Source organism: Streptomyces sp. NA02950 (assembly GCF_013364155.1).
Classification (GTDB): Bacteria; Actinomycetota; Actinomycetes; order Streptomycetales; family Streptomycetaceae; genus Streptomyces.
The window spans coordinates 53,074-106,939 of the sequence record NZ_CP054917.1 but is presented as its reverse complement, the minus strand read 5'-3'; the positions used below and the strand labels follow the sequence as shown (position 1 = coordinate 106,939).

Below are 53,866 nucleotides of genomic sequence, written 5' to 3'. Positions count from 1 at the left end.
CAGGGCTGGGACGAACTGGTACGCGGCGGCGGGCCCGAGGCGGCCGGGGCGCTGCGCCCGCGGATCATTCCGGTGACCGCGAAGCAGGGCAAGAGGTTGAGGGCGGAGCCGATCGCGCAGTTGTACGAGCAGGGCCGGGTGCGGCACGTGGGGGAGTGGCCGGCGCTCGAGGTCCAGATGGTGACCTGGATGCCGGGCCTGGACTCGCCGGACCGGATGGACGCGGCGGTGCACGCGTTGACGGAACTCGCCAACCCGGCGGCCGTGGACAGCGGGACGGGCGGCTACCGCGACGGGCGCCTCAACGGACGCCGGTGAACGGCGCAGCCCCGGCCGGGTGGGCCGGGGCTGCCAGGAGCGGGTGTCGGGGGCTAGCCGACCTGAAGGAGCGTCCAGCGGGTCGCGCCGACCCCGGCGCCCCAAGCCTCATCGGTCTGACCGACCCGGAAGTTGTAGGCGTCCATTGCGGCGTCCAGCGCGTTGCCGTTGTGGTCGGTGTCGTCGAAGTACTCGGTGGTGTCGTCGTCCTGGAAGACGCGGCCCTGCGAGTCGAGCTCCTTGAGGATGTAGAGGGGCATCCGCTGCTCCTTTCGTCTCCGTGCGGGCCCGCCTCGCTCTCCTCGAGGCGGGCCCGGTGTGGCGTTCGGCTAGTTGCGGCTCCAGTTGCTCCAGCCCAGGGCCTCCTGGGCCTCGCCGCTGAGGTAGCCCTGCTGCTCGCCCTCGGCGATCCAGCAGGTGCCGTCCTCGGTCTCGGTCACCTCGCCGATCGTGTACTCGAAGGGGTAGTTCGGCTGCGTGGCCAGGCGCACCTTGGCCTCCGGGTTCATCCGCTCGAGCTTCTCGATCAGGTCGGCGACCGTCATCTCGTCCATGCTGCGCTCCCTCTGCACTTATCAAGGTCCGGGGGCTTGCCCGCCCCCTTCGAGATCAACTATACAACGCAGTGTTGTAATGTTGGAAGGGGTTTGGTGATCTTTCTCCGGCGGGGTGGGGGGTAGTCCCGCAGCTTTGCCAGCCGCCCGGTGCGCTCGGGCGGCTGGCAAAGCTGCGGGTGTTCAGGAGGCGCAGGTGTCCAGGATCGCCATCCCGTCCGCCGTGGTGACGAACTCCCAGATCGCGCCGTGCAGGAGTGCGTCGCGGGCGACCGTCAGGTCCCCGTCGTACTCGGCGAGGTCGATCCGGCCTCTGTCGGCGGCGTCCTTGAGGGCCTCGCGCCAGTCGGCGCCCACCCCCGTCACCCGGTTCTCCGTGTACCCCTTGAAGGTGGAGGCGAGGGACTCCCGCCGCCAGGCGCGGTCCTCGGCATCCAGGTCGGCGACCGGCCCGAAGGTCTCGGCGACCTCCTGGCGGGCGAAGGCTATGCAGATCCGGGCCCGGCGTCGTGCGTTGTTCATGAGGTGCTCCTCGGTTCGTCCTGGGCGTCTGCCCCTTCCAACATCAACTATACAATGATGCGTTGTAAGGTGGAAGCCGCGGCCCAGATCTTTCGAGGAAAGTCCCTGATGGGCACGGCACTTGGCGCGTGGCCGACGCGGCCACAGCGCGCCGTGCGGCGCCCGGTCCGCCCCGGGGCAAGCGGGGCGGACCGGGTCAGTGCCAGGCCACCTCGCGGCCGTGTGCAGCGCACCAGTCGGCCAGCTCGTACAGCTCCCGCAGGCGCCGCTGCAGGTAGCCCGGCGCACGGCCGCAGACGACCGTGCGCCCGAGCCGGAGGTCCGGCACGCCGGGATCCTCGGGGGCCAGGCCGAGCGCGGTCAGCACCCGGGCCCGGAAGTCTCCCGCGCCCAGCTGGCCGTGGGCGTCGACCACGGCGACCGGGATCACCACGGCGTCGTCCGGCACCTCGAGCGGCAGACCGGCCTCGAGGGCGTCGCACGCCGTGCCCGCGTCCGCGGCGAGCGGGAAGCCGAGCGCCTCGAGGACGCCGACGACGTTGGTGTTCGAGAACTCAACGAACGGCACCTCCCCGTCCGGGTCCACCTCCTCCGCGTACAGCGGGTACTCCGGGCAGATCTCGGGCAGGTCGCAGCCGGGCAGCGGGTCTCGCGGGCCGGGGGCGGCGTTGGCCCGGTCGGCGGCATCCTGGGCATCCGGGTAGCTGCCGAAGCGCGGGGCGAGCACGGTGGCCTGCGGGCAGCAGCAGCTGACGGCGTAGCCCACCGGCGGCCGGTGTGCGGCGGTGAAGGTGACGGTCACGGAGCCTCCTTGGTGGTCGGTCGCGGGTCGGGTGGCGGGGGCTTGCCGTGCTTGCCCCAGGGCAAGCCCCCGCCGTTGTCGGCTAGTTAGGGTTGGCGATCGCCTCGCGCAGCGCCCGGTCCTGCTCGGGGCTGGCGCTGGCGAAGGTGTACTCGGCGTCGCCCCAGCCCGCCCGTACGTCGGTGCAGGCCCGCTCCGTCTCGGTGACGACCACCCGGTAGGTGTAGCCGTCGACCCACACCTCGCCGGTCAGGCCCAGGTTGGTGGGGTGGAACCGCGCCGCGAGGGCGGCCTCGAACACCTTGTCCGCCGTGGGCTGGTCGAGGGTCATGTCTGACTCCTTCCTCGTTGGTACCGGTCCGTTCCTTGCACCTCAACTATACAATGTAGCGTTGTAAGGTTGAAGCGCATGGCGCCGATCTTCCAGAGAAAAGAGGAGGTCAGAGCACCTCCGCCGGGCTGCGGTCACGGCTGCGCCCCGGCGGGGAGGCCGGGGCGCAGGTCACACGTTGGTCGTCTTCCACCGGTGTACGTAGTCGGCGGCGGCGGCCCGCAGCAGGCTCGCGGTGAGGTGGTATGTCGGCCCGTCCACTCGCGTCCCGGCCTCGAAGGGGTACCGGTCGGCGTGGTCGGGGTGCGGGCCGGGGTTCAGGTACAGGTCGCTGCAGACCACGTACCCGCTGAAGCCCCAGTCGCCGACCTCGATCATCTGGTCGTGCACGTCGGCGGCCGTCGGGTCGCCGAGGCTGACCGAGACGGCCGGCTCGTCGTCGAAGTCGTAGCTGGCCGGGTCGTCCCGGTAGACCGGGTCGATGTACTTGTCGGCCACCAGGACGCCGGTGACCGGGCAGTCCGAGCCGGGGAAGTGGATCGCCGGGTCGTGGAAGGAGTATCGGATGCCGGTCGTGCCGTGAACCCAGGCGCCGACCCCGTGAACCGTCAGCGGATCGCTGGCGGGCAGGCCGTGGGCGTTGAGGTCCAGGCTGACGGTGAACATCTCGTTCCTCCCCTCGGGGCCGGCGGGTCCGGCCTCTCCCGCAGACTATATAACGCTATGTTGTAAAGTTGAAAGGGCTTTTCTGATCTTGTTTCGGCCCGCTGGAAACGCCGCGCGCCCCGGCTCCGGAGGGGGAGCGGGGCGCGCCGCGGCGGTGCGAGCGTCGGTCTGGGCGGCTCAGGAGTCCTGGTCCTGGAGGTCGGTGCGGAAGCCCTGGCCGGGGCGCTTGATCTTCCAGTCCTTCACGGTCGCGGGGTACCAGCCGGGCTTTCCGCTCAGCGTCACGTCAGGGTCCGGCAGGAGGTGGCGCTTCTGCGACCAGTAGTAGCGCACGGTCCCGACCGCCACGCCGATCTCCTGGGCGACCTCCGCGTAACCCCACACCTCGGTCTCGCCCCCTTCTTGGGGCGCTTCCTTCGATTCCTTCGTCATGATCCTGTGTCCTCTGCTGTCGGGTGGAACGATGGGTGTGCGGTCCGCCCCGCTCTCCTCGGGGTGGACCGCACGTGTTCCGGGCGGTCGGTGCACGTCGACCGCGCCCGGCGCTGACTATACAACGATCCGTTGTCTCCGGCTCCATTGCCACAATACAACATCACGTTGTAAAGTTGGAGGGGTTGAAGCCCAGAAACCACATCGGACGGAGGACCGGATGGACGACGAACTCGCCGAACTCGCCTGGTACAAGCTGACACCGACGTGGATCGACGTGGACGTGAGCGGCTGGGAACTGGAAGGCGGCAAGCGCGACTGCCACGAGACGTTCAGCGAGATCCCGGAGCGCGACGTCATGCTGGCCAAGCGCTGGGCGAACCAGGTCATCGGCCGCCGCCGCACCTGGCGGCTGGTCGAGGACCGGGACTTCGAGCACTACGAGGCCGGCCACCGCTACGCCTGACGCCCGCAGCCCCTCCGGCCCCCCGCCGATATCCTTGATCACGGCGCGGGGCCGACCTTGTCCGGAGGGACGACGTGGGCCTGCGGCAATTCCTCATCGACGCCTGGGGCTGGCTCAACTTCAAGCCGGTGTACGCCGATCCGACCACCGGCGACCCCAACCGGCGGGCCTTCCCGTCCGCGTACGCCACCTGGGTGCCCGAGGAAGACACCCGCCGCCTCGCCGCGTACACCGTCCTCGCCGCCTACGACGGCGGCCAGGCCGGCGAACTCGCCGAGGTCCGCGACGGGCCCTCCGCCCGTGAACGCCGCGAGTACGGCGACCCGGCCGCCTTCGTCGACGCGATCACCTCCGATGTCCTCGGCGACGAACAGCGCATCGTGGTGGCCGGCACGGAGCCGGACGACACCACCACGTTCGACGAGGAAGCCCGCGCGGTCCAGGAGGACCTCCTCACCTGGGCCGAGGACGAGCAGCTGGCCATGCGGATGCAGCAGGCCGAGCGCAAGGCCGTCGGCCTGGGGGACGCCATCTACCGGGTCTCCTGGGAGCCCGACAAGCGCCGCCCCGTCGTGCGCGTCATGGACCCCGGCTTCTACTTCCCCATCCTGGGCGACGACGGCGGGGAGTTCCCCCACCGCGTGCACTTCGCCTGGGAGATCCCCGAGGACAAACGGCGCGGCCTCAAGGCGCGGCTGCGCCGCATCACCTACGAGCTCGGCCCCATCCGCCCGGCGACCGTCTCGGGCGCCGACCGGCGCGGCCGGCCGCTGCGTGCCTTCGTCGGCGACGAGGACGACCCGCAGCTCACCCCGGGCGACACCGCCGACGAGCACGGCAGGATCTGGCGCCAGTACGCCTGGAACGACGAACCGTCCGACCTCACCTGCTACCTCACCGACGCCACCTGGCTGCTGGAAGACCTCGAGCGCACCGACGACGTCGACAACCTGCCGATGGGCAAAGCCACCTACGCCCAGAGGGGCGACGGCGAAGTCCTCGACGCCCTCGACCTGTTGATCGACTTCATTCCGGTGGTCCACCTGCCCAACACGGTGCCCGGCGCCGAAGAGCACTGGGGTAAGGCGTCCCTCGCGGCAGTCCTTCAGATCATGGACGAGCTGGCGGCATCCGACACCGACGCGGCCCGCGCCTCGGCGACCACCGGCATCCCGATCCTGTCCGTCTCGGGCCTGCAGGACGGCCGGGCCAGCGTGCAGGTCGAACCCGGCACCGTCTTCCGGCTGGCCGACGGCGGGCGCATGGACGTCGTGAACACCGCACCCCAACTCGCCCAGCTCCTGGCCACGGTGGAGACCCTGCGCGAGCGCGCAGCGGTCAACCTGCGCCTCCCCCCGATCGCACTGGGCACCCAGGACCCGGCGCAGCTGCCTTCCGGCTACGCCCTGAAGATCTCCCTCGGCCCGCTCGACAAGCTGATCGCCGCCATGCGCCTGGCCCGCCGGCACAAGTACCAGCTCCTGCTGCGGTTCGTTCAGCGGTTGTTTATCGCCGGGCAGCACCCCGACTGGATCGGCCGCGGCGTCCACCCGGCGAACATGGTCTTCGGCGCTTACACCCCCACCGACCGCATGGGCGTGCTCGAGGAGGTCGCCACCGCGTACGCGGCCCGGCTGATCAGCCTGGAGACCGCGCTGCGGATGCTCGCCGAGGGCGGCTGGCCGATCGAGGACATCCCGGAAGAGATCGAGCGCATCCAGTCCCGCGCCTTCGACCAGGCCGCCGCCCTCGCCGACGCCACCGGTGATGCCGCCGCCGTACGCGACTACCTCGGCATGAAGCCCGCCGACCCCGAGCAGATCCCCGCCCCGGTCCTGCCCGGCCCCAGCGGCCTACCGGCCGCGGAGGGCACCGGAGTTGACGCGGGACAGCAGCAGTCAAGATCGCCCGTAAACTCGTAGACGGCGCGGGGGCGCACCGGTGGAGGACACCCACATGCCCGACGAACCGCCCACCCCGGCCATCCCGCCGGCCCCGGCTCCGAACCCCGCCCCGCCCGCGGCCCCGCCGGCCTCGCCCCCGCCGGTCCCCACGCCGAAGGACGTCGCCGACCGCCAGAGCGGCCAGGGCAGCGACGAGGAGACCGTCACGGTCACCCAGAAGCGCCTGAGCCTGATGATGACCCGGGAGAAGGACCAGGGCAGGCAGTCCGCGCTGCGCGACCTCGCTGCGGAGGCCGGTCTCGACCCGGACAGCGTCGACGCCGAGCAGATCAAGCAGGTCCTCGGCGACGCCAAGAAACTCAAGGAAGCCCAGCTGTCCGAAGAGCAGCGCCGGGAGGCCGCGTTCGCCGACCGGGAGAAGGCGATCACCGCCAAGGAGACCACCGCCGCCGAGACCCTGGCCGCGGCCCAGGCCAAGCTGCAGGAGGCGCAGCGCACCTCTGCGCTCATCGGCCTCGGTGCAGCCGACGCGGACCTCGAGGACGCCCTCGTGCTGCTGGACAAGGCCCTCGCCGAGACCCCGGACGCCGACGCCGATGCGATCGCGGAGGCGGCCAAGGACCTCAAGAAGCGCCGCCCCGCCCTGTTCGGGACGCCCACCCCCACACCCCAGACCCCGCCCGCTCCGTCCGGCTCCCCGGCCGGCGGACCCCCGCAGCGCCAGGCCCCGACCGGCAAGCCCGGCGACGCCGGCCGCGCGATGGCCGCCCGCATGTTCGGCACCGGCGACCAGGCGGCCTGACCGGCCGCCGCTCCGCACCACCGCACCACCCCTGGGACCACGCCCACCCCCTTCCTCCCCGTGGACGACGGCACCAACTGCGGTGCCCCGCTCTTCTGCTGCGCCCGTCCCACGGGAGGACGACCCCGGCATGGATATCCAGCCGATCACCACCACTCAGAGCCTGCGGGTCGGTCGCCCCTGGCTGCTGTCCAGCCACGGCACCGAGACCAACCAGACGATCACCCTCGACGTTGCGAAGTTCGCGGAGAACACCCACTGGGTGCGCGGCATCAAGACCGTCGAGGCGCATTTCAAGTCCGGCCTGCCGCTGGCCCGCAACGCCACCAGCGGCCTGTACGAGCCGTACGACCCGGCCGCGACCGACGGCCACGAGGTCCTCGCCGGCTTCCTCGACACCGAGACCGCCTTCGGCGTCGGCGCCACCCGCATCGGCGCCGCGCTGCGCATCCACGGCCTCGTCGCCCCGGCGAAGCTCCCGGTCGCCTTCGACGCGACCGCCGTGAAGAAGACCACCGCCTCCGTCACCTACGCATCCTGAGAGGGAGCCCCGTCATGCCGACCGAGATGCACGACATGCTCGAGCTCCTGCTCCGGGAGCTCACGGCGACCGACATCAACGCGTTCGTCCGCGCGATCCCCGGGCCGGAGGACTACGAGCTGACCCGCAGCGTGCTGCCGGAAGTCCGCCTCAACACCGTCAAGTGGAGGGTGAAGCGGACCAACCGCCGGGTGCCGGCGGCCAAGTACCGCGCCTGGGACGCGACCACGCCCATCGCGACCCGCGAGATCACCATGGTCGAGACCGAGGGCAAGCTCCCGCCACTCGGCCAGAAGTACCTCGTGGGCGAGATGGAGCAGATCCTCCTCGACGCCGACCGCGGCGCCAACTCCGACGAGCTGGTCCAGGCCGTGTACGACGACGTCGCCGCGCACGTGCTGTCCATCCGCTCCCGCATGGAGCTGGCCGCCGGTGACCTGCTGGCCGACGGCAAGTTCACGCTCAAGGGCGAGAACAACCTGTACATCGAGTACGACGCCCAGGTGCCGGCCGCCCACATGCCCACCGCTCCGGTGCCGTGGACCGACCCGACCGCCGACGCCCTCGCGGACGAGATGCGCTGGATCCAGGCGCTGCGCGACGCCCGGGCACCGCTGCCCACCCGGATCTTCACGTCCTTCAAGGCCAAGAGCCTCCTCGCGGGCAACCAGTCCTACCGGGCGGCCTACTACGGGTCGCTGCTCGGCTCGCAGATCCCCACCGCCGTCCTCGCCCCCAACGAGGTCGACGCCGTGCGTGCGCGGTACGGGCTGCCGCCGATCACCGTGTACGACGTGCAGATCCCCCTGGACGACGGCACCAACCCGCGGGTACTGCCGGAGAACCTGTGGCTGATGCTGCCGCCCAACCCGCGCCAGTGGGGCGAGACGCAGTACGGCATCACCGCCGAGTCGCTCGTGCTGTCCCGCGGCACCAACCCCGCGATCCTGCGGGAGGACGCGCCCGGCATCGTCGTCACCCACGGCTACACCGACGACCCGGTCACCGTGTGGACCAAGGTCGCGGCCTCCGCCATGCCGGTGATGTACGTGCCGGACATCCACATGGCCGCGCGGGTGTGGTGACCGTGCCCCGACTCCTCTCCACCGTCTACGTCAAGGACCCGACCTCGCACGAGTGGGTCATCTGCGAGGCCGGAACCGAGCCGGAGCCGCACCTGGCCCAGCTCATCCGCACCCCGTCCGCGTGGGAGAACGGCGAGGTGCCCGAGCCCGACCCGGCGGACACCCCGGCGGCGCCCGACCCGGGCGCGGGCGGGGGCGGGCAGGAGCCCGCTGCCCAGGAGCCGGCCGAGCCGGAACCGAAGCCGGAGAACAAGCCGCGCACCCGGCGCACCACCGCCAAGGCCGAGGAGTAACCCGGCCCCTCGCCGTCCGGTACGGGCCGGGCCCGTCCTCACCCGGCCCGTACCGGACCCCCTTTTCTTCCCACCCGTCTGGGGCTGCCCCATGGACGACGCCTCCCGCCGCTGGCTGCTGGCCACGCTCGGCCCGGCCACCGACACCACCGACCTCGACCAGCGCTACGCCCGCCTGCACTCGCTGCGCGCCGTGGCGCTCGAGGTGCTGCGCGAACGCCGCGCGACGCTGCTTGCCCAGCCGCTGAAGGTGTCACTGTCCGGCGTCGTCTCCGTCGACACCAGCGGCAACGTGGCCGCCTTGGACCGGCAGATCGAAGAGCTGGAGGACCCCGCCACGCCCGTCCCCGGCGAGGAGACCCCTGGCGACGGCGACGGCCCGGGCGGCGGCGTGCTGTACCTGCGCGAGCGGCCCCGCCGATGAGCACCCCGCGCGAAACCACCCGCGACGAGGCCCTCGGCCAGCTCATCGCAGCCGCCCAACGCCAACTCGAGGCCGACTGGCTGCTGCTGACCACCGCTCAGCAGACCGTCCTGCGGGCCCTGTCCAGCGCGCGGCGCCGCGGCGCCCGGCCCGGCGCCGTACCGCCCGCCGTCCGTACGGCGCTGGCCGCCTTCACCGCGGCGACCGCCCGCTTCAACACCGACGTCGGCGCGCTCGTCGAACGGTGGACCGCCGTCGACCTGCCCAGGGCCTACCGGCTCGGCGCCGAGGACGCGCTGCGCTCCGCCCTGCTCACACCGGACGCCCGCAGGCCGGCCTTCGAGTGGAGCCCAACCCACCAGGACGTGCTGTCCGTCCTGACCGCGGCCTGCTACCCGGTCCTCATCCGCCGCATCACCGACATCGTCCGCCGGGCCCAGGCGTTCGCCCGGGCCGCCACCGCCGCCGCCCGCGCTCTTGATCCGCCCACCACGGACGACCTGGCCACCCAGCACCCGCTGGACACCGTCCCTTACGGCCGCGGCACCCAGCACCCGGCCGCCTCCTGGGCCCGGGCCGCGCTGTCCGCGCAGTCCGTCACCGTCGCTAACACCGGCGCGCTCACCGCCACCACCGCCGACCTCGAGGCCCGCTGGGTGCAGGTCACCGACGGCCCCGAGTGCGGGTGGACCAGCCATCCCGAACCCGACCGCGCCCACGACACCCTCCGCTCCGCCGAGGAAGCCGCCATCTACCCGATCGCCCATCCGGGATGCCTGCGCCGCTTCATCCCCCGCCCGGACCTCAACCACGACCCCGCCATCGAGGAGGGACAACCCGTATGAGCGCCCCGACCGCCCCGAGAACCGACCAGCCCCTGGTCATCGGCCGGATCGTCCACTACGTCTCCCGCGGCAGCGCCGACGGCCGCTACCCCAGCACCTGCCGTGCCGCGCTCGTCACCGCCGTCGACGACGCCGGACAGCCCGTCCTCGTCGTCTTCAGCCCCGAGGGCTTCTTCTTCAGCGGCCCCCTGCCGCACGCCGACGCCACACCGCTGGCCCCCGGCACCTGGCACTGGCCCACCATCGGTGAGGACGGCAGCCGATGCGCCTGATCGTCCGCGCCCCCGGCCGCGAGATCGAGATCGAAGTCGGCCAGAACAGCACCGCCGCCCTCAAGGCCGCCGAGACCACCGCGCTGCGCCTGCTTCAGGCCCTGCCCGCCGAACCGCCCGCCGACGACGTCCCCTTCGGGTTCGCCGTCAGCACCGACACCGAACGCGCCGACCCGCCCCCGGAAGCGGACGACACCGACGACCCCGAGTAGCCACCCGCCACCACCGCCACCGAGAGACGAGGACTCCCCGCCATGCAGGAACCCAGCCTGGCCGACGACCTGCACTCCGTCCGCATCACCACCGACGGAGTGCGCGCCGGCGTCACCCTCGCCGGGCACGAGGTCTCCGCGTCGCTGTCCGGCTACACCCTCGAGCACCGCGCCAACCAGCCCCCGCTGCTCGTGCTGTACGTCCGCCCGCCGGTCGACGCCGCCGTCTTCGACGGCTACGCCCAGGTCGCCGTCGCCAGCGAAGTCCCGCCCACCGACGCCATCGTGGCCTTCCTGGCCGGCATCGACCCGTCCCGCCTGCAGCAGGCCGCCCTCAACCGCGACGACCTCGACGGCAGCCCCACCGAACTGACCACCGCCATGCTCCGCCAGCTCACCGAGTGGGCCGGAGGCCGCCCATGACCCTCGACCTCCGCTTCCTCGGCGCGCTCGTCGAGGACCTCATGATGGGCGACACCATCCAGATCAGCCGCCCGGCCGGGCCCCCCATCCTCAACCCGGACACCGGCGACCTCGAGGCCCCGCCTCCGCACGTGGTGTACGAGGGTCCCGGCGCCGTCCTCGACGACACCGCCGCCCCCGGCATCACCGTGCCCGTCGCCGGCCAGCCCTACCCGGACGACCCCAAGACCACCTACCGGCTGCTGACCCCCGTCGACGCCCCGGTCGCCGCCCGCGACGACACCGTCCGTGTGCTGCGCGCCGCCCAGGACCCGGCGCTGGTCGGACGGACCTGGCGCTGCGCCCAGCCGGGCCTGGCCGCCACCGTCATCGCCGTCCGCGTGACCTGGCTGGACGAGAACAACCCGCGAGGGGCCAGCCCATGAGCCCCGCCCGGCGCTTCACCGACCCCGACCAGCTCGCCGCCGCCATGGCCCAGGCCGCCGCCCGGGTCGGACCGGCCACCGCGCGCGCCGTCGGCCACGAGGCCATGGTCTTGCAGGCCCTCATCCAGGCCGCCGCCAGCGGACGGCCCGGCCCGAACGTCATCACCGGCCGCTACCGGGCCAGTTGGCAGGTCCAGGTCCGCCCCCGCCGACACGGCGCCACCGCCACGGTGGGCACCTTCGCCCCCCAGGCCCGCCGCCTGGAACTCGGCTTCTACGGCGCCGACTCCCTCGGCCGGATCTACGCCCAGCCGCCCTTCCCGCACGTCACCCCGGCGCTCGCCCTGATCCAGCCCCGCTTCGCCGAACGGATCGCCACCGCCGCGATGGGGGCCTTCGAATGATCGAACGCCGCCTCGTATCCCAGGCACTGGGGGCACTGCTCGCTACCGCGACCGGCAAGCCGTGCGGCGCCGGGGCGCTGCCCCAGGTCGACGGCAAGCCGGCCGAGCCGCCGTACTCCGTACTGCGCTCCCTCACCCTCACCCTGGACGGGGCCCCGTTCACCGACCGGCATGAGGACAGCGACACCTACTACCAGGTCGACTGCGTGGCCCGCACCCACGCCCAGGCGGAATGGCTCGCCGACCGCGTCCGCACCGCCGTCCTCGGACGCGACACCGACGGGGCCTGGCTGCACGCCCTCACGGTGCCGGGCTTCAGCTGCTACGCCCGCGAACTGGCTCTAGACGCTGGCCCGGAGGACGACCCGGCCGCCGTTATCGTTTCTTATGTGATCAGATTCCAGCTCCGCTGGACCCCGGCGACCGGCTAGCCCGGCTCGCCACCCCGCACCGCGGCGGCCCCTTTCGCGGACACGGCACCAGCACCTGGTGACCGACCTGCACTGACGCGCAGACCCGAGGGGCCCATCCCATGGCACTGCCCACCGCCAAGACGGTTGAGAAGTACAGCCGCCGTGGCGTCTCCATCTTCCTGTGGCTGCCGACCATCGCCGACGCGGCGAACCTCAAGCCGACCCGCGCCGAACTCGACGGCAGCACCAACCTGTCCGCGGCGATCGCCAACATCTCCGGCTTCACGCTGGAGAACCAGAGCATCGAGACGCCCGACATGGGCGACGACTTCGATTCCTCCATCCCCGGATCCGACAAGGCCGAGGACTCCTCGTTCACCTTCTACGAGGACAAGGTCAGCGACGAGATCGAGCAGCTCCTGAAGAAGGGGACCATCGGCTACGTCGTCATCCTCCGCAAGGGCGACGTCCCTAACTCGAAGTCGATGGACGTGTTCCCGGTCCGCGTCGGCTCCCAGTCGCCCGCCTTCACCACCGACAACGAAGCGGCGAAGTTCGAGACGAAGTTCACCATCACCCGCCGCCCGGCCCAGGGCCTGGCCGTCCCGGCCGTCGGCAACACCGCGACCAACAGCACGAAGAAGGAGCTGACGTCGTGAGCGCCGCCGTCCACACCGAGCCGCCGGCCGCCGCCGTGGCCGCCGATGCCCACTGGTCCGCGAAGATGGCCCGGCTGCGGGCCCGCAAGGCCGCCGAAGTCCCCCTGTACCTGTGGCAGGACCAGGGCCTGCGCGACCGCTTCGAGGAAGCCCTGCGGCAGGCGAAGAACCTCCGCCAGCTCGTCGACGCCGACCCGGGCAACGACGCCCTGGCCAAGGAGGCGAAGGCGGCCGAGGCCGCCCTCGAGGAGGCCCGCGCCGCGTACGAGGCCGACTGCGAGGTCCTCACCTTCCGCGCCCTGCCCGGTGACGCCTTCGCCGAGCTGGTCAAGGAGCACCCGCCGACGGAGGAACAGGCCGAGTCCGGCTCCGACTGGAACGAGGACACCTTCCCCGCCGCCCTCATCTCCGCCGCCAGCGTGGACGGCATGAGCGAGGACGAGGCCACCGATCTGCTCGCCTCCTGGGGCATGGCCGACCGTGTCGAACTCTTCCAGGCCGCGCTCGCCGCGCAGAACACCAAGCGCAGCGACTGGGGAAAAGGCTCCGGGCCGACCCGCAGCTGAGGGCCGAGCTGGAGCTGTGCGACCGCTGGGGGATCCCGCACAGCGCCTTCCTCGGCGGTGACGGCACCTGGACGCCGGTCGACCGGGCCAAGGCCCTCGCCTACCGGGAGCTGCAGCGGCTCACCTGCCCCGACTGCGGCACCCGGCACGACGAGTGGGACGAGGACGCCGGCGGCGACCGCTTCGCGTACGTCGGCACCACCTCCCGCTGCCCCGGCTGCGAGCTGATCGCCCACGAACGCGATCACGTCCCCGACGGCCAGCACGGCTACGGCGTGAAGGTCGGCCTCATCCCCCGAGCACTGCACGAACAGCGCACCCGGGCGCACACCCGCCGGGATCACCGCCTCTAGCGAGCGGAAAGGAGAGCGGCGGTGGTCGCGTGGAGCCTCTCTGTTGCCCTGACGGGCAACGGCGACGGGCTCGTGCGCACCCTCAACCGCTCCCGCCGCGAGGCCCGCGACCTCTCCCGCGAACTGGCCGCCGTCCGCCGGGAGGTGGGCCGCCTTGGCGCGGGCGACCGCTCGCTGCGCACGCTGGCCACCGGCCTGCGCGGCGCCGCCACCCCGCTGCGCACCCTGCGCACCGGCGCCTCCTCGGCAGGCCGGGACCTGCGCCGCCTGGGCAGCGACGCCAACCGGGCCGCCAGCGCCCAGCGCTCCAGCGCCCGCGCCTCCCGCTCCGCGGCCACCGACCTGCGGGCCATGTCCCGCCAGCTCCGCACCGCCACCACCGACCTGGCATCCCTGGCCCGGGCGGCCCGCAACGCCGACGGCCGCCTCGCGGGCATCGGCCGCCGCGGCACCCGCTCCCTGCACGACACGGAGTCCGCCACCCGCCGTCTGCGCTCCGAACTGGCCGGGCTGACCGGGCTGTTGGCCGGGGGAGGACTGGTCCTCGGTCTGCACGAACTGATCGAGAACGGCAACGAGTACCAGCGCGGGATGGCCACCTTCGGGGCGGTCACCGGCGCCACGGCATCGCAGATGCAGCGCGCCTCGTCCACCGCCAAGGCCCTGGGCGCCGACATGGAGCTGCCCACCGCCACCGCCGGCGGCGCCGCCGAGGCGATGGTGGAACTGGCCAAGGCGGGCTTCCGCACCGACCAGGCCATCAGCGCCACCCGGGCGTCGCTGCAACTGTCGGCCGCCGCGAACGTCAACGCCGCAGATTCCGCCAAATATCTCGGCGACATGATGGACCAATTCGCCCTGGGCGCCGATCAGGCGGGCCGTGCGGCGGACATTCTCGCGGCAACAGCAAATGCCGCATCCGGCGACATCATCGATATCTACTATTCGATGAAATACGCCGGGCCGGTAGCCCATGGCCTGGGCGTTTCCATGGAAGAGGCCGCCGCAGCGGTCGGCATGCTCGGCAAGGCCGGTATTCTCGGCCAAACCGCAGGAACAACCCTCCGGGGTATTTTCACCAATCTCGCGAACCCCACGAAGAAAATGACCGAGGGTCTGCGCGAGATGGGCATCGAGGCGTGGGACACCGAGGGCCGCTTCAAGGGCCTGCGCTACGTCATCGACAAGCTGAGCCACGCTCAGCACGAGATGTCGCAGCAGGACTTCACCGCTGCCGCGGCAAAGGCGTTCGGCAAGCCCGCCCTCTCCGGCGCGATCGCGCTCGCCCACCAGGGCGTCGTCTCCTTCGACTCCCTCAACCAGGCCGTCAACGAGAACGGCGCCGCGGCGACGATCGCCGCGGCGAAGAACCAGGGCCTGGCCGGCGCCATGGTGCTGCTGAAGAAGCAGACCCGCCAGACCGGCCTGGAGATCTACGAGGGACTCGCCCCGGGCCTGGAGTGGCTCACCCGCGGACTCACCTCCGGACTGGCCTCCGCCACGCCGTACATCACGGGCGCCATCGGCTACGCCCGGGACCTGACCACCCTGTTCGGGCCCGACCTGGCCGCGCAGGCCCGCGAAGGGCTCGGCGGCCTGGTCGACGAGGCCAAGGGCCTCCTCGAGCCGCTGAAGGAACTGGGGGAGACCGCTCTCGCCGACGGCCTGCACGTCCTCATCAGCGCCGGGCAGGCCCTGATGACGGTGCTGGACAACCTCGCCCAGGGCGTCACCCCGATCGGGGAGGCCCTGGCCGACCTGGGCAGCGACACGGACGGCGCGGCCAACTCCCTCGACGTCATCGTCCTCGTCCTGGACGCGGCAGCCGCCGCCGTGGAGGCCCTCTCCACGGTCCTGGTCCCCATCGGGCAGGTCGTCGGCGGACTCGTCTCCGTCTTCGGCGCACTCCCGGGGCCCGTGCAGACGGCGCTGTTCGGGCTGCTGCTGTACCGCCGGGTCGGCCCGATCATGTCCGGCCTCGCCAGCACCATCAGCGGCCGGGTCACGGGCGCGGTCAGCAGCCTCAACTCCCAGATGGCCGTGCAGCGCAGCCTCGCGACCGCCTCCGGCCAGTCCATCACCCGGTACGGCGCCGCGTTCGCCGTGCTGCAGACCCGGGTTCCGATCATCGGGCAGATGGCGTCCTCCTTCCGGACCGCCTCCTCCGCCGGGTCGGGGTTCACCGGCACCCTCAACGGCATCACCCGGGCCGCGGGCACCGGCCTGCGTGGCGCGATGACCGGGCTGATGGGCGCGATGGGCGGGCCCTGGGGCCTGGCGCTCGCCGGCGTCACCGTCGGCCTCGGACTGCTCGCCGCCCAGCAGCAGAAGGCCGCCCAGGCCGCCGCCGAGCACCAGGAGCGCATTGCCGACCTGACCCGGGCGCTGCGCGACTCCGGCGGCGTCATCGACGAGAACGTGCGGGCCGCCGCGGCCCAGACCCTCCTCGACTACAAGCTGCACGACAGCAAGACCAAGCTGGTCGACGTCCTGGAGGAATCCGGCGTCTCCATGCGGACCCTCACCGACGCCTACCTCGGACAGGGCACCAGCCTCGCCGCTCTGGAGAAGAAGTACCGCGACCTGGCCGAGGCCAACAAGGAGTACGTCGACTACGCCGCCGGCAAGGCCAGCAAGCTCGAGTACACCGACACCGGCGAGCGGTACAAGAAGGCGGCCGACGCGCTGAAGTCGATGCGCGGCGAGATGGAGCAGGGCGTCAAGGACGCCAAGCGGCTCGCGGAGGCGCAGAATCCTTCCGGCCGGGCGCTGAGCGCGTACGACAAGCTCAAGGTGGCCGTCGGCGCGCTCGCCGACCGCACCGCCGACGCCGACCAGCGCACCCGCGCCCTGAAGGACGCCCTCGACCTGCTGTCCGGCGGGTCGGTGAGCCTGCAGGCGGCCCAGGCCCGGCTCAACGAGGCCGTCCTCAACGCCAGCGAGGCCGTCGACGACCAGATCAAGAAGTCCGGCGACTACGGCAAGAAGCTCGTCGGCCTCAACGGCACCCTCAACACGACCAGCCGCAACGGGCAGCAGCTGTTCAACAGCCTCAACAACATCTCCGACGCCGCAGCGTCCTCCGCGATCGCCTCGTTCGACTTCGCGCAGAAGCAGGGCAAGGACCTGCCGCAGTCCCTGCAGGCCGCGCGCACCGAGATGGACAAGGCCCGCAAGTCGGCCCTGGACCTGCTGGCCCAGTACGGCGTCACCGGCGCCCAGGCCCAGCAGGTCGCCGACCAGATGGGTCTGATCCCCGGCCAGGTGTCGATCCTCCTGCAGACCAAGGGAGTCGACCAGACGCTGGCCGAACTCCTCGCCGTGCAGGCCGAGTTCGCGCGCGTCCCCGACAAGCGCACGATCACCGTCGACGCGCTGGGGGAGCAGGCCAAGAAGGAGCTGGAGGACCTCGGCTACGCGATCGAGCTCATCCCCGGCACCCGCGAATACAAGATCACCGCTCCCACGCAGGGCGCCCGTGCCGAACTGGGCCTGCTCGTCAGCGCCCTGTCGTCGGTCCCCGCGGGCAAGGACGTCAAGGTCGACGCGAAGACCGCCGTCGCCGTCGGCGGCCTCGACTCCGTGATCGCCAAGATCAAGGCCACCCCCGGCGCGAAGTCCGTCACCGTCAAGACGCTGAACAAGACGGCGATGGACGCCCTGAACAAGGTCGGCTTCACCACCCGGACGCTGCCCGACGGCAGCGTGGAGGTCACCGCCAAGACCGGCACCGCCCTGTCCAACATCGCCGCGGTCCAGGGCGCCCGGGACCGGCTCAGCGACAAGTCGATCACCATCACCACCAAGCACGTGTCGGTCTTCTCGAACCTCGGCGCCGACCCGTCCAGCCTCGCCGACGCGCTGCGCAAGCAGGCCGACAACGTCCGCAAGCAGGCCGACGGCGGGATCGTCGACTTCTACGCCGACGGCGGCATGCGCAAGGAGAACCACGTCGCGCAGATCGCCAAGGGCGGCTCCTGGCGGGTGTGGGGGGAGGACGAGACTCACGGGGAGGCATACGTCCCCTTCGCCCACTCCAAGCGGCCCCGTTCCCGCCGGATCACCGAGGAGGTCGTGCGCCGCCTGGGCGGAGACCCGTCCGGGATCGACTGGTACGCCGACGGCGGCCTGTCGGACTTCTCCTACACCCCGGCCTCGTACACCACGCTGTCGTCGATCGCGAGCGAGTCCCAGAACAAGAAGGGCAACTTCAGCCTCGACATCTTCCTCAAGAAGCTGAAGGCGTCCTCCAAGGCGATGTCCCGCTGGCGCCGCGACCTGTCCACCGTCGCCGCCCGCGCCGGCACCGACGTCGCCAAGGCCCTCGAGGAGATGGGCGAGGACGGCGTCGCGCTGACCCGGAAGATGGCCACCGGCTCCGGCAAGTACGTCCGCCAGATGACCAAGGAGCTCAAAGCCCTCGCCGAGGCGTCCAAGGCGAGCCTGGGCGACTACACCGGGCAGCTCAAGAGCGCCGTGAAGGACCAGACCGCCTTCCAGCAGAACCTGGCCAAACTGGCCGCCTCCGGCTATGGCGACCTCGCCGCGCGCCTGGCCGAGCAGGGCGACCAGGACGCCGAGGACCTCGCGGCCCAGGCGGTCAAGAGCCCGAAGAAGGCGAAGGCCGCCAACGACGCCTCCAAGGCGGCGGGCAAGACGCTCTCGGACGAGCAGCTCGCCACCCTCGTGAAGATCATCGGGGCGACGAAGTCGAAGACCACCGGCATCCACGCCATCGCGGACGCGACCGGCCTCGACGAGGACGAGATCATCACGGTGGCCACCAGGGCCACCGCTCAGATCAAGAAGGCCCTCGGCTCCCGCGCGACACGCCTGCTCGCCGACCTCACCAAGGCCAACAAGGGCCTCGCCTACGCCGACGGCGGCATCCGCGAGGGCATCTACGCGACCTCGGGCGGCCTGGTCCGCTTCGCCGAACCGAGCACGCAGGGCGAGGCGTACGTGCCGCTCGCCCTCGGCAAACGCCGCCGCGCCACCGCCGTCCTGGGCGACGTCGCCGGGCGCTTCGGCTACGCCCTCACCGGCCTGCAGGACGCCGCGGCCGGCCGCGTGCAGGTCATCGTCGTTCAGCAGGCCGCCCCGCTGATCGGCAACCAGACCATCCAGATCGACCGTCCCGGCGCCACCGAACAGCAGATCGCCGCTGCCGTCGGCTACCAGCTGCGCCGCGCTCAGCGAGGCGGGGTGCAGCACCGATGAACGCCATCCTCAAGGACCACCAGCACGAACTGGGCGGCGTCGTCATCGGCACCGGCACCCCGGTCCCCATTGCCGCCATCGAGGGCCTGGGCCGCGCCGAGGTACGCACCGCCGACGTCGACCCGCCCAGCGCGGACGGCATCTGGCTCGGCGCGGACTACTACACCGGCCGCACCGTCCGCATCGACGCCGCGATCAAAACCCCCGGCGACCAGGTGGCCGCCCTCGACCTCCTCGCCGCAATCCAGGACGTCCACGACGACCCCGCGCTGCGCCTGACCGGCGGCGCCACCACCGAACTGCGGCTGAAGTTCCCCGGCCGCGACGTCCGTGTCCTCAACGGCCGGCTCCGCAAGGCCGACCCGGACCTGACCCAGCTCGTCAACGGCTGGGTGCCCCTCGACCTCGAGTTCCTCGCCGCCGACCCCCTCTACTACAGCGACACCCCCCAGCACGCCACGATCCCGCTCGGCATGATCTCCGACGGGGGGTTCACGGCGCCCGTCGTCGCGCCCATCGTCGTCGACCCAGGCCCGGACGGCACCACCCGGCCCGGCTGGATCCAGGTCGACGGCAAGGCCCCGACCTGGCCCGTGCTGCGGATCTACGGCCCGTGCGCCAACCCACGCATTACCCACGTCGAGTCCGGCCGCGTGCTGCAGCTCAACACCGTCATCGACCCGGGCGACTTCATCGAGATCGACACCCGGCCCACCTGGCGCTCCGTGCTGCGCAGCAACGGCGGCAACGCCGCCACGGCACTGACCGCCGCCTCCCGCATCGACACGTTCACGCTGCCCACCGGCGTCAGCGAGCTGCGGTGGACCGCCACCGACCCCACCAACTCCGCCCGCCTGACCGCCACGTGGCGGCCAGCCTGGCCCACCCTGTAGAGGAGCGACCCCGTATGACCCTGGCCCAGGCGCCGCTGCTCACCACCGGCGCGAAGCACTCCGCCCAGACCTTCCGCATGATGATCCGCGACCTGTCCCGCGGGGCCGAAGGCGTCACCGAGGGCAACGACCTGAAGGTCACTCCGCTGACCGTCCCGGCCGGCGGCGTCCTGGTGGGGGAGGGCTCTGGCATCGTCCGCGGGCGCGCGGTGCCCTGGCAGGGCCACTACACCGCGTACAACATCGGCACCGAGCAGGTCCCGATCGCGCCGACCGGCGCCAGCCCGCGCACCGACATGGTCGTCCTGCGCGTCCTGGACCCGGAGTACGAGGGCAACCGCAACCCGGCCACCGACGACACGGTGTTCTTCGACGTCATCTCCGGGGTCTCCAGCACCGCCACCGCCGTGCCGGCCGGGTACTCTGCGATCCCCCTGGCCCGAGTGAGTCTCCCGGCGAACACCGGCACCGTCACCGCCGCGATGATCACCGATCTGCGGCGCATCGCCAACCCCCGCCGCGAGCGCTCCCTGTACCCGAGCTTCCCCACGACGCTCAGCACCCTGGCGTACTCGGACGCCAAGTGGCACGTCTGGCCGGCCGCGGCGACCTGGAACGTCGCCGTACCCTCCTGGGCCACCACCGCGAAGATCATGCTCACCGTCGCCGGGCTGCGCTACACCAAGGCCGACGTGTTCGCGCAGATGCGCCAGTACCTGGGCACCGACGTCGGCCAGGCCACCGTCATCGACGACGACCAGGCCAACAACACCCGCCGCAACACCATCGTCCTCGGCGACACCATCACCCTCTCCGCGGCAGCCCGCGGCACCACCCAGCGCCTATACGTCGAGACCTACATGTACAAGTCCCCGACCGGCGACCTCAGCGTCGACGCGGGCACGTCGATCTTCGCGGACGTCGAGTTCAGCGAGGGGATCATCTGATGGCGTCCGCCTACCGCTACCTCGCCCAGCACGCCCTCACCGGCGAGATCATCAGCCCGGACGTGCCCCTCACCGACGTCGAGTTCGGCCCCGAACTCAACGGGCCCGGCGCCCTGACCGGCAAACTCGCCCCGCGCTTCGCCCGCTCCCTGCCGGACGTCGCCGACGAAGGCAACGTCCTGCTGTACGCCGAGCGCGACGGGCACCTGCGCTGGGGCGGACTGCTGTGGCAGGCCACCCCCGAGGACCGCACCCTCTCCCTCGAGGCGGCCGGCTGGTCGTCGTACCTGCAGCGCCGCCACGACGTCCACGGCGAACTCAACGGCCGCGGCCCGTACGTCAACGCCGACCCCTGCAAGGTGATCCGGGACGTCTGGGCGTACGCGCAGTCCCTGCCGGACGGCAACCTGGGCGTCGTCGTGGACCCCACCACCTCCACCGCCAAGGTCGGCACGACCGCCGAGCCGCTGAAGTTCTCCTGGTGGGAAGAGCCGGTCCTCGGTGACGCCGTCGACGACCTGGTCTCCGCCGACGACTCCCCGGACTACACGTGCGACACCGCCTGGGGCGCGAACGGCGCCATCGTGCGCAGGCTGCGCCTGGGCTACCCGCGGCTGGGCACGCGCCGCACCGACGTGTCCTTCTCCACCGGCATCAACGTCCTCGACGCCCCGCCCGTCCCGCGCTCCGCCGACGAGTTCGCCAACACCGTCATTGCCACCGGCTCCGGCGAGGGCCGCAACAAGCGCCGGCACATCGACAGCGTCCGCGACGGACGGCTGCGCATGGAGACCGTGCTGGCCCTGCCGGAGGTCAAGGGCACCGACATCCTCGCCAAGCGGGCCGCCGCCGACCGCAAGCGCCGGCAGATCCGCGGCACCATCGAACAGATCCGCATCCGCCCCGACCACCCGGCCGCCCCGCTGGGCTCCTTCCAGGTGGGCGACGACGTCTACACCCGGGTCCACAACGACTGGGTGTCCTTCACCGGCTGGATGCGGGTCATGGGCTGGAGCGTCCGCCCGGGCGGCAGCGACGGCGAGAGCGTCACCGTGAGCCTCGCCCGGGCCGACTCCTTCCACTACGGGGCCGCCGCGTGAGCAGCCTCGACATCGGCTCCCGCCTCGCCCGCATCGAACGGCAGATCACCGGCCTCCAGCGCGCCAGCCGCCTCAGCCACGCCTCCCTGGAAGACACCGCCCTGGAGGTCTACGACGTCGGCGGCTCGCTGCGGGCCGTCATCGGCCAGCAGGGCGACGGCACTTCCGGCGTGGTCGCGGTCAACGGCCCCCGCCCGCCCGTCCCGTCCGCCCCGCAGACCGAACCCGCCCTCAACGGCGTCCGCATCACCTGGGACGGCGCGTTCACCGACGCGGATGCCGCCCCGCTGGACCTCTCCCGCGTCCAGGTGCACCTGATGACCTCGGCGGACGCCGAGCCGGACGTGATGTGGCCGGCGGCCACGATCGAGGCCGCGTCCGGCGCGTCGGTGACCATCGCCACCAACTACTACGACCCGATCTGGGTGCGCCTGGTCGCGGTCAACACCTCCGGTACCCCCAGCCTGCCCTCCGCGGCCGTGCAGACCGCCGCGCGCCGCGCGGCCTCCACGGACGTCGGCACCGGCGTCATCCAGCAGGGCCACATCGCGGTCGGCGCCATCATCACACCGCACCTGGCGGTCGGTTCGGTCACCCCCGACCAGATCGCCGTCGGGCAGGGCACCAACCTGATGCCCGACCCCGGCTTCGAGGGCGCGGCCACCGCGGCCGCGATCGCCGCGGCCGGCGCCCCGTGGTCGCTGGCCCCCGGCAACCGCACCGGCATCGGCGTCCGCGCAGACTGTCTGGCCGACACCCCCACCTACTTCACCCTGCCGCTGGCCCGGGTGCCCATCCTCGCCGGCGTCCAGCTCTACATGGCCGTCGACATCCTCACCTCCGACGACCTCAACGCGAGCGGCGTGAAGATCCTCGCCCGGTGGGAGAACGCCGTCGGCACGGTCCTCGGCTACGGCGTGGTGGAGAAGACCACCCCCATCCCCGGCATGTGGCAGCGCATCACCGGCCAGGTCGCCGCCCCGCAGGGCACCACCCAGGCCGTGCTGTGCCTGGAGTCCTCCGCCGCCACGGCCGGCTGGGTCGTGTTCGACAACTCCGAAGTCCACACGATCTTCGGTCGGGTCACCGGCGGCGCCCGCGCGGAGATCGGCCCCCAGGGGGTGCGCCTGTTCGACGAGACCGGCGAGGAGGCGGTGTCCCTGGTCACCGGGGCACCCCAGTACCTGACCCTGCGCAACAACGGCGAGCCGGTGGCGACGATCGACACCGACGGATCCGCCGGCTTCAACGACGTCAACGTCGCCGGGGAGCTGACCGTGGGCGGGGAGCCCGTCAGCGACCTGTTCGGGGCCGGGCCCAAGGGAATCATCGCGCGCGCCGCCCCGGGCACCACCGTCACCACAACGGGCAGCGAGATGGGCTATCTGGAGCTGCCCTTCACCGCCGAGGCAGGCCGCCTGTACCGGATCGTCTTCCGGGCCACCGCCGACCTCGACAACGCCACCGATGGCGAGATCCACCTCTACCTGCGTGACGGGGGCACCGCGAAGCCCACGCTCACCTCGACCCTGCGGGAAACCGAGATCCTCACGCCGTCGCACACCGGCCGCTTCCAGCGAGTCGACCTGGAACACGTCACGAGCGCCACCACCCTGGGTCCCGGCCTGCACCGCCTGCTGCTCTCGTTCCAGAACTCCGGCGGCACCAGTGGGCAGACCCTCGAACTCGGCCTGGGCACCACCGGCCGCACCAACGTCTTCTACGTCGAGGACATCGGCCCGGAGATCCCGCTGACCGGCGTGTACAACACCGGCGGCGGCACCGGCGCCGAACCGGTGCAGACGTACACCAAGACCTACGCGGCCTCCTGGTCCGGGTCGTACGCGAGCCGCTCCGGCTACAACGCCTACTACGGCAACTCCTGCCTGCAGGGCTACTACTCCGCCAACAACGGCGTGCAGGCCAGTTTGATCGGCTTCCCCGCGGCCCTGGCCACCGACCTGTCCGGCGCGAAGATCAACAAAGCCGAGATCTATTTGTACTTCGACCACTGGTACTACGCGGACGGCGGCAAGGCCGTCATCCGCGCCCACAAACACGCCTCCCGGCCGGCGAAGTTCTCCTGCGACACCGAGGCGCAGACCATCGCCTGGAAACGCAACCAGGGCAAGTGGGTCGACATCACCGCAGTGTTCGACTCCACCACGTGGCGGGGCATCGCGCTGGACCCCAACACCACCGACAAGACCTTCTACGGGAGGGCCCGCGGGTACGGGCAGACGTACCCGCCGAAACTGCGCGTCACCTACACCAAGTAAAAGGAGGGGCTTCCCTGTGCCCGCGTACGGAGACCTCATCACCAACGGGTCGTTCACCAACGGCACGACCGGCTGGTGGTCGGGCAACGCCGCCATGGTCACCATCACCGCCGGAACGGCCGGCCTCGAGGCCACCGCGAGCACGGACGCCGCGAACCTGTGGGACGCCGTGTTTGGCCAGGACGGCATCCCCCTGCGGGCGGGCTGCCGCTACACCCTCTCGTTCACGGCCCGGGCCTCGCAGGACGGCACCGCCATGGCCGCCAAGGTCGGCATGGGAGTCGACCCCTGGACGCCGGTCCTGGAGAAGCAGCTCAGCCTGCCGACCGCGGACACCCACTTCGTGTTCAGAAGCTGTTTCAGAACCGGAGATCTGTCACGTTCCGTGACTGGCGCCTGATATAGGACCTGGTCTGGCGCCTGCGGCTCACCGAAGAGGACAAGGCCCCCCGCCTGATCACGCGACGGGGAGCACCGACGTCAAGTGTTTGTGAGCAGCGCCGAAACGGCCATCAGCGTGACTACACCCGCTTCGACCCCGAACTCTGCGGCAGCGAGCCCTCCGCCCTGTCGTGGGGAGAGCCGGTACTGTCCATTTGTCTCCAGGCCGGGAAGATCACCGGGCACAGCGTGGCGAGCAGGTACACACCCCCGATCGTCAGCAGCGTGGAGGGCAGGCCGACCGAGTCCACGAGGAAGCCCGCAGCCAGTCCGCCCAGCGGAGTGACCAGCTGGACCGAGGCTGTCGTCGCACTCAGCACCCGGCTGCGCAGTGCCTCCGGCACCGTCTCATACGTCACGGTGGCCATGATGGGGTTGAGCACACCGCAAGCGAGGCCCTCAACCGCCATGATCACGGCCAGTGGCCCGAAGGTGTCGGTGAAGGCGGCCACCACGAAGCGCGGCAGGCCTACGATGAGAAACGCAACCGTGAACACCGGCCACCGCCGAAACCGGCTGCCCACCGCACCGTAGACCAGCGCCCCCGTGAGTGCGCAGATACCAAACGCCGCGTTCAGCAGACCGAGATCGATGGAACCATCAAGCTTCTCACGGGCATGCACCGGGAGGAGCACGGCGCTCCATCCCTGATCGAGCCCCCGGGTGACCAGCGTCATCAGGCACAGGCCCAACAGCAACGGCGTGGCCGCCACGAAGCGATACCCTTCCGCGAGTTCACGACGGTAGGCACGCAACGACGCGGGCTCGACCCGCCGTCGGGCCTGCGCCTCAGGCAGACCGCGCACCCCGAACGCGAACAGCGGCGCGGCCACAGCGAAGGTCGCGGCATCCACCAACAGGACATTCTCGGCACCGAGTACGGCGATCAGCACACCTCCGAGAGCGGATCCAGTCAGCGCCGCACAGCGTGCCGCACCGTCGTACAACCCGGCGGCCCTGGTCAGCGGCATTGCGGCGCGTTCGGCGAGCGTGGGCAACAGCACTCCGCGGGCAGTCTCACCCGGCGAACGGAACAGCCCGGTCATCGCCATCAGCACGCACAGCATCCAGAAATGCAGGATGCCGGCGAACTGCAGCAGCGGGATCGCCGCAACGGCAACCCCGCAGGCGAGATCCGAGGCGACACTCACCCGCCGTCGCCCGATCCGGTCGATGACCGGACCACCGACGAGCGCAGCAAGCACTACGGGCAGCAGTGTGCAGAACGCGACGATCCCCACCTTGGCGGCACTGTCCGTGCTCTGCAGCACAAACCACGGCACGCCCATGTACGTGAGGCAATTCCCAGTGATCGAAACGAAGTTGGCGCCAAGAACCGTTGTCAGAGGACGGCGATCACCCGTCAAGAAGTCTTCGGGCACTACGGTGGTCTCCCATAAGAGGAAGCGCCCACCGCGAACGAAGCAGGTCAGCCGGTGGGCGAAGCGAAGTGGTCAGCGTCTGGCGCGCACAGCGAGGCGCACCGCGATGCGGTGTTCACAAGCAGCGCCTCCAACACTTCGCCGGGATGACCACCCGGCACCTCCACGCATTGTCCCCTCGGGTACCGGTCCTCCGCAACGGCGACCCGTTGGCAGTGGGTTTGCGCGCACACGGAATTGCCCCGAGTGGCACCGATGAAGACAGATCTGCTAGCCACCCGGATCTCGGAGTGACACCGGCCGCAAGATGTGTCAGCTCAGAGCAGCTGGGGCGAGGCGGATGGTGTTCGACGGCTTCCGCAGGCGTATGGGCTTGGGCTTGTCGGCGCTCGTCTCGACCGGTTCGACGGGGTGTGGTGACGTGCGGGGTGGCCGGGGAGGGTGGGTGAGGCGGCGGACCATGAGGGTGATGAAGGTCCAGGTGATGTGGGCCTCGCTGTGGGAGATGAGCCGCTCGTAGTCGCGGACGTTTCTCCTGGCTCTCATGATCCACGAGATGGCCCGCTCGACGCGCCACCTCTTCGCGAGGACGGCGAAGCCGTCCTGGTCTTTGCGGCGGGGCACCGTCTTGAGGGTGATGCCGAGGAAGGAGTGAGACCAGTCGATGAGGGTTCCGCCGTAGGCGGAGTCCGCCCAGGCGACGGCGAGTTCGGGATGGGTCAGGCGCAGGCGGAAGAGCTGGTCGCGGGCGGGGATACTGTCGTGCGGGGCGGCAGGGGTGACCATGACGGCGAGCGCCATGCCGCGCATGTCTACGGCCAGGTGCCGCTTCCTGCCATTGATGAGCTTTCCGCCGTCGAAGCCGCGGGTGTCCTGGCTCACCGTCTCGGCGCCCTTGACGGACTGGGAGTCCAGGATCACCGCGACGGTGTGGGGATTGAGGCCGTCGTGAACGCGGACTTTCTGGTGCAGTTCGGCGTGGATGCGGGCCAGGTCTCCGCTCGCCCGCCATCGCTGGAAAAACCCGTAGACCGTGCGCCAGGGGATCCCGAAGTCGACGGGAACGGCCCTCCACTTGCACCCATTGTCGTTCACATACCGTATGGCATCGACCACGTTGCGGCGCGAATGCTTCTCCGGGCGCCCGCCCGCGGGAAGCCGGCAGGCCGGGACGGGCAGCAGCGGTTCGAGGACGGCCCATTCGGCGTCCGTAGTGTCGCTGGGGTAGCGCCGCTCGCGCACGGCTGGCGGTCGGGTCTCGTTCGGGCAGGTCATCTCAGCGTTCCATGCGGGTGAGGACTTCCAGGGTGGCCTTGACCCCGCCGAGCTGTTCCAGGACCAGGCGGGCCCACTCGTCCTCGGGGGTGCGCTTGGCGTGCGGGGCGACGATCCCGGTGATGAAATTCGTGATGCGATGCAGCTCGGCCCCGAAGATCGCGCGTTCGTAAGCGATCCACACCTCGGGCTCCTCGGACAGCTGGAACCCGTCCCGGCGGTTGAAGGTCACCGGCGGCAGTCCTTCCTTGACCGCGATCTTCCGCAGGAACCGGATGCCCGTCCAGACCTGGGCGGGGGTGCACTTGGTAGCTTTGACCAGCTGTTTCAGGTGCAGCCCGGCAGGACGTGCCTCTTGCAGGGCTTTGCGTACGGCTTCGCCGTGAACATGAGCGGGCAGTCCCGCCCGCCGTTTCATGGCTACCTGTCCCTCAGCAGCTCGGCCAGGGCCTCATCCAGGTCCACCTTCCCGGTGGACACCGCCGTCTCGATCCAGTCCGCCGTCGCCCGGATCTTCTCTAAATGCCGTGCGACCAGCGCGAGTTGGGATTCGGAGAACTCCCGTCCCCGCAGTCGGGGAACCAGCCGGCTCGCCCCGGCGACGAAGCCCTGACAGACACCGATCAAGTCGGTGAACTCCATAGCCCGGTGGAAACCCCGCACGATCGCGACGGGATCAACAACGCCGTCCTCCTCCCCAGCGTCGTTCTCGTCCCACCATGCCTCCTCCTCGTCTCCTTCCTCGACGAGTTCGGCCTGATCGAACTGGGCCTGATTGACCAGCTCACGGGCCTGCCGGTCCCGCATCGCCTTGAAGGCCACCTCAGGCCGGTGCAGCAGGTCACATGCCGCCTGGGCAGCCACCGCCTCGTCCTGCGCAAGGTCCCGGATGGCCTCGACCTTCTCCGCCGCCGTCACCGGTGTCGCGGTCGCCCATCCCGCCGCTCGCTTCGCCGCGTCCCCGCTCCACTCGGAGTGGCCCGTCCGTTCATTGACTGGAGGATGCTGGATCAACTCGTACGCGTCCGGCGCCGACGCCAAGATCCGGTGCACCTCGAAGGAGACGCCCTCCTGGCGCTGATTCTTCGGCCACCGCGCGGCCACCCACCGATACGTCCGCACCGTGTGGAAGGACAGTCCTATCTCCTCGGCGAAGAGGCGTAAGGAGTCCTCCACCCCCTGCTCCTCGCCCTCCCCCAGCGCCATGTTCCCGCCGTGCGTACGCAGCGGCGCGATCTCCAGCGCGAAGTCTCCGAGTGCGAATTGGCAGCCCGTCATCACTCGGACCAGCTTCACTGACTGGTCCACCAGATCATCGAAACGCTCGCACGGCACACTGCCGACGGTCTGGACCATGGCACACGCTCCCAGGGGCCCGAAAAGGCCGGCACTTCACCGGCCACCACCGCTCCGGCCCGCGTAGACCTTCCACGCTCCGCCGCCCGCCCCCAGGTCACCACAAACGACAGAAAATACCCCGCTTCGTGTGCGGGCTTGCCCGCTTATGCGCGAACACGCCCCCATACCCGACACACAGCGGAACGACTCTGCCATCCGTTACAGAACGTCACGGATCTCCGGTTCTGAAACAGCTTCTCAGCTTCACCTCCACGATGACGACCGCCGGCCAGCTCTCCTTCCAGCTCGGACAGTCCAGCGCCGTCACCGTCTACCTCACCGAGGTCCGGCTGACCTGCTCGACCGTGAAGGAGGGCTTCTACGTCGACCCCGACTCCAACGCCGCCAAGTGGCTGACGCTGAACCCGGACGACCCGCGCGCCAAGAAGCTCGAGCGGTCCATCGCCCGCCGCCCGGGCGCCCGCTGGTTCGGCGACTGGAACAAGGACATCCAGGCCGACCTCGACGCATACGTCGCCGCAGCCGCCGCCCACGGACAGATGCCCATCGTCGCCCTGTACAACATGTTCAACCGCGACAACGGCGGGCAGAGCTCCGGCGGTTCGCCGTCCCCGGACGCCTACCGGACATGGATCGACGCCGCCGCGGCTGGCATCGGCGACCGCCCGGCCCTGGTGATCCTCGAGCCCGACTCCCTGGCCCAGCTCGGCAACCTCCCCTCGGACGCGGCCCGCGCCGAACGCACCGCCCTGGTCGCCTATGCCGCGCAGGCCCTCGCCGCGCGTCCCGCCACCACCGTCTACCTCGACGGCGGCAACGCCACCTGGATCCGCCCGCCGGAGATCGCCGCCCGCCTGAAGGACGCCGGCGTCGCCCAGGTCCGCGGCTTCGCGGTCAACGTCGCCAACTTCGACGCCGTCGACGTGTGCTGCACCTATGCCTCCCAGATCACCGCCGAACTCGCCCGCCTCGGGGTGCCCAACAAGGGCTTCGTCGTGGACACCGCCCGCAACGGCAACGGCGCCATGAACGAGGTCGGGCAGCACGTCGACTGGTGCAACCCCGCCGGACGACGCCTGGGCGTGCCCAGTTCGATCGGCGTCGCGGGCGCCGACTACCTGCTGTGGGTGAAGTACCCCGGCGACTCGGACGGCTCCTGCGGAATCGGCCAGGGCATCACGGCGGGCACTTGGTCGCCGTACCTGGCCGAGCGCCTGATCGACGGAACCTGAACGGCTCCCGGCCCGCGGGCAGTCCGGACGGCACGGGCACGCGGGCCGGGCCCGCGCGGGACCGCACCTATCATTGATCACGGCACCTGCGGGCGACCCTCCGCCCACACGCCACCGCTTCGCGGTCCGCACCACACCCCCGAGGGAGCCATCCGAATCCGCCGTGCGCGGGCCGGTGGCCAAGCCCATCTGGGGCGCGGGGGAGAAGCGGACCAGTCGGTGCCCATCACACACGGCGTTCTCGTACGCCACTACACCCCACACCCGGCGCTCGGCCGCCACCAAGTCCTCGACGCCCGCTCGCTGGCCCACGTCCGGCGCCACCGCGGCGAGGCCCTGCGGCCCGTCCACTGGCAGCCTGCCATCCCGGTGCTGAACCAGCAGGACCTCTACAGCCAGAGCATCCGCACCTCCACCATCGTGCCCGGCGCCCCGGACGTCGACGCGCTCGGCTCGTGCACGGCGAACGCCGCAGCCGTGGCCCTGTCCGTGCTGCTCGCCCCCGACGCCCTCGCACACGCCGGGCTGCCCACCAACGACGCGGCGCAGGCCGAACGGTGGGCGATCGGCCTGTACACCGAGGCGACCGCGCTCGACGAGTTCGTGCCCTACCAGTGGCCGCCCGCCGACAGCGGCAGCTCCGGCCTCGGTACTGCCCGTGCCCTCAAGGCCCGCGGTCTGATCGGCTCCTACACCCACGCCCTGGACGCCGACGCCCTCGCCGCCGCCCTGCAGGACGGACCGGTCCTGCTCGGCCTGCCCTGGTTCAACGCCTGGTTCACCCCCGGCCGCGACGGCTTCGTCGACGCCGTCCCGTACTGGCGCACCTCCGGGCTCGCCGGCGGCCACGAGGTGTGCGCCATCGGCCTCGAGGACGTCGCCCAGTACCCGGACGGCCGCGTGATCCCGGAGCGCACCGTGCTGCGGCTGCGCAACTCCTGGAGCCCCAGCTGGGGGCACGACGGCGACTTCTTCCTGCGCCTGTCCACCTACGTCGCGTTGCGCGAGCAGATCGACGCGATCCAACTCCACGCCTGACGAGGAGCCATGCCCACCTACCACGCTGCCGTCGTTCACCCCAACCAGTCCGTCACCTACTGCGGCGAGGTCGACCAGGCGCACGTCGACACCGCCCGCGCCATCGCCGAGATCGACACCGTGCCGCGCTTCACCCGGGAGCACTCCAGTCGCCCGGGCACCGTGTTCGTGCTGCGCGACGACGGTGACCTGGACTGGTACGAGCCGGTGGGTGCCGAGCCGTTCATCATCCGGCGCCCGGACCCCGAACCGGCCGTCGGCGCGCTCACCGGCGACCTGCCCGGTGCGGACGAGCTGCCGCGAGGTGCCACCGGCACCGTGTGGATCTCCGGCGCGATCCGGCTCGGCGACGGGTCCATCGGCGGCGCGATGGACACCCCTGGCAACCCCCCGCGGGTCGTGCACCACAGCACCGAGTCCCCGGCCGGCGGCAAGTACCTCGAGTCGGTCGGCTCGTACCTGATCCGGGTCGCCTCCGAACCGCAGCTCATCTACTGCCCCGTGACCGACCGGGTCGGGCAGTTCGGCCCGCTCAACCAGAGCGGCCGGGCGCTGCGCAACGACGGCACCCGCCGCACCAATCGCGAGGGACGCGTCTGCATCCAGATCGAGGTCCTCGGCTACGCCAAGAGCCCGTGGACCAACGGCTGGGACCCGGCGAAGAAGCCGGGCTGGCAGAAGATCCTGTCCGCGGCCCGCTCCTGGGGCGTGCCGGACGTCTTCCCGGCCGGGCCCCCGGCGAAGTACCCGGGGGCGGGCAAGGCGCGCTCGCGCAGCGTCTGGCAGTCCAAGGGCGGCCACTTCTCGCACGGCGACGTTCCGGGCAACGACCACCAGGACCCGGGCGCGATCAGCACGGTCAAGGTCCTGTACAAGGCGACCGCCCCGGCCGACCCGGCGCCCACCCCGGCCAAGCCAAAGGTCAGCGTGGCCCACCTGGTCGCCGCGGCGAAGAAGGACGTCCCGGCCGCCGAGGGACACACCACCTACCCGACCGAGGTCCGCATCGTCGAGGACGCCCTGGTCGCCGAGGGCCTCCTGAAGCGCGAGTTCGCCGACGGCTCCTTCGGCTCCAAGACCGTCACCGCGTACGCCGCCTGGCAGCGCAGCAAGGCCGGCGGCTCCTACACCGGCTCCGCCGCCGACGGCGTCCCCGGCCTCGCCTCGCTCAAGCGGCTGGCCGCCCGGCACGCCTTCACCGCAACCACCTGACATCCCAAGGGAGTTCACCCATGCCCCAGTCCGCCCGCAAGGCCCTCGCCGACGTCGCCGAGCGCACCGTCCTGACCTACGTCGAGGCGTTCCTCGGCCTCCTGCTCGCCGGAGCGGTCACCGACATCGTCGACCTGTCCGTGCTGCAGACCGCCTCCGTCGCGGCGCTCCCCGCCGCGCTGACCGTCGTCAAGGGCGCCATCGGCACCCGCCTCGGCCAGATCGGCACCGCCTCGTGGCTGCCGGCCAAGTCCGACCCCACCGCCCGCCTCTGACCTAGGAGTACGCCGTGCCCGACGGAGACGTCGCCCTGGAGCTGGCCGAACTCCGGCGCGCCCTCGAAGTCGGGCTCGCGCGCATCGACGGCCAGCTGGCCCTGCTCGTGCAGCGCTCGGACCAGACCGACAAGGCGGTCGAGGAACTCGAAGAGCGGGTCGCCGCGCTCGAGCGCACCCGCTGGCCGCTGCCCGCCCTCAGCGTGCTCATCGCCCTGGGCGCCCTCGTCTGGGCCGTCCTGGGCCACTGACCACCCACCCGAAGGAGCCCCGCGACTCATGCCGTACACCTCGTACACGGACCTGGCCCACGAGCACCTCGAGGGGCTCGACTACCAGCGCAACTGGCGCAGGTCGCCCGTCTCCACGCTGCTCCACCTGGCCATCCACGGCGGCGGCATCGAGCAGGGAACGGGCGAACTCGCTGAGGCCGCGGCCAGCGGGATCCACGACCTGTACGTCTTCGACGGCATGAAGGCGTCGGGCAACGCCGAGCTGCACATCACCAGCACCGCTTTCGACGAGCCCAACGCCCTGGCGCTCGCCCGGGCGGCCACGCACACCGTGTCCTGGCACGGCTGCGCCGGGACCGCGCCGCTGACGAACCTCGGCGGCCTGGACTACCCGCTGCGCGACCGCGTGGGGCTGGCGCTGTCCCAGGCGGGGTTCGTGGTGCAGCTCGCTTCCCCGGAGCTCGACGGCGGCGCCCCGGAGAACATCTGCAATCAGAACACCCGCAAGGCGGGCGTGCAATTGGAGATCAGCACCGCTCAGCGGGCGGCGTTCTTCGTCGGCGGTGACCTGTCCCGTGGGAACCGCGGCAACCGTACGGCCGCCTTCCAGGCGTACGTCGGTGCCGTCCAGTCCGCCCTGGCCGAGGCGCTCGTCGCGGTCGGGCGCGGCTGACCGCCGGGAACCTGCTGGATGACGGCCCTCACCGGAGCTACGATCACGGCGTAGTCCGGCCCTCGGGCAGGTCTGCTTTCACGAACCCCGGCCCCGTGGCCGGGGTTTCGTCATGCCGGGCCGGACGTGGGCCGGTAGACCAGGGTGTACCGCTCGGCGAGGACGACCGTCTCCAGCACGCGCGCCCGGCCCGCCGCCGGGCGCTCGATCCGTGTCGCCACCGTGACCGGCTGGCCCACCACGCCCTCGAGGGCTCGGGCCTCTGTGTCCAGCGCCGGCCGGGAGGTGACCTGTTCCTCCACGCCGGACGCGTCGGTCTTCCCGCTCGCCAGCGTGTACACGGTGAGCAGCTGCACTGGCATCTCGTCATGCCGGAACAGGCGCACCCGGCGCTTGACCTTCCTCGACGTCTTGACGTCCAGCCACCGCGCCACGGCGGCCGGCGCGGGCACGGTGGTCTCCGCCTCCACCTCGACGATGTCGGGGAACAGCCCGGACTCGGCCGCCTCCAGCCGGAAAAGCGGCTCTTCCGGATCGTCCGGGGCGTGGTGCACCAGGCGCTGCGGCTCCGGCCGCTCGCGGACGTACGTGCCGTCGCCGGTGCGGGCGATCAGCAGGCCCTCGGCGACCAGGACCTTGCGGGCCTCCAGGATCACGGTGTCCGAGACCCCGAATGTCTCCTGCAGTTCCGTCAGCGACGGGATGCGGTCGTTCGGCTTGAGCGTGCCGTCGCCGATTTGGTCGCGCAGCTCCTGGGCGACGCGTCGGTAGGCCGTCGTGCGCCTGGCCACAATGTCCCCTCACTCGTTCAGTCCCAGGGAATCGCGCAGGCTCTGGGGGTGGGCGCAGTCCGCTGCGGAGTTGCGCCCACCCCCAGAGCCTGCGCGATCTACGCATCGTCATGGGCGGGGTGCCCGACTGACGGTGTGTCCGGCCGTCATGTCGTCTTAATCATGGCACGGCACCCGGCCCGTTCCGGGGGACATCATCCGTCCTGCTCAGGCTGTGGCCGAGCCTCCGTGGGCGTCGACGGGCGGAGGCAGCAGCTGCAGCCTTTCGTGCAGGTCGGCCACGGGGCCCGCCGTCCTCGCCGCCAGCTGGCCGTCGAGGCGCGAGAGCCGGGCGCGGGCGGTCGAGCGCAGCCGGGCAGGGGGAACGCGGTCGAGGACATCCAGGGCGCGGCTGGCCGCATCCTCGGGGCGTTCTGCGGCCTCGGCCCGGGCGAGGACCAAGGTGGCGGCTGCCCAGCCAGGCGTGGCGAGGATGCAGCCGCCGGCGGAGGCTTCGGCCCGGGCCGCGGCCTGCTCGGCGCGGCCCAGCGCTAGGTGGGCTTCGGCCTGGTGCAGCGCAAGTTCCGGTTCGTCAAAGCCGAACCGGCCGGGCGCGGATCCGGTGCCGTCGGTCTCCAGTTCGTGCATGGCGGTCGCAAGCGCGGCGTCCGCTTCCGGACCGCGCCCGAGCGCCGCCAGGGAGGGCAGCAGAGCCCAGGCGTGCAGTTGCGCGCGTACGAGCCCGGCGGGGGCCTGGGCAGCGCCACGTTGGGCGTGGGACAAGGCCAGCTCGTACCGCTTGGTGGACCGGGCCACCAAGCTCAGCGCGCCCCACGCCCAAGCCACCAGGCGCGCATCACCCACTCGCTCACTGTAGGTGGCCGCGGTACCCAGATGGGTCCGCGCGCCGGTCGTGTCGTCGAGGTGGAAGGCAAGGTTGCCCAGCAGTGCGGACAGCCGGGCCACCTGCCGCTGCAGTTCGACGGTGTGGGGGGGTGCTGCCGGCGGCCTGCATCACGGGCATGAGCAGGGCCCTGGTGTCGCGGATCTCCTTGAACAAGGTCTGCGGCGGGTGCTTGGAGTAGTTGAGGTCGTAGTGCTCGACAGCGGCCTCCGCCAAGTGGGCCGCGAGCGGACTGCCCTGCGGATCGGCGAGGAGGGCGAGCTGCAGAGATTCTCGTACGGCCGGAAGGCCGGCGTCAGTGGTCATCGGCTCCATCTCTTCCCGCGGGCCGGACACCCACGCGACGGGCTCCGGGAGACGGTACCGAAGGCCAGCGCCTTCACCGGCCCAACGGCCCAGGCCCAGGTGTTCGAGCCGTGCTCCGTAGGCCCGGCACAGCATCACGGCGTATTCCGCTCCCGGCCGTTCCTGATCATGTTCCCAGCGGCACAGCATCGACTCCGAAAGGCCCGGGGGCTGTAACCCGTCGGCCCGGTAGAGCGCGGCGACTTGGGTGACGGTGTCCGCCCGTGACCAGCCCAGCGCCAGCCGCCACGCCTCGAGCGCAGAGACCTCGGGCAGACTCGCGCGGATCGCCGCCACGGTGCGCTCGGTCGAATGTCCCGAGCGCTGGCACCGCATCCGGATCTGTACGGCCTCCCGCTGGATCGCCGCGCGGCGCGAGCGGGTCACTGTCGCCATGGCACACCCCCGTGGATGCGTGGCCCGGGCCGCTCACGGTAGCGGAGCACCCAACGCCCGGGGCAGTGGACTCGTGGCCATTGACGGCGTCCCGCAATGTTCCGCGCGCCAAGGAGCAATGACGTCGCGTCCGGCAGGGCGCCATGCTCGAGATGTACCCCCACCGTGCTTCGCAGGGCCGCACAACGGCATTCAAACCCTATACGTAAGAAAGGGTTTGAGGGTACGGTGAGGAACAGCTGACAGACAGCTCTCCGGGCGTGAGTGGTCGCGCTCGTCATCACCGGACGCGCTCGACGCACACCCGGACACCCACCGCACATGAACCGACCCGCCGTGATCCCGTGCGCCCCAATGCGCACACCCAAGAAGGGACTTCTTTCGTGGATCGGTACTTATCCAGTCGCGAACGGCTCCTGACCTCATCCCGCCCACTACCCGACCTCGACGTCGTGACGGCGAGCGGTCCCTGGCTCCACCTCGCTGACGGCCGCCGCATCTTCGACGGATCGAGCGGCCTCCTCTGCGTGAACGTGGGCCACGGCAGCCCCAAGGTCTTCTCCCGCATCGAGCAGCAGTTCCCCCGTTCCTCGTTCGGCGGCGCCGCCGTCGTACGGCCCCACACCCAACTGGAGCTGATGAACCGACTGTGCCGCGCAGTGGGCCGTCCAGAGGACTCCATCGCACTGGCCACGTGCGGGACGCTCGGCGTGGAGGTCGCCGTCGCGCTGGCCCGCAACATCGCGCGCGTCCGCGGAGGCAAGCGGCGCGGCGACATCCTGACCTCCACCCTGAGCTATCACGGGATGAGCGCGCTCACCCTCGGGCTCGCCGGCAACCACGCCCGGCGCCCGCGCCCGGAGGACGCGCTCGGCCTCGGCCCGGCCTTCCCGGCGCCCTACCCGCCGACCCACCACCACGCAGCGGGCTCGTGCGACGCCTCGTGCGCCGACGAGGTGGCGAAGGCGATCGACAGCAGGGGAGCGGAGAACGTCGCCGCCGTCCTCCTGGAACCCGTCAACGGCACCACCGGCGGCGCCTACGTGCCGCCCGACGGATACCTCCGGCGCGTCAAGGAGATCTGCCGGGAACGCAACGTCCTCGTCATCCACGACGAAGTCCTGACCGGGCTGTGGCGCACCGGCACCCCCCTGGCCAGCAACCACTGGGACGGCGCCGATCCCGACCTGTGCATCCTGTCCAAGGGCCTCGGCGCCGGCTACACCAGTGTGGGTGCGGTGCTCGTGTCGCCCGAGCTCGCACCGCTGCTGCGCCGCGAAGGCGCGGACCCGCTGCCCGCGATGGGCACCATGGCCACCCACCCCCTGCAGGCGGCGGCCTGCCTCGGGGTCCTGGACGAGCTGGAATCCATGGACTTCGACGCCTTCCAGGCGCGCGGAGAACAGCTCGGGGCGCGCCTGCGGCCCCTGACCGGACAGCCGGTCGTGCGGGACGTACGGGGCCTCGGCCACCTGTACGGAGTGGAGGTCACCCCTGGCCTGCTCTGGCCCCTGATGGAGGAGTGCGAGCGGCAAGGCGTCTTCTTCTACCCGTTCACCGGAGCCGGTGACCCGCGCAGCGAGGGCCTGGTCGTCGCGCCCCCGCTGAACTCCAGCGGCGAGGACATCGACTTCCTGACCGCCGCGCTCACCGCCGCGGTGGCCGCCCTCAGCTAGCCCCCTGCCGCGCCGCTCCCACCTCACCGGGGGCGGACCGTTTCGGATCAAAAATCGAGGACACGACATGCAGGTGCAGTTTCCCGTCACGGTCATCGACCAGCTCGATGAGGAGCAGCTCAGCAAGTGGCACGACTACTACGGGGTGAACGCGGACCGGCCCCGCTTCGTGGAGGAGGGCATCTGGCGGCGCACCCAGCAGAAGGAGACCGCCTCCAACTCCGGCTGGACGGGCGAAGGTGACGCACGCCGCCGCATCGTCCACTACTGGCACCAGTACGGCCTGGTGGACACCACCGCGGCGCCGGCGCTGGCCATGCAGCAGATGTACGTGTACCACTCTGTGGCGGCGCCGCAGGCCGAGATCGACGAGGCGTGGGAGCAGAACCACGCCATGCTGGCCGAGGGCGGCTGGAAGCAGACGGGGCCGGGCCGCTTCGAACTGGGCGACCTGCGCGTCCACATGATTCGCCTCGAGGAGCACCCGGAGGATCTGCGGGCGGGCCGTCGGCTTCCGGAGGACTACCAGGTCATCGACACCACGTTCACCTCCGTCAACACGTACCCGCCGAGGGCGATCCGCCGCCGGCCGTGGGAGGTCCTGAGCCACGGTGTCCGGGTCAAGGACACCCCCGGACAGCCGGTCTACGCCGACAACCTGGCGCAGCTCACGGACTTCCTGCCGTTCCAGGTCGAGGTCGGCTGCGGCGTCTCCTACGAGGCCGGCATTCCGCCGCTGCACCGGCTCCACGAGATCTACCACGTCAACGAGATCGAGGACGAGCAGCTCCGCAAGGGCTTCACGTTCGTCCTGGCACCGGGGCGGGACCCGCTGCTCGCGGAGATGCTCCTCAACACCGAGGACAAGGTCGCCGAGCTGTCGGACATGTACCGGGCCTGCTTCGAAGCCGAGGTCACCCCGGCCCTGCACGCGCTCAAGCGCATGGAGGAGGCCGGGCACATGGTCGGCCCGTTCATCACGAACAACTTCGACGCGCTCGGCGCCCGCGCCGGGTTCGAGGAGCAGTTCATGCGCCGCTACGACCAGCGGATCCCGCCGGTCACCTTCCACCCCGACGCCAAGGCCCTGGTCGTGATCGGGCTGCACGCCGACCGGCGGCAGGTGGCCAAGCGGGCCCGCGAGGCCGGACTCCAGGTGTTCATCGTCGACCCGGAGGGATTCCCCCGTCCGGACGGTTCCTGGTTCGAGTACCCGCTGGAGGCACCGCAGACCGGTGACGTGGTCGTACGGCAGACGGCCGCCGACGCCATCAGTGAGCTGGAGCAGCTGCTGAACTTCCGCGCCGACAAAGCCTGAACTACGGGGCCGGGGAACGGCGCTAGCCTCTGAGGCTTGTTCCCCGGCCCCGCACGCGGGCCCCCACCCAGAGTGAGAGTCAAGGAATGAGAATTTCAGTAATCGGCTGTGGTCACCTTGGCATCCCGCACGCGGCGGCGATGGCCGAACTCGGCCACGAGGTCATCGGCGTGGACGTCGACCAAGCCAAGGTGGAACAGCTCAACGCCGGCCACTGTCCCATCTTCGAGATCGGCCTTCCCGAGCTACTTGCCCAACACACCGCGAGCGGGCGCCTGCGGTTCACCACCAGCATCCGGGAGGCCGCCGACTTCGCCGAGCTGCACTTCATCGGGGTCGGCACCCCCATCAGCCCGGACGGCCGGTCCTACGACACCGGGCAGGTCTTCGGCGCCATCCGCCAGCTCGCTCCCCACCTCGACCGGCCGTGCACCATCGTCGGGAAAAGCACGGTCACCGTCGGCACGACCCGCCAGGTCACCGAGCTCGCCCAGCGCCTGGCCCCCGCCGGCGAACGCGTCGACGTCGTATGGAACCCGGAGTTCCTGCGCGAGGGACACGCCGTCGAGGACACCCTGCGTCCGGATCGCCTCATCGCCGGTCTCACCACCCCCGAGGGCGAGAAGGCAATCCGAGCCGTCTACGCCCCCATCCTGGACGCCGGAACCCCCCTGTTCGTCACCGACCCGCAGACCGCGGAACTCGCCAAGGGCGCGGCCAACACCTTCCTCGGCCTCAAGATCTCGTACATCAACGCCGTCGCCGACATGTGCCAGGCCGCCGGCGGCGACATCGCCGAGATCGTGGACATCCTCGGCATCGACCCGCGCATCGGCAGCGGCGGCATGAGGCCCGGCATCGGGTACGGCGGTGGCTGCCTCCCCAAGGACATCCGCGCCTTCACCGCCTCCGCCCGCCAGCTCGGCGCCGACCGCGCAGCGACCCTCCTGCGCGCCGCCGAGGAGATCAACGAGAGCCGCACCGACGTTGCCCTGGGCCTCATCACCCGCGTCCTGGGCGACTATCCCCTCGAGGGCGCCCGGGTCACCGTGTGGGGCGCCGCGTTCAAGCCCGGCACCAACGACGTCCGGGAGAGTCCGGCCCTCGCGCTCGCCCAGGCCCTCCAGCAGGCCGGCGCCACCGTCACCATCCACGACCCGCAGGCCGTGAACACAGCGCTGATTCGCAACCCCGAGTTCGACTACACCGACGACCTGCCCGCGTCCCTCGACGGCGCCGACGTCGTCGTCCTGGCCACCGAGTGGCCTGAGTATGGGCACGCCAACCCCCAGGCCCTCGTGGACCGCCCCGCCAACGCCCTGCTCGTCGACTGTCGCACCACCCTCGACCCCGAGCCGTGGCGTTCGGCGGGCTGGACCGTCCACCAGCTCGGACGGCCAGGGAAGTAGAGGTCTCGCGCCGTGAACAGTGACGCCGTCGTCCTCCGTCGTGCAGGCTCCGCCGACGCGTTCCCCGCCGCCGACGTATGGCTGCGTTCCTTCAACGCCGCGCTGCCGTCAGTGCGTTGCGCACACAGCGACGCCGAAGTGCGGGACTGGTTCTTACGCGTGCTGGTGCCGCGCTACGAGACCTGGGTGGCGGTCACCGGGGACCGTGTGGTGGGGGTCCTGGTGCTCAACGGCGTGGAGCTGAAGCAGCTCTACCTCGACCCAGCGTGGCGTGGGCGGGGGCTGGGCGATCGGTTCATGGCCCTGGCCAAGCAGGAGCAGCCAGACGGGCTGACGCTATGGACGTTCCAGGTCAACATGCCGGCGCGGCGGTTCTATGAACGGCACGGCTTCATAGAGGCCGAGCGGACGGACGGGCGGCGCAACGACGAGCGTGAGCCAGACGTCCGTTACGTCTGGCAGCCTCACACGTAGCCCCGGCGCGCGGCCGGCCGCGCGGTCAGATCCGGTACGTCGACGGCGGAGGCGGACACCCGAACCAGCGGCGTCCGCCTCCGCCGGTGCCCACCGGGTCCGGTCTACCGTGTCGCCCATGAGAGCTTTGATCATCGGCGGCAGCGGCTTCCTAGGGGCCGAGCTGATCCGGCAGACGAGAGCGGCCGGGCACACCACAGCCGCGACGTACGCGACCAAGCCCGGCGACGCCTCCCAAGCCGAGTGGTACCCCCTCGATCTGCGGGATGCCGGACGCCTGGACGCCGTCATGGCGGAGGTGCGCCCGGATCTCGTCATCAACACAGCAAGCCGCAAAGACGACTGGGCGGCGACGGCGGAGGGCCCCATCCGGGTCGCGATGGCCGCAGCAACGCACGGCAGCCGCCTGGTCCACGTTTCCAGCGACGCAGTGTTCTCCGGTACCCGAGTCCACTACGACGAGACCTTCCTCCCCGACCCCGTCACCCCGTACGGAGCGGCGAAAGCGGCGGCGGAGACCGGGGTCCTCGCCGTGTACCCGAAGGCCGCTGTCGCCCGCACCTCGCTGATCATCGGCCAAGGGCGCTCGGTCCATGAGCGCGTCGTCCACGAACTCGCCTCCGGCACCCGCGACGGCGCCCTGTTCACCGACGACATCCGCTGCCCGGTGCACGTCACCGACCTGGCCGCCGCCCTTGTCGAACTGGCGTCGTGCGACGCGGCCGGCATCCACCATCTCGCAGGGTCCGACGCGGTGAGCCGTCACGAGCTCGGCATCCTCATCGCCCGCCGTGACGGCCTCGACGCCTCCCGGCTGCCCGAGGGCCTGCGGGCCAACAGCACACTTCTCGGCGCCCTCGACGTACGCCTCGACAGCCGGGCGACCCAGCAGAATCTGCGCACCACACTGCGCGGTGCCCGGCAGTTCCTGCATCCCACCGGCGTGACGGCCCAGCTCGTACCTGCGACCTGACGCGGCCTGTCTCGCCGTCGCCGCCGGTCAGTTGTCCAGCTCGGCCATGATGCTGTCGAGGAAGGCTTCGTCGTCGACGCCCTTCAGCGTGACTTCGGCGAGCGGCTGCCAGGTGATGCGGGCGCCGTCGTGCCGCTGGGCGACCAGGTGCAGGCGGTCCACGTACACGTCCACCGCGTGATCGTCCTCGATGTCGGCGAGCTGGGAGTTGAGCTGGTCCGGGTCGATGCCTTCGGCGTCCTCGCCGCCGTAGGCGAGGGAGATGTGGGGGGCCTTGCTGGGGGACAGCAGGTGTGCGTCGCCCCACAGCTCGCGGTGGGCCGCCATGACGTGCTCGACGAGGGTTTGATGCGGGCGATCCGGCGAGCCGGGCGCCTCGATCGCGGACCGGGCGATGGCTGGCCGGCCGAAGGTGAGCGTGAACGGTTCGACATCGGCGACTCGGCGGGTGACGTCGTCGACGAGAAGATCGATACCGGCGCGGACAGCCGGGTCGTTGTCGACGTCGGCACCGATGGCGTGCAGAACGGTGCAGTGCATCCACTCGGGTATGACCCGGTGCAGGCCGCGGGTCAGGGTCAGGCCGAGATACGGCCTGCCGAGCGCCACCGCCTCCGTGGCCGGGGCGGGCAGCAGGTGCCAGTGAAGATCACGGCGTCCCGCCGGCCACGCCTGCTCGACCCGCTGAAAGAAGCTCTCCACAATTCCCCCGGTCCTTCGGGATGTTGACCCATCGACTGTAGATCAGGGGTCGCCGCAGGTGGGGCGGAGCGCGGATCGGATTGCCGAGCAAGACGACACCCGGGCCTCCCCGGGTGCGGCTGGGAGCAGGGGGCGACTTAGGCTCCGGCGGTATGACGAGCACTTTCCACGACGCCACGACCCGGGCTCCGGTCCCTGCTGGAGGGGCTGGAGGACGGCTCGTGGCAGCCGAGTTCGCCGGAGCGGGCCTGCGCGGCCGAGATCCTCAACGCCTCTCCCGCTGCGCCGCCCGTCGACGCGGTGCTCGCCGGGATGCGCGCGGCCGGACCGGACCTCGCCCCGGCAGGGGAGGAGAACCTGTTCGCCGGCGCGCTGGCGCGGGCGGCGACGCTGCTGCGCGGTGCGGACTACCCGACGTCGGCCGAGGGCCAGCAGCTCCTGGCGGACCTGCGCGCGCTGCTCAACGGGATCATCGCGGCGCCCCTGCCTGCGACGTGGCCGCGCTGACCCGGCTGTCGCTCAGTCGGCCTGCAGGACCTCGTTGCGCAGTGCGCGCAGCAGGGTGAGGGCGTCCTGATTGTCGGCGTCGGTGAACGCGTGGATCGCGAGCAGGATCGACCTGCCGATCAGCTTGGCGGTGGCGGGGTCGTCGCCGGCGGGTGCGGCCTGGTTGTGCAGGGCGTCGGTCAGGACGAAGACCAGGGGGGCCACCGGGTCGCTGTTGATCTCCGATACCAGTCGGCCCGTTTCGTCGTAGTCCATGGTGGCGTCGATGCCGAATGCGGCGATCACGACGCGGTGGAGGGTGTGCTGTCCGTAGGCGGCCAGCAGCGCTGGCAGCGGCCGTTCGCCGGCACCGCCTGCCAGGACTGCCAGGGCATCGTCGTCGTTTCCCACGACGGCCTCCAGCGCGGCCAGTGCCCGCAGGTGCTCATCGTCAGTCAGCTCGATGTCCATGGCACAGCAGGCTAGGGCAGTGCCCGGGCGGCGCGGCGGCGTTCCCCGCGAAACCACTCACCAGTGTCAGGCGACGGGAAGATCACGGACGCTGCGGCGGGGGAGCGTCCTCGAGGGCGCGGACGTCTTCGAGGGTCAGGAGCGGCGGGCGTGTCTGGGGCCGTTCCATGGTGGCGCGCAGACGCCGGCGGAAGTGGGCGTCCTCCACGGCGTCGCTCTGCTTGGGCTCGATCGCCGTGGGGCGGTTGTCGACGTTCTCGACGGGTCGCTCGGTCACGGGCCTGAGCGTAGTGACCGGAGCCCGCTCGCGTACGGCACTTCCTTGGGGTGCCCGACTGCCGAGCCGAGCGGCAACAGCGGCAGGCGCCCTGTGTCCGACCGTCGTGTATCTAAATAACAGCAAACAGCCGAACCCGCAGATGACAGAGTCGGCGTCGGTGGGGGAGCGCGTGCCGGGAGGCCGGAAGGCCGCATTGTCCGTACCGGACCGGCACGTACGACTCGGTTCGACACGAACCGAAACGATGGGCTAGCTGGAGGACCGGGCCCCGTGATCGCCAGCTACTTGCTGTTATTTAGTGACACGGCGGTCGGACACACCTCATACTTCGAGGCGGAGAGGCCGCGGGCACCACGCGGAGAACGGCGCAAGGAGAAGACGTTGTCGAAACTGACGCTCGTCGAGCTGACCAACCTGCCCCGCAAGCCGCACGGCTGCCCGCCCGAAGTCGAACGCAGCTGGGCCCGGCTCGTCGCCACGCACAAGTCCGTCGCCGGACTGTTCACCACCCTCAACGAACTGCGCAGCGCGCAGAACGACCCCCGCGGCCCCATCTCCGAGGCCCACCGCGACCAGGTCCGCGCCGCCATCGTGTTCACCGCGGCCGGCATCGACGCCTGCCTGCGCACCCTGCTGCGCGACTCGCTGCCCACCCTGCTGTCCACCGCGGGCGACGCGCACGGAGCCTTCGTCAGCCACTTCATGTCCAGCCGCCTGACCGGCGAGATGACCCAGGCCACCAAGAAGGCCGTGGTCGACATCGACCCGCGCTCCGCCCTAATCGACCTCTACGTCGAGGACCTGGCCGGCTCGAGCATCCAGGGCGCAGCCGACCTCACCCGCTGCCGCAACGCCCTCGGCCTGAAGAAAGATCCCGCCCTCGACGACGCCATACTCAAAGGCCACCAGCCCTTCTTCAACGCCCGCCACGAGGTCGTCCACGAGCTCGACCTCGTCGACCCCTCCGGCAAGGGCAGCCGCGGCCGCCGGCACCGCGACCTCGCGGCCGTCGGCGCCCAGTGCGACGGCGCCCTGCGCCTGTTGCACACCTTCATCGCGCCCACCGCCCGGGCCGTCCGGCAGGTACACCGCGACCTGGGGTGGGACAAGCTGTGACGCCTCCCCGCCGCGCCACCGCGGCCGTCGCCGCGTTCGTGGACACCCTGCGCGCCGAAGCCACCCGGCGCCAGCGCCGCGCCTTCCTCGACGAGTACGTGGCCTGGGTCGCCGACCAGGGCGACGGCGCCGTCAGTACGGTGGCCACCGAGGACCTCCTGGACGAGGAGAATGCCCTCGCCTGGCTCACCGACGCCCAGCGCGGCCTGACCCGGCGCCGCCCCGGCCTCGAGGGCCCAACCGCCCGGGCCTCCGTCAACTCCATGGCCGCGCGCACCAGCTCGGTCAACACCTTCTCCCGCTACTGCGGCCAACCCCTCGAGCTGCAGCCGCCGGCGCCGGAGTTCGCCGACCGACTCACCCCCACCGAGGCCCACCGCACCCTGCGGCTGCTGTCCGGGCACCACCCGGCCGGGATGCTCGAGTCGACCTGGGAACGCTCCGTCGCCCTGATCGCGCTCGCCGTGTGCACCGGTCAGGGGATAAGCGCCCTGCACCCGATGCGGCTGACCGACCTCGAGCTGGAGCGCTCCCTGCCGCGCGCCCGGGTCGGCGAGGACTGGTACCCGATCGACGCCGTCTCCCGCGGCGCCCTGGCCCGCTGGAAGGCCACCCACCAGGCGCTGACCGCCGGGCACCTGAAGGTCCTCAAGGGCGGCAACGTCGAGGAGCTGTGGGTCACCACCGCCCCCGGCCGGCCGCGCGGCGGCAAGCCCGCGCCCCCGGCCGGGCTGCCCGCCGCCGTACGCACGCTCGAGGCCGCGCACCGCAAGCTCACCGCCACCGCGCTCGGGTCCCCGCTGCTGTTCGAGCAGTTCTGCGGCGTTGAGGAAGCGGACCAGTAGCGGCCCGGCACCGTCAGGGCTGCGCGGCCTCGCTGCGTGACAGCTCTGCCGTACCTGGGAGAGCCAGGAGGGCGTCGGACATCCAGGACGGCAGTGCCGTGAACGGGGCCTGGACCGCAGCGCGCAGCTGGCGCAGCCAGTCTTCCGGGTCGGCCACGAGGGCGTCCGCGATCGCGTCGGCGTCAATGTTCTCCCGGAACTGGACCAAGAACGCCAGGAAGTCGGGGTCCCGGCCGGCCTCGGCGCACATCGGGCCCATCCACTCGTGCAGTGTCTGCAGTCGGTCGACCATCCAGCGGGCGTCGCTCTCCACGACGTCGCTCGGGTGCAGCAGCGTGCCGTCTGCGCCCAGGTCGACGTACAGGCCCCGGAACTTGGTGGTGTTGGTCTGCGCGGCCGCCGCTTCGGCCTCGGCCAGCATGTCGGTCACGGCGACCGGTGCGTCCCGGTCGACCAGGCTGCGCAGCACGAGGTGCCCGAAGGCCGCCTTGGCGCCGTGGCCGTTGAACATCTCGGAGAACTCCCGAGGCGTCACGTCGCTGCGGTACTGGGTGGGGATCATCACCACGGTCAGGCACAGGTGCGCCTTGCCCAGTTCTTCGAAGCCGAGGGCGGCGTTGTAGAACGCCTCCGCCCACTGCTCCGCTCCCAGCAGCAGCGTGGCCGCCTCCAGCTTGCTCGCGGCGCTCTCACATGCCGCGGCAGCCAGCCGGACGAGTTCGCTGTCGTCCGGCACCCGGACGTTCTTCTTGCTCATGAGCCACCTTGGCACTGGTGCGGCGGGCAGCTCAACGGGTTTCGGGCCGCCTTGGCGCTGGCTCCGCTTTTTTCTCAGAAGTGGGCTCGCTAAAGCCGAGGAGCAGGGGCTGAGTACGGGGGTTTCGGCGCGGCCACGGGTGGAAAATTCCAGCGGCCCACGGGTGGAAACGGTTGCCGACGAACCTGGGACAGGATGAACCTGGGGAAGCTGTCGGGGGTGACGGCCGTAGGCCATCCACCTGTGGTGACGAGCCTGGGCGCGGGCGGCGAGGCCGCGTCCGAAAGAGCACTCGATATCCCCGTAGAATGCCGAATTCACGTTTTTTCAGAGGCCGTTGATGTTGTTCCCGAGGGCGAGCTACGTTCCTGGCCACCCGAAAACGCGGCGGGTAATTCCGCCCGCCCCGAAGGAACGGACTTACGGCATGACGACGAACGTCCCGGCGCTCCTGGCGGACGAAGGCGACCCCGCGGTCGCGTTCAACGTCCTGACAGCGGCCGGCTGGACCCCGCACACCGACCCGTCCTCCAACACCCAGGTCGTGGCTCCCGGCGGGCAGGCCCGGCTGGTGTTCCAGCCCGAGGCCGCCGAGTACGCCACCACCGACGTCCTGTGGAAGGTCCAGGCGGTCGGCTTCCTGCCCGGCGAGCCGGGACACGCGGTCCTCGCCAAGCCCCGCTTCTGGACGGCGACCTTCACCGGCGAGGTGCCCGTCGAGTTGATCGGCGCCTTCCTCGAGCGCCTGGTCGCCCCCGCCGGCGTCGACCGCGGGCCGGTCGCAGCCCCGGGCGAGGGCGCGTCCGCGGCGGCCTGACGCCCGGCAACAACGGCCTGGGTCCGGCCCCGCAGGTATCGGGGCCGGACCCAGGCCGCCATCGTAGGGCCGGGTCCGGCTCTACGGTGTGTCCTCCGCGGCGGGAAGCTGGGCCAGGGCGGCGGCGAGTTGGGACACGGACACCGAGCCGGTCTCGGGCAGCCCGGCGTCCTGCCAGGCCCGGCGGGCGGCGTCCTTGTCGCCCTCGGCGGCGGCCAGCACGTTGTCCTTGGCGCTGTGCTCGTGGATCGGGTCGGTGTCCGGGCCGTGGTCGGTGAGGTGGACGACGGTGCGGACCTGCAGCTTGGCGTTGGAGGCCATCTGTTCGTTGAGGCGGTACACCCGCAGCCGGTGCCCCACCAGGGCCCGGGCCCGCTCAATCATCGCCCGGCCGGCGTCGCTGTCGCCGCGGTCGGTGCGCAGGCGCTCGAGTTCGCCGGAGGTGTTGCGTACGACGAGGATGCCGCGGGTGCTGGTGGCCTCGACGCGCACGGTCAGCAGGGTGGCCGTGAACTGCTTTGCGGAGTCGAGGCGTTGGAGGTCTCCGCTGACGGTGTCGGCGAGGGTGTAGAGGTGGACCGCCCGGGCGCGGACCTGCTCGGTCCACGCGGCCTCCTCGCCGGGCGGGCAGGGTCCGACCGCGCGGGCGGCGGCGAGGGTGAGTTCGAGGTCACGGGGGTTCACGTCCCCCATCATGGCCGTCCGGACGGCGACAGGCTTCTAGGCTGTGGCGCCGGAGGTGGCCGATGGCGAAGGCGCGGGCGCGGAAGAGGTCGAAGCGGCGTGGGAGGCAAGCGAGCGCAGGGGCGGAGGTGCGCCGCCGCCGCGGCCTGGATCCATCGGTTCCGTACTGCCCAAAGTGCGGGGGCACCTTGGTGCAGGCGTGGCTGCCCGGTCCGTCGATGCAGATCCTCGTCGATGCCGCGCGCCCCGAGGCCGGGGTGCTGGCCGTATCGGTGATGTCCGACGACTTCCCCCAGGGCGTCTTCAAGGACCCGTGGCCGGTGCTGTGTGCGGTATGTGAGCAGGACTGCGGTAAGCACCCGCGCCAGTGGGGACATCCGCTCTACAAGGCGTTCATGGCTGCCCTGGAGGAGGACGCCGGATGGCCGCGGGCGCGGGACTGGGAGGTGGAGGACATCTTCACCGACTGGTACGAGACCCGGCTGCGGAAGCTGGTCGACGCCCACGAAGAAGAGCTGACCGGCGAGCGGCGCTTCCGGTACGGGCCCTTTAAGGGCCGGGATGATCCGCCGGGACGCGGCGCACCGGAGAAGGGCCAGGGGCCAGAAACGGTGCAGGAAGCGGGTGGTGAAGGCGTTGACCACCCACTGAGCGTGGACGAAGCTCTGGAGGAGGTTCGGGCGGCACGGGACGCAGAGGCTCGGGCCCTCGAGCGCCTCGGCGAAGCGCTGCGCGCCGAACACGCGGCGGGCGCGGGGAAGCGCGAGCTGGGCCGGCGGACCTGCGGAGTACTGTCGCTGCCTCTGGTGCGGCGCGCCCTGGCCGAGGGTGGTCAAGGCGTTGACCACTTGGAGGTGGGTGCTCCCGCAGCGGGCACCGGGCCCGGGTGGTCGAAGTAGCTTGTTCTTGGGAAGGTCATCGTGGTTTCGCGCGGCGTACTCCCAGAGGAGGGCGCAGAGTTCGCCACGGCGGGCGACCTGCGATTGCGCCGCAATCACCGGGCTCGACGCCGTGGACCAGTGCGTGAGATCCGGGGCGGCCCGTTCATCGGCAACGGCGGTGCCCCGACGTGGTCGTCGGGGCACCGCCGCGGGTACGGGGTCATCAGGCGGAGGTCAGCGCCGCGTAGCGAGGCTGCCGGGTGAGCATGTCCTCGTAGAAGTCGTGCTTGTCGACCAGAGCCGCGCCGAGCTCCAGCAGCCGGTCGTCGGGCGCGGTGCGCTGCGCCGCGAGGAACGCCTCCCAGTCCGCCCAGCCGATCTCCGCCTCGACCTGGATGGGCTCGCGGTACGCCGAGTAGCAGGTGACCATCTCGGTGAGACCCGCCTTGTGCGTTCCGGGGTGCCCCGCCTCCCGGATGCAGGTGTAGGTGGTGCGGTCGTCCTCCCGCTCCCGGCTGTACGTCGAGGGGCAGTGCTGAGTCTCCATCGGGTGCTCCTTGCGTCGATCTGTCTTCGCTAAGCCCAACATTACAACGCAACGTTGTAATGTGGAAGTCGAGCCCCGCGCCGGAAAGATCAATTTCGGGGAATCGGGCGAAAATCGGCCTCCAGAACGGCACCGTGCGCGGCCGAACTCGCAGTCGCCGGTATGGCGCGGTGCCGGAGGGACTGCCAGGCCGCGAGAGAGCCGCCAGCGGCTTTTCGATCTTCGCGAGTGCCGGAGCGGACACCCAATCGGGTGGCTCCAACCCACCTGTACGGCAAGGGCCACAGCAGGCGCCAGCGCGGGTAGGTTCATCCCATGACGCCTTCCGCGCTGCTGATGCTCTGGCTCGCCAACTGGCTGGTGATGTCGGCCGTCACCGTGTTCTTCGTGAAGAACCGCCCGGCGGGATCGGCGAGTTCGAGCCCGGACCTGTGGGGCCTGGAGCACAACCTGCCCGGCCTGGTGGCCCTGCTGCTGGTGGCGTGGCCGGTGGCGCTGTTCCGCATCGTGCCGGCCGTGTTCCCGCTGCCGCCGCGGCGGACCGACGCGAGTTCCCGACGGTGAACTTGGTGCCCGGTGGCCCGAGCGGGGCCTGGCGTTGCCAGGCTACTGACGCCCGGCGGCTGCGTCAGCCCACGGCGCGCGCCCCGATCGGGTGAATTCCGGTGTCGCGCAACTGCGCGACAGCTGTAGCGCGTATTCCGCTACAACTCGCTACAGCTGCACGTCTTCCAGCGCGACAGCACCGCACCCTACGTTCGACGGCATGGAGATCACACCTTCCGCCCTGGCCGTTCTGCCCTTCACCGTCGCGCTGGTCCTGGTGGTGGCGGTGTCGCATCCGGATCCGGCGGTGCGCGAGCGGGCCTTACGCGTGTTGGAGGCCCTGTTCGGCACCAAGCCGTAATCAGGCTCGTATAAATTCCCTTATACGAGGCTGCTTGTCCCAGAGCGATTCTGCGCGGGGGACCGGCGGCCACGCACGGCCCCCGCGAAGCGAATGGAGATGCAGTGACGGACCCCCTGCCGGACCGGACGGCCGAGACCGCCGCCTGGCTGCGCGAGACGATCGCCAACACCCCGGCCGGCGAGGCGCCCGAGCTGCACAAGGCGGTGCTGCGCATCCTCGACCTGTACAAGGCGGCCTCCGCCCAGGCCCGGCGCGACGACAGCTTCCTGCAGTCCTGGGCGCTGAACTTCGACCTCGAGGGCTTCACCCTGCCCAACGAGAGCGGTGCGCGGACCCTGCTGCCCGGCCTCACCGCCGTCATCCACCAACTCGCCCTGGCCTACGGCGACGACGAGCCTCCACGCCACCTCGTCGGCCTTCCCGCCCCCGAATGAAGGAGCACGCCGAGATGAGCGACGCGACCGCCGCGCTCCAGGCGGCCGAGCACGCCGGCAGGTGGAAAGCCGACCGCGGCCGGGCCCCGCACTACAGCCGGGCCCTGTTCAGCGCCGGTTGGACCTGCGTCGCCTGCCCGCTGGACGACTGCGACTGGCACCACGACGACCCCGTCACCCACCCCAGCGACCCGGCCGAGCTGGAGACCAGGGTGCGCGAGCACCTCCAGAGCCACGACCTGGTCGACTTCCTGCGCTCACTCCAGACCGCGCGTGAGGCGACCGAGGCCGTACGGGAGTCCAGCGACCGCGCCTGGGACGTCGTCAGCCTCCACCGGCTGCGCGCCATCCACCGGGGCGAGCACCCGACCACTGACCCGGTCGCGCAGATGCTGTCCGCCGCACTGGTGGGCACCGCCGAGCACGAGGACGTACGCCGCGAACTCACCGCACTGAGCGAGGGCGTGGCCGGCGCCCAGAACATCGCCTCGGGCTCCCGGTGACGGCCGCCGTACGCCAGACTCACTGGTGCGGCGCTGCCTGCCGCTGCCCCGTCCACGGCACCCCGCTGTATTACTGGCCCGCGGGCGACCTGCACGCCTGCCAGGACCCCAACTGCCGCCACGCCCACGGCATTTCCGCCGCGGCGCTGGCGGCGGCCGAACAAGGACTGCCCATGACCTTCGACCCCGATGTCTTCAGCCGCTTCCTCGCCGCGCGCCGCGCCGACCCGGACCGCATCCCGCCGCGGGCGGTCCCCCTCGCCGAGACGCTCCGCGGCGCCCTGCTCGACAACCGGCCGACGACCACGGTCCCCGACGCCGACCTGCGGCGGCTTCTCGAGGGGCTCCCCGACGATCCCACCCCGGCCGCGTACGACGAGGACCAGGCCCTGGGGCGCCTCGCGATGACGTCCGACGCGCTGCGCCTGGCCCTCGACAGCCGGGAGGCCGGGTCGGCGGACAGCATCACCGGACACGATGGCGAACTGCACCACCTCGCCTGGCGGGTGCTCGAGTCCGTCGCCGTCGTCCTCACCCAGCGCGAGCCGTCCATCGGCCACCCAACCGACCAGGCCCAGCCGGAGGGGAGTTGAGCATGGCCGCCTCCGCCGACGTACGGCACCCGATGCTCCCGGAGCTGTACGACCGCATCGACTCCTTCGTTCAGGCCCGCTTGGAGGAAGCCCGCCGCGGCGTGCCTGCCGGGAGCGATACCGCACTCGCGCTGGACGCCCTGCAGTACCTGGCCAGCCGGGCAGCAGCCGCCGGCGACCTGATGCGCACCGGCATCCGGACACACACCGACCAGGCGGTGCGGCAGACCCGCGCGGAGGAGGCGTGGGAGATGCTGCGCCACATCGCCCGGCGCTGGCACGAACACCCGGACTACACCGCCGAGTTCGCCCCGACCTGGCGGGACCTGGTCGTGGAGGAGAACCGGGACCCCAGCGCAACACACTGACCGGCGCGGTGTGCCGCCCAACACACCGCTTACCAGCACAAACAGTGATCAACTAGTAAGGAAGCGCCTGCTCCCGGCGCCGCCCGCTCCCGAAAGGCTGCCCACCCATGCCCGTCGCTCCCGCCCCGGCCGCGGCTCGGTGACGCCATGACCACGGCCCACGACACCGAAGGCGCAGACCTCGAAGTCGTCGAGGTGGTCGACGCCGAGATCGTCGACGACGAACTGCTGCCCACCACCCTCACCCCGGCGGCACCCGCCAAGCCCCCGGTGGACCGACACACGATCCTCTACCCCGGCCAGGACCTGGCGACCCGGGCAGACGCCCCCTCGTACACGCGGCGCGACTTCGAGGTGTCCCCGGCGACCGCCGAGCGGCTGCAGAACAAGTCCAAGCCGAAGAACACCAACCGCAACTACACCAACCAGCGGCGCCTGTTCGCCGAGTGGTGCGAGGCCATGGGGCGAGTCGCCCGGCCGTGCACGACGGCGACGTACGTCGAGTGGGTCGCCGGGATGATCGCCCGGGACATGTCCCCGAACACCATCAGCACCTACATGAGCGGCGTCCGGACCTGGATGCCGCCGGACCTGAAGCCGGACAACACCGAGGCCCGCGGCATGCTCAACGAGCACCGCAAGGACTGGGGCAAGCGCAACCGGGTCCGCAAGGCGCCGCCCATCACCCGGCCGATGCTGGAGGCCATGGTCGGCACCTGCGACCTGCGCCACCCGATCGGCCTGCGGGACCGGTGCGCGCTGCTGATCGGCCGGGCCGCGCTCAACCGGCGTATCGAGCTGGCCGACCTGGACATCGAGGACGTGGAGGTCGAGGAGGACGGCATCGCCGAGTGGGTCGCCTTCTCCAAAACAGACCAGGCGGCCGAGGGCCAGGAGACGTGGATCCCCGCGGACCCGGACAACCCGCTCTACGACCCGGTGGAGGCCGTACGGGACTGGCTGAACTGCCTGCACCGCCTCGGCGTCCGCAACGGACCGCTGCTGCGCGCCCTGACGTCGGCCGGCACGCTACAGAACCGGTCCACGGCGACCCTGCGGGGCGACTACGTCACCGGCGACGCCGTCAACGACTGGGTACGCGGCCGGGCGTACAAGGCGGGCCTGAAGGACTGGCACAAGATCACCGCGCACGGGCTGCGGCGCGGCGGCGCTCAGGAGATCGCGGACGCGGGCGGGGACCCGACCAAGCAGGGCCGGTGGAAAGAGGGCTCCGCCACGGTCAAGAAGGAGTACCTGGACCGCGCCCAGACGAGGGCGGAGAACCCCTGGCACAAGGTGGCGGAGAAGCGGCGCGCCGAGGCGGCCCAGCAGTGATCGGTCCCGCCCCCGGACAGCCGGTCGAGGCCGAGGAGTTCCATGTCGCGGTGACCTTCCGGAAGGACGGCCCGGCCGTGACGGGCACGTGGACGGACGGCGCCGTGGCGTTGGAGAAGTTCCTCGGCTTCGTGGGCTCGCACGGCAGCATGGCCGGGGTGACGATCACCTTGTGGGCGGAGGCCGGCGGGGTGCGGGAACCGCTGCGGACCTGGACGAAGGACGGCGGCCTGGTGATCCACCGGGAAGCGTGAACCGATCGCCCGCCACAGCTGTCGGGCCGATGTTTCGAAGGCACCGCCGCGCGGACACGCCTGCGAATGCGGCACAGAGGCCCCGGATTCTCCTCCTGTTCGCAGGCATTGCGGGGTGTAGGGCGGCAGGCGGTGTCGGCTGGCCTGTCGGTGCGCGATGGCAGGATCGGCCGCGGATCCGCTTACGGACTGGGGGAACGGCAGTGACGTGTACGTACGAGTGGCCGCGGGGGGCGAGCAGCGAGGACTCCGCGGCTCTGGAGGCGTGGCTTGCTCAGCACGGCTGGGAGGTCGACCCGACGGTGTTCATGGCCGGCGCGCGGGGCCCGGCGGTACAGGTGCGCCGG

68 protein-coding genes (2 of these 68 running past the window's edge) are annotated in these 53,866 nt (G+C 71.2%); 48 read left to right on the top strand and 20 right to left on the bottom strand.

Translation table 11 applies throughout. The features are described 5' to 3' along the window. Positions 1 to 318, top strand: partial view of a terminase family protein gene (locus tag HUT19_RS41925; protein WP_254886311.1) — the end only. It extends 1,242 nt beyond the left edge of the window; 318 of the gene's 1,560 nt are visible here — the last part of the coding sequence; the start codon falls outside the window, past its left edge; it ends in the stop codon at positions 316 to 318. Between the two features lie 53 nt (positions 319 to 371). Here HUT19_RS41925 and HUT19_RS41920 read toward each other — a convergent pair whose 3' ends face one another. From HUT19_RS41920 to HUT19_RS41890, 7 genes are all read right to left on the bottom strand, one after another. Further along, complete coding sequence (locus HUT19_RS41920) at positions 372 to 578, bottom strand: hypothetical protein (RefSeq protein ID WP_176188208.1); 207 nt, start codon at positions 576 to 578, stop codon at positions 372 to 374. Between the two features lie 69 nt (positions 579 to 647). Further along, positions 648 to 872 (bottom strand): hypothetical protein, encoded by a 225-nt coding sequence (locus HUT19_RS41915; protein WP_176188206.1) that lies wholly within the window; start codon positions 870 to 872, stop codon positions 648 to 650. A gap of 183 nt (positions 873 to 1,055) precedes the next feature. Next, complete coding sequence (locus tag HUT19_RS41910) at positions 1,056 to 1,394, bottom strand: hypothetical protein (RefSeq protein ID WP_176188204.1); 339 nt, start codon at positions 1,392 to 1,394, stop codon at positions 1,056 to 1,058. A gap of 196 nt (positions 1,395 to 1,590) precedes the next feature. Further along, positions 1,591 to 2,196 (bottom strand): hypothetical protein, encoded by a 606-nt coding sequence (locus HUT19_RS41905; RefSeq protein WP_176188202.1) that lies wholly within the window; start codon positions 2,194 to 2,196, stop codon positions 1,591 to 1,593. An 82-nt stretch (positions 2,197 to 2,278) separates the two neighbouring features. Continuing rightward, positions 2,279 to 2,527: a hypothetical protein gene (locus tag HUT19_RS41900; protein WP_176188200.1), complete on the bottom strand. Its 249-nt coding sequence runs from the start codon at positions 2,525 to 2,527 to the stop codon at positions 2,279 to 2,281. A gap of 171 nt (positions 2,528 to 2,698) precedes the next feature. Beyond that, positions 2,699 to 3,193: a hypothetical protein gene (locus tag HUT19_RS41895; RefSeq protein ID WP_176188198.1), complete on the bottom strand. Its 495-nt coding sequence runs from the start codon at positions 3,191 to 3,193 to the stop codon at positions 2,699 to 2,701. A gap of 177 nt (positions 3,194 to 3,370) precedes the next feature. Further along, positions 3,371 to 3,625 (bottom strand): MarR family transcriptional regulator, encoded by a 255-nt coding sequence (locus HUT19_RS41890; RefSeq protein ID WP_176188196.1) that lies wholly within the window; start codon positions 3,623 to 3,625, stop codon positions 3,371 to 3,373. Positions 3,626 to 3,845: 220 nt separating this feature from the next. Between HUT19_RS41890 and HUT19_RS41885 the strand changes: the two genes are divergently transcribed. The 22 genes from HUT19_RS41885 to HUT19_RS41780 all read left to right on the top strand — a co-directional run bounded on the left by HUT19_RS41885 (position 3,846) and on the right by HUT19_RS41780 (position 24,551). Continuing rightward, complete coding sequence (locus HUT19_RS41885; RefSeq protein WP_176188194.1) at positions 3,846 to 4,091, top strand: hypothetical protein; 246 nt, start codon at positions 3,846 to 3,848, stop codon at positions 4,089 to 4,091. A gap of 74 nt (positions 4,092 to 4,165) precedes the next feature. Further along, entirely contained in the window at positions 4,166 to 6,013 is a 1,848-nt protein-coding gene (locus tag HUT19_RS41880; protein WP_176188192.1) for a hypothetical protein, read from the top strand. Positions 6,014 to 6,047: 34 nt separating this feature from the next. Then, on the top strand, positions 6,048 to 6,797 hold the full coding sequence (locus HUT19_RS41875; RefSeq protein ID WP_176188190.1) for a hypothetical protein: 750 nt from the start codon (positions 6,048 to 6,050) through the stop codon (positions 6,795 to 6,797). A 130-nt stretch (positions 6,798 to 6,927) separates the two neighbouring features. After that, complete coding sequence (locus HUT19_RS41870; protein ID WP_176188189.1) at positions 6,928 to 7,338, top strand: head decoration protein; 411 nt, start codon at positions 6,928 to 6,930, stop codon at positions 7,336 to 7,338. 14 nt (positions 7,339 to 7,352) lie between these two features. Continuing rightward, complete coding sequence (locus tag HUT19_RS41865; RefSeq protein ID WP_176188187.1) at positions 7,353 to 8,423, top strand: major capsid protein; 1,071 nt, start codon at positions 7,353 to 7,355, stop codon at positions 8,421 to 8,423. A gap of 2 nt (positions 8,424 to 8,425) precedes the next feature. After that, complete coding sequence (locus HUT19_RS41860; protein ID WP_176188185.1) at positions 8,426 to 8,716, top strand: hypothetical protein; 291 nt, start codon at positions 8,426 to 8,428, stop codon at positions 8,714 to 8,716. A 91-nt stretch (positions 8,717 to 8,807) separates the two neighbouring features. After that, the gene (locus HUT19_RS41855; RefSeq protein WP_176188183.1) at positions 8,808 to 9,140 is read left to right on the top strand and encodes a hypothetical protein; all 333 of its coding nucleotides are present in this window, start codon (positions 8,808 to 8,810) and stop codon (positions 9,138 to 9,140) included. Next, a complete protein-coding gene (locus tag HUT19_RS41850) occupies positions 9,137 to 9,985 on the top strand; it encodes a hypothetical protein (protein WP_176188181.1) in 849 nt (282 codons plus the stop codon). Before HUT19_RS41855 ends, HUT19_RS41850 begins: the two co-directional genes overlap by 4 nt. Beyond that, entirely contained in the window at positions 9,982 to 10,257 is a 276-nt protein-coding gene (locus tag HUT19_RS41845; RefSeq protein WP_176188179.1) for a hypothetical protein, read from the top strand. The genes HUT19_RS41850 and HUT19_RS41845 overlap by 4 nt, the downstream gene beginning before the upstream one ends. Then, positions 10,248 to 10,469: a hypothetical protein gene (locus HUT19_RS41840; RefSeq protein WP_176188177.1), complete on the top strand. Its 222-nt coding sequence runs from the start codon at positions 10,248 to 10,250 to the stop codon at positions 10,467 to 10,469. Before HUT19_RS41845 ends, HUT19_RS41840 begins: the two co-directional genes overlap by 10 nt. A gap of 42 nt (positions 10,470 to 10,511) precedes the next feature. Next, entirely contained in the window at positions 10,512 to 10,892 is a 381-nt protein-coding gene (locus HUT19_RS41835) for a hypothetical protein (RefSeq protein ID WP_176188175.1), read from the top strand. Further along, positions 10,889 to 11,317, top strand: a complete 429-nt coding sequence (locus HUT19_RS41830; RefSeq protein WP_176188173.1) for a DUF6093 family protein — start codon at positions 10,889 to 10,891, stop codon at positions 11,315 to 11,317. The genes HUT19_RS41835 and HUT19_RS41830 overlap by 4 nt, the downstream gene beginning before the upstream one ends. Beyond that, entirely contained in the window at positions 11,314 to 11,721 is a 408-nt protein-coding gene (locus HUT19_RS41825; protein ID WP_176188171.1) for an HK97 gp10 family phage protein, read from the top strand. Before HUT19_RS41830 ends, HUT19_RS41825 begins: the two co-directional genes overlap by 4 nt. Next, the gene (locus tag HUT19_RS41820) at positions 11,718 to 12,152 is read left to right on the top strand and encodes a hypothetical protein (RefSeq protein WP_176188169.1); all 435 of its coding nucleotides are present in this window, start codon (positions 11,718 to 11,720) and stop codon (positions 12,150 to 12,152) included. The genes HUT19_RS41825 and HUT19_RS41820 overlap by 4 nt, the downstream gene beginning before the upstream one ends. 101 nt (positions 12,153 to 12,253) lie before the next feature. Continuing rightward, positions 12,254 to 12,793, top strand: a complete 540-nt coding sequence (locus HUT19_RS41815; RefSeq protein ID WP_176188167.1) for a hypothetical protein — start codon at positions 12,254 to 12,256, stop codon at positions 12,791 to 12,793. Continuing rightward, positions 12,790 to 13,359 carry a hypothetical protein gene (locus HUT19_RS41810; protein WP_176188165.1) on the top strand — a complete coding sequence of 190 codons (570 nt, stop codon included), beginning with the start codon at positions 12,790 to 12,792 and terminating at the stop codon, positions 13,357 to 13,359. Before HUT19_RS41815 ends, HUT19_RS41810 begins: the two co-directional genes overlap by 4 nt. Positions 13,360 to 13,733: 374 nt before the next feature. Continuing rightward, positions 13,734 to 18,932, top strand: coding sequence for a phage tail tape measure protein (locus HUT19_RS41805; RefSeq protein WP_176188163.1), 5,199 nt, complete (start codon positions 13,734 to 13,736; stop codon positions 18,930 to 18,932). Continuing rightward, on the top strand, positions 18,929 to 19,825 hold the full coding sequence (locus HUT19_RS41800; RefSeq protein ID WP_176188161.1) for a phage tail domain-containing protein: 897 nt from the start codon (positions 18,929 to 18,931) through the stop codon (positions 19,823 to 19,825). The genes HUT19_RS41805 and HUT19_RS41800 overlap by 4 nt, the downstream gene beginning before the upstream one ends. Positions 19,826 to 19,839: 14 nt before the next feature. Then, positions 19,840 to 20,772, top strand: a complete 933-nt coding sequence (locus HUT19_RS41795; protein ID WP_176188159.1) for a hypothetical protein — start codon at positions 19,840 to 19,842, stop codon at positions 20,770 to 20,772. Beyond that, positions 20,772 to 21,872, top strand: coding sequence for a hypothetical protein (locus HUT19_RS41790; protein WP_176188157.1), 1,101 nt, complete (start codon positions 20,772 to 20,774; stop codon positions 21,870 to 21,872). The genes HUT19_RS41795 and HUT19_RS41790 overlap by 1 nt, the downstream gene beginning before the upstream one ends. Beyond that, a complete protein-coding gene (locus HUT19_RS41785) occupies positions 21,869 to 24,151 on the top strand; it encodes a hypothetical protein (RefSeq protein ID WP_176188155.1) in 2,283 nt (760 codons plus the stop codon). The genes HUT19_RS41790 and HUT19_RS41785 overlap by 4 nt, the downstream gene beginning before the upstream one ends. Positions 24,152 to 24,167: 16 nt before the next feature. Continuing rightward, positions 24,168 to 24,551: a carbohydrate binding domain-containing protein gene (locus HUT19_RS41780; RefSeq protein WP_176188153.1), complete on the top strand. Its 384-nt coding sequence runs from the start codon at positions 24,168 to 24,170 to the stop codon at positions 24,549 to 24,551. A 121-nt stretch (positions 24,552 to 24,672) separates the two neighbouring features. Here the strand turns inward: HUT19_RS41780 and HUT19_RS41775 are convergent, their stop codons facing one another. The 4 genes from HUT19_RS41775 to HUT19_RS41760 form a co-directional block, all read right to left on the bottom strand. Beyond that, entirely contained in the window at positions 24,673 to 25,974 is a 1,302-nt protein-coding gene (locus HUT19_RS41775; protein ID WP_254885334.1) for an MFS transporter, read from the bottom strand. Between the two features lie 312 nt (positions 25,975 to 26,286). Then, positions 26,287 to 27,216: an IS5 family transposase gene (locus tag HUT19_RS41770; protein WP_368661738.1), complete on the bottom strand. Its 930-nt coding sequence runs from the start codon at positions 27,214 to 27,216 to the stop codon at positions 26,287 to 26,289. A 34-nt stretch (positions 27,217 to 27,250) separates the two neighbouring features. After that, the gene (locus HUT19_RS41765; RefSeq protein ID WP_176178545.1) at positions 27,251 to 27,667 is read right to left on the bottom strand and encodes a hypothetical protein; all 417 of its coding nucleotides are present in this window, start codon (positions 27,665 to 27,667) and stop codon (positions 27,251 to 27,253) included. Between the two features lie 2 nt (positions 27,668 to 27,669). Next, positions 27,670 to 28,605: a DUF6192 family protein gene (locus HUT19_RS41760; protein WP_176178546.1), complete on the bottom strand. Its 936-nt coding sequence runs from the start codon at positions 28,603 to 28,605 to the stop codon at positions 27,670 to 27,672. 257 nt (positions 28,606 to 28,862) lie between these two features. Here HUT19_RS41760 and HUT19_RS41755 point away from each other — a divergent pair, with 257 nt between their 5' ends. From HUT19_RS41755 to HUT19_RS41730, 6 genes are all read left to right on the top strand, one after another. After that, positions 28,863 to 29,840: a glycoside hydrolase family 6 protein gene (locus HUT19_RS41755; protein WP_254886310.1), complete on the top strand. Its 978-nt coding sequence runs from the start codon at positions 28,863 to 28,865 to the stop codon at positions 29,838 to 29,840. A 219-nt stretch (positions 29,841 to 30,059) separates the two neighbouring features. Further along, entirely contained in the window at positions 30,060 to 30,878 is an 819-nt protein-coding gene (locus tag HUT19_RS41750; protein WP_176188151.1) for a hypothetical protein, read from the top strand. 9 nt (positions 30,879 to 30,887) lie between these two features. Then, a complete protein-coding gene (locus HUT19_RS41745) occupies positions 30,888 to 32,090 on the top strand; it encodes a peptidoglycan-binding protein (protein WP_254886309.1) in 1,203 nt (400 codons plus the stop codon). Between the two features lie 20 nt (positions 32,091 to 32,110). Then, positions 32,111 to 32,365, top strand: a complete 255-nt coding sequence (locus HUT19_RS41740; protein ID WP_176188149.1) for a holin — start codon at positions 32,111 to 32,113, stop codon at positions 32,363 to 32,365. 14 nt (positions 32,366 to 32,379) lie between these two features. After that, positions 32,380 to 32,616: a hypothetical protein gene (locus HUT19_RS41735; RefSeq protein ID WP_176188147.1), complete on the top strand. Its 237-nt coding sequence runs from the start codon at positions 32,380 to 32,382 to the stop codon at positions 32,614 to 32,616. A 28-nt stretch (positions 32,617 to 32,644) separates the two neighbouring features. Further along, positions 32,645 to 33,271, top strand: a complete 627-nt coding sequence (locus HUT19_RS41730; protein ID WP_176188145.1) for a poly-gamma-glutamate hydrolase family protein — start codon at positions 32,645 to 32,647, stop codon at positions 33,269 to 33,271. Positions 33,272 to 33,381: 110 nt separating this feature from the next. Here the strand turns inward: HUT19_RS41730 and HUT19_RS41725 are convergent, their stop codons facing one another. The 3 genes from HUT19_RS41725 to HUT19_RS41715 form a co-directional block, all read right to left on the bottom strand. Then, complete coding sequence (locus HUT19_RS41725; RefSeq protein ID WP_176188143.1) at positions 33,382 to 34,062, bottom strand: GntR family transcriptional regulator; 681 nt, start codon at positions 34,060 to 34,062, stop codon at positions 33,382 to 33,384. A 207-nt stretch (positions 34,063 to 34,269) separates the two neighbouring features. Then, positions 34,270 to 34,905 (bottom strand): hypothetical protein, encoded by a 636-nt coding sequence (locus HUT19_RS41720; RefSeq protein ID WP_176188141.1) that lies wholly within the window; start codon positions 34,903 to 34,905, stop codon positions 34,270 to 34,272. Positions 34,906 to 34,909: 4 nt separating this feature from the next. Further along, positions 34,910 to 35,686 (bottom strand): helix-turn-helix transcriptional regulator, encoded by a 777-nt coding sequence (locus HUT19_RS41715; protein ID WP_176188139.1) that lies wholly within the window; start codon positions 35,684 to 35,686, stop codon positions 34,910 to 34,912. A gap of 452 nt (positions 35,687 to 36,138) precedes the next feature. Between HUT19_RS41715 and HUT19_RS41710 the strand changes: the two genes are divergently transcribed. The 5 genes from HUT19_RS41710 to HUT19_RS41690 all read left to right on the top strand — a co-directional run bounded on the left by HUT19_RS41710 (position 36,139) and on the right by HUT19_RS41690 (position 41,536). Continuing rightward, positions 36,139 to 37,362, top strand: coding sequence for an aminotransferase class III-fold pyridoxal phosphate-dependent enzyme (locus HUT19_RS41710; RefSeq protein ID WP_176188137.1), 1,224 nt, complete (start codon positions 36,139 to 36,141; stop codon positions 37,360 to 37,362). A 67-nt stretch (positions 37,363 to 37,429) separates the two neighbouring features. Then, a complete protein-coding gene (locus tag HUT19_RS41705; protein WP_176188135.1) occupies positions 37,430 to 38,680 on the top strand; it encodes a hypothetical protein in 1,251 nt (416 codons plus the stop codon). 86 nt (positions 38,681 to 38,766) lie between these two features. Then, positions 38,767 to 40,089, top strand: a complete 1,323-nt coding sequence (locus tag HUT19_RS41700) for a UDP-glucose/GDP-mannose dehydrogenase family protein (protein WP_176188133.1) — start codon at positions 38,767 to 38,769, stop codon at positions 40,087 to 40,089. 12 nt (positions 40,090 to 40,101) lie between these two features. Further along, positions 40,102 to 40,563, top strand: a complete 462-nt coding sequence (locus HUT19_RS41695; protein WP_176188131.1) for a GNAT family N-acetyltransferase — start codon at positions 40,102 to 40,104, stop codon at positions 40,561 to 40,563. Between the two features lie 118 nt (positions 40,564 to 40,681). After that, a complete protein-coding gene (locus HUT19_RS41690; protein ID WP_176188129.1) occupies positions 40,682 to 41,536 on the top strand; it encodes a sugar nucleotide-binding protein in 855 nt (284 codons plus the stop codon). Between the two features lie 27 nt (positions 41,537 to 41,563). Here the strand turns inward: HUT19_RS41690 and HUT19_RS41685 are convergent, their stop codons facing one another. After that, positions 41,564 to 42,238 (bottom strand): 2'-5' RNA ligase family protein, encoded by a 675-nt coding sequence (locus HUT19_RS41685; RefSeq protein ID WP_176188127.1) that lies wholly within the window; start codon positions 42,236 to 42,238, stop codon positions 41,564 to 41,566. A gap of 300 nt (positions 42,239 to 42,538) precedes the next feature. On the opposite strand from HUT19_RS41685, the gene HUT19_RS41680 reads away from it, so the two are divergent. Then, positions 42,539 to 42,745, top strand: a complete 207-nt coding sequence (locus HUT19_RS41680; RefSeq protein ID WP_176188125.1) for a hypothetical protein — start codon at positions 42,539 to 42,541, stop codon at positions 42,743 to 42,745. A 12-nt stretch (positions 42,746 to 42,757) separates the two neighbouring features. On the opposite strand, the gene HUT19_RS41675 is transcribed toward HUT19_RS41680, so the two are convergent. Together HUT19_RS41675 and HUT19_RS41670 are read right to left on the bottom strand one after the other, a co-directional pair. Further along, positions 42,758 to 43,195, bottom strand: a complete 438-nt coding sequence (locus tag HUT19_RS41675; RefSeq protein WP_176188123.1) for a hypothetical protein — start codon at positions 43,193 to 43,195, stop codon at positions 42,758 to 42,760. An 82-nt stretch (positions 43,196 to 43,277) separates the two neighbouring features. After that, the gene (locus tag HUT19_RS41670) at positions 43,278 to 43,472 is read right to left on the bottom strand and encodes a hypothetical protein (protein WP_176188121.1); all 195 of its coding nucleotides are present in this window, start codon (positions 43,470 to 43,472) and stop codon (positions 43,278 to 43,280) included. A gap of 273 nt (positions 43,473 to 43,745) precedes the next feature. On the opposite strand from HUT19_RS41670, the gene HUT19_RS41665 reads away from it, so the two are divergent. Further along, on the top strand, positions 43,746 to 44,591 hold the full coding sequence (locus tag HUT19_RS41665) for a hypothetical protein (RefSeq protein WP_254886308.1): 846 nt from the start codon (positions 43,746 to 43,748) through the stop codon (positions 44,589 to 44,591). Beyond that, positions 44,588 to 45,436, top strand: a complete 849-nt coding sequence (locus HUT19_RS41660; RefSeq protein WP_176188119.1) for a hypothetical protein — start codon at positions 44,588 to 44,590, stop codon at positions 45,434 to 45,436. Before HUT19_RS41665 ends, HUT19_RS41660 begins: the two co-directional genes overlap by 4 nt. 13 nt (positions 45,437 to 45,449) lie before the next feature. Here the strand turns inward: HUT19_RS41660 and HUT19_RS41655 are convergent, their stop codons facing one another. Beyond that, the gene (locus HUT19_RS41655) at positions 45,450 to 46,193 is read right to left on the bottom strand and encodes an AbiV family abortive infection protein (RefSeq protein ID WP_176188117.1); all 744 of its coding nucleotides are present in this window, start codon (positions 46,191 to 46,193) and stop codon (positions 45,450 to 45,452) included. A 427-nt stretch (positions 46,194 to 46,620) separates the two neighbouring features. Between HUT19_RS41655 and HUT19_RS41650 the strand changes: the two genes are divergently transcribed. Next, positions 46,621 to 47,010 carry a DUF317 domain-containing protein gene (locus HUT19_RS41650; RefSeq protein ID WP_176188115.1) on the top strand — a complete coding sequence of 130 codons (390 nt, stop codon included), beginning with the start codon at positions 46,621 to 46,623 and terminating at the stop codon, positions 47,008 to 47,010. An 81-nt stretch (positions 47,011 to 47,091) separates the two neighbouring features. Here HUT19_RS41650 and HUT19_RS41645 read toward each other — a convergent pair whose 3' ends face one another. Further along, positions 47,092 to 47,694 carry a hypothetical protein gene (locus HUT19_RS41645; RefSeq protein WP_176188113.1) on the bottom strand — a complete coding sequence of 201 codons (603 nt, stop codon included), beginning with the start codon at positions 47,692 to 47,694 and terminating at the stop codon, positions 47,092 to 47,094. Positions 47,695 to 47,882: 188 nt separating this feature from the next. Between HUT19_RS41645 and HUT19_RS41640 the strand changes: the two genes are divergently transcribed. Beyond that, positions 47,883 to 48,593, top strand: a complete 711-nt coding sequence (locus tag HUT19_RS41640; protein WP_176188111.1) for a hypothetical protein — start codon at positions 47,883 to 47,885, stop codon at positions 48,591 to 48,593. 205 nt (positions 48,594 to 48,798) lie between these two features. Here HUT19_RS41640 and HUT19_RS41635 read toward each other — a convergent pair whose 3' ends face one another. Then, positions 48,799 to 49,122, bottom strand: coding sequence for a hypothetical protein (locus tag HUT19_RS41635; protein ID WP_176188109.1), 324 nt, complete (start codon positions 49,120 to 49,122; stop codon positions 48,799 to 48,801). Between the two features lie 315 nt (positions 49,123 to 49,437). On the opposite strand from HUT19_RS41635, the gene HUT19_RS41630 reads away from it, so the two are divergent. The 9 genes from HUT19_RS41630 to HUT19_RS41590 all read left to right on the top strand — a co-directional run. Continuing rightward, a complete protein-coding gene (locus HUT19_RS41630; protein ID WP_176188107.1) occupies positions 49,438 to 49,686 on the top strand; it encodes a hypothetical protein in 249 nt (82 codons plus the stop codon). 202 nt (positions 49,687 to 49,888) lie between these two features. Continuing rightward, a complete protein-coding gene (locus HUT19_RS41625) occupies positions 49,889 to 50,029 on the top strand; it encodes a hypothetical protein (protein WP_176188105.1) in 141 nt (46 codons plus the stop codon). A 104-nt stretch (positions 50,030 to 50,133) separates the two neighbouring features. Next, a complete protein-coding gene (locus HUT19_RS41620) occupies positions 50,134 to 50,466 on the top strand; it encodes a hypothetical protein (protein WP_176188103.1) in 333 nt (110 codons plus the stop codon). Positions 50,467 to 50,480: 14 nt separating this feature from the next. Next, complete coding sequence (locus HUT19_RS41615; RefSeq protein WP_176188101.1) at positions 50,481 to 50,969, top strand: hypothetical protein; 489 nt, start codon at positions 50,481 to 50,483, stop codon at positions 50,967 to 50,969. After that, entirely contained in the window at positions 50,966 to 51,562 is a 597-nt protein-coding gene (locus tag HUT19_RS41610) for a hypothetical protein (RefSeq protein WP_176188099.1), read from the top strand. Before HUT19_RS41615 ends, HUT19_RS41610 begins: the two co-directional genes overlap by 4 nt. Before the next feature lie 2 nt (positions 51,563 to 51,564). Further along, a complete protein-coding gene (locus tag HUT19_RS41605; RefSeq protein ID WP_176188097.1) occupies positions 51,565 to 51,930 on the top strand; it encodes a hypothetical protein in 366 nt (121 codons plus the stop codon). Positions 51,931 to 52,077: 147 nt separating this feature from the next. Then, positions 52,078 to 53,265 carry an integrase gene (locus HUT19_RS41600; RefSeq protein ID WP_176188095.1) on the top strand — a complete coding sequence of 396 codons (1,188 nt, stop codon included), beginning with the start codon at positions 52,078 to 52,080 and terminating at the stop codon, positions 53,263 to 53,265. After that, positions 53,262 to 53,519 (top strand): hypothetical protein, encoded by a 258-nt coding sequence (locus tag HUT19_RS41595; RefSeq protein WP_254886307.1) that lies wholly within the window; start codon positions 53,262 to 53,264, stop codon positions 53,517 to 53,519. Before HUT19_RS41600 ends, HUT19_RS41595 begins: the two co-directional genes overlap by 4 nt. A 203-nt stretch (positions 53,520 to 53,722) precedes the next feature. Further along, on the top strand, positions 53,723 to 53,866 hold the 5' portion of the coding sequence (locus HUT19_RS41590) for a hypothetical protein (protein WP_176188093.1). Its footprint extends 126 nt past the window's final position; only the first 144 of its 270 coding nucleotides appear in the window; the start codon lies at positions 53,723 to 53,725; its stop codon lies off the right edge, out of view.

What these genes read in the sequence shown, in the direction of transcription:
- HUT19_RS41920 (WP_176188208.1), bottom strand. Translation starts at nt 578, where the DNA reads ATGCCCCTCTACATCCTCAAGGAGCTCGACTCGCAGGGCCGCGTCTTC.
- HUT19_RS41915 (WP_176188206.1), bottom strand. Translation starts at nt 872, where the DNA reads ATGGACGAGATGACGGTCGCCGACCTGATCGAGAAGCTCGAGCGGATG.
- HUT19_RS41910 (WP_176188204.1), bottom strand. Translation starts at nt 1,394, where the DNA reads ATGAACAACGCACGACGCCGGGCCCGGATCTGCATAGCCTTCGCCCGC.
- HUT19_RS41900 (WP_176188200.1), bottom strand. Translation starts at nt 2,527, where the DNA reads ATGACCCTCGACCAGCCCACGGCGGACAAGGTGTTCGAGGCCGCCCTC.
- HUT19_RS41895 (WP_176188198.1), bottom strand. Translation starts at nt 3,193, where the DNA reads ATGTTCACCGTCAGCCTGGACCTCAACGCCCACGGCCTGCCCGCCAGC.
- HUT19_RS41890 (WP_176188196.1), bottom strand. Translation starts at nt 3,625, where the DNA reads ATGACGAAGGAATCGAAGGAAGCGCCCCAAGAAGGGGGCGAGACCGAG.
- HUT19_RS41885 (WP_176188194.1), top strand. Translation starts at nt 3,846, where the DNA reads ATGGACGACGAACTCGCCGAACTCGCCTGGTACAAGCTGACACCGACG.
- HUT19_RS41875 (WP_176188190.1), top strand. Translation starts at nt 6,048, where the DNA reads ATGCCCGACGAACCGCCCACCCCGGCCATCCCGCCGGCCCCGGCTCCG.
- HUT19_RS41870 (WP_176188189.1), top strand. Translation starts at nt 6,928, where the DNA reads ATGGATATCCAGCCGATCACCACCACTCAGAGCCTGCGGGTCGGTCGC.
- HUT19_RS41865 (WP_176188187.1), top strand. Translation starts at nt 7,353, where the DNA reads ATGCCGACCGAGATGCACGACATGCTCGAGCTCCTGCTCCGGGAGCTC.
- HUT19_RS41855 (WP_176188183.1), top strand. Translation starts at nt 8,808, where the DNA reads ATGGACGACGCCTCCCGCCGCTGGCTGCTGGCCACGCTCGGCCCGGCC.
- HUT19_RS41850 (WP_176188181.1), top strand. Translation starts at nt 9,137, where the DNA reads ATGAGCACCCCGCGCGAAACCACCCGCGACGAGGCCCTCGGCCAGCTC.
- HUT19_RS41845 (WP_176188179.1), top strand. Translation starts at nt 9,982, where the DNA reads ATGAGCGCCCCGACCGCCCCGAGAACCGACCAGCCCCTGGTCATCGGC.
- HUT19_RS41840 (WP_176188177.1), top strand. Translation starts at nt 10,248, where the DNA reads ATGCGCCTGATCGTCCGCGCCCCCGGCCGCGAGATCGAGATCGAAGTC.
- HUT19_RS41835 (WP_176188175.1), top strand. Translation starts at nt 10,512, where the DNA reads ATGCAGGAACCCAGCCTGGCCGACGACCTGCACTCCGTCCGCATCACC.
- HUT19_RS41830 (WP_176188173.1), top strand. Translation starts at nt 10,889, where the DNA reads ATGACCCTCGACCTCCGCTTCCTCGGCGCGCTCGTCGAGGACCTCATG.
- HUT19_RS41825 (WP_176188171.1), top strand. Translation starts at nt 11,314, where the DNA reads ATGAGCCCCGCCCGGCGCTTCACCGACCCCGACCAGCTCGCCGCCGCC.
- HUT19_RS41820 (WP_176188169.1), top strand. Translation starts at nt 11,718, where the DNA reads ATGATCGAACGCCGCCTCGTATCCCAGGCACTGGGGGCACTGCTCGCT.
- HUT19_RS41815 (WP_176188167.1), top strand. Translation starts at nt 12,254, where the DNA reads ATGGCACTGCCCACCGCCAAGACGGTTGAGAAGTACAGCCGCCGTGGC.
- HUT19_RS41800 (WP_176188161.1), top strand. Translation starts at nt 18,929, where the DNA reads ATGAACGCCATCCTCAAGGACCACCAGCACGAACTGGGCGGCGTCGTC.
- HUT19_RS41795 (WP_176188159.1), top strand. Translation starts at nt 19,840, where the DNA reads ATGACCCTGGCCCAGGCGCCGCTGCTCACCACCGGCGCGAAGCACTCC.
- HUT19_RS41790 (WP_176188157.1), top strand. Translation starts at nt 20,772, where the DNA reads ATGGCGTCCGCCTACCGCTACCTCGCCCAGCACGCCCTCACCGGCGAG.
- HUT19_RS41765 (WP_176178545.1), bottom strand. Translation starts at nt 27,667, where the DNA reads ATGAAACGGCGGGCGGGACTGCCCGCTCATGTTCACGGCGAAGCCGTA.
- HUT19_RS41760 (WP_176178546.1), bottom strand. Translation starts at nt 28,605, where the DNA reads ATGGTCCAGACCGTCGGCAGTGTGCCGTGCGAGCGTTTCGATGATCTG.
- HUT19_RS41755 (WP_254886310.1), top strand. Translation starts at nt 28,863, where the DNA reads ATGACGACCGCCGGCCAGCTCTCCTTCCAGCTCGGACAGTCCAGCGCC.
- HUT19_RS41745 (WP_254886309.1), top strand. Translation starts at nt 30,888, where the DNA reads ATGCCCACCTACCACGCTGCCGTCGTTCACCCCAACCAGTCCGTCACC.
- HUT19_RS41740 (WP_176188149.1), top strand. Translation starts at nt 32,111, where the DNA reads ATGCCCCAGTCCGCCCGCAAGGCCCTCGCCGACGTCGCCGAGCGCACC.
- HUT19_RS41730 (WP_176188145.1), top strand. Translation starts at nt 32,645, where the DNA reads ATGCCGTACACCTCGTACACGGACCTGGCCCACGAGCACCTCGAGGGG.
- HUT19_RS41715 (WP_176188139.1), bottom strand. Translation starts at nt 35,686, where the DNA reads ATGGCGACAGTGACCCGCTCGCGCCGCGCGGCGATCCAGCGGGAGGCC.
- HUT19_RS41705 (WP_176188135.1), top strand. Translation starts at nt 37,430, where the DNA reads ATGCAGGTGCAGTTTCCCGTCACGGTCATCGACCAGCTCGATGAGGAG.
- HUT19_RS41700 (WP_176188133.1), top strand. Translation starts at nt 38,767, where the DNA reads ATGAGAATTTCAGTAATCGGCTGTGGTCACCTTGGCATCCCGCACGCG.
- HUT19_RS41690 (WP_176188129.1), top strand. Translation starts at nt 40,682, where the DNA reads ATGAGAGCTTTGATCATCGGCGGCAGCGGCTTCCTAGGGGCCGAGCTG.
- HUT19_RS41675 (WP_176188123.1), bottom strand. Translation starts at nt 43,195, where the DNA reads ATGGACATCGAGCTGACTGACGATGAGCACCTGCGGGCACTGGCCGCG.
- HUT19_RS41655 (WP_176188117.1), bottom strand. Translation starts at nt 46,193, where the DNA reads ATGAGCAAGAAGAACGTCCGGGTGCCGGACGACAGCGAACTCGTCCGG.
- HUT19_RS41650 (WP_176188115.1), top strand. Translation starts at nt 46,621, where the DNA reads ATGACGACGAACGTCCCGGCGCTCCTGGCGGACGAAGGCGACCCCGCG.
- HUT19_RS41635 (WP_176188109.1), bottom strand. Translation starts at nt 49,122, where the DNA reads ATGGAGACTCAGCACTGCCCCTCGACGTACAGCCGGGAGCGGGAGGAC.
- HUT19_RS41630 (WP_176188107.1), top strand. Translation starts at nt 49,438, where the DNA reads ATGACGCCTTCCGCGCTGCTGATGCTCTGGCTCGCCAACTGGCTGGTG.
- HUT19_RS41625 (WP_176188105.1), top strand. Translation starts at nt 49,889, where the DNA reads ATGGAGATCACACCTTCCGCCCTGGCCGTTCTGCCCTTCACCGTCGCG.
- HUT19_RS41615 (WP_176188101.1), top strand. Translation starts at nt 50,481, where the DNA reads ATGAGCGACGCGACCGCCGCGCTCCAGGCGGCCGAGCACGCCGGCAGG.
- HUT19_RS41605 (WP_176188097.1), top strand. Translation starts at nt 51,565, where the DNA reads ATGGCCGCCTCCGCCGACGTACGGCACCCGATGCTCCCGGAGCTGTAC.
- HUT19_RS41600 (WP_176188095.1), top strand. Translation starts at nt 52,078, where the DNA reads ATGACCACGGCCCACGACACCGAAGGCGCAGACCTCGAAGTCGTCGAG.